The following is a 55515-nucleotide window of genomic DNA, read 5'->3' as shown; positions in this document are numbered from 1 at the left end:
TCGAAGATGTCGGCGGCGATCACGGGCGGCAGGCCGGGGCCGTCGTCGACGATCTCGATCTGCAGGGGCAGGCGCGCGGGTGTGCCGTCGCGCCCACGCACCCGAAGGCTCGAATCGTAGAAGGTGCGCAGGCGGATCTCGCCCGACTGGCCGCTGACGGTGCGCCCCGCCCCGGCCCGGGGGCTACGCTGGGCCGCCTCGGCCGCGTTCTTCATCAGGTTCTGGAAGACCTGCAGCAGCTGATCGGGATCGGCCAGCGCCGGCGGCAGCGACGGGTCGTAATCCTCGCGGATCGTCATGTGCGCGGCGAAACCGACGAGCGCCGACTTGCGCGCCCGCTCGAGCACGTCGTGCAGGTTGACGGGGCGCAGCTCGGGCGGCCGCATGTTGCCGAACTGCTCGACCTGTTCGAGCAGGCCCGAGACGCGGCGCGTCTCTTCGACGATCAGGTCGCAGAGCTCCCGGTCGCCGTTCTCCAGGTTCATCGAGAGAAGCTGCGCGGCACCGGCAATGCCGGCGAGCGGGTTCTTGATCTCGTGGGCCAGCATCTCCGCCATGCCCACGGCCGACTTGGCGGCCGCGTCGGATTGGGCCGAACGGCCGAGCCGACCGGCGATCTCGCGCGGAGTGAAGACGAACAGCAAACGCCCCGTCTCGGGCTTGTCCGCCATCGGCGCGATCTGGATCGTGGCGGTGACCGGCGCGCGCTCGCCCGTGCCCACCGCCACATCGTTGATGAACAGGGGCGCACGGTTGCGGCGGACGCGGGAGAGCGCCTCCTCGATGGCGGCGTCGATGGCGAGACGGTCGTAGACGAGCTCTCCCGCGACACCGCGGATGGTGGTGTTGAGGAACTCCTCGGCCGCGGGATTGATGGCGACGATGCGGTCGGCCTCGTCGAGGACGAGGGCGGGCATGGGCAGCGAGGCCCAGATGCGACCCGATCCGGGCATCAGGCGGCCTGCCTCAGGGGCGCGACGAAGGCGCGGCCGACAAGCCGCCGCACCTCGGCGGGGTCGTCTTCGGTCAGGAGCGGGCGGCGGAGCGCGCGGGCGGTGTCGGCGTCGGTCGCTCCGTCGGCAACGGCGGCGTCGAGATACCAGCCGAGATGCTTGCGGGCGATCCGCACGCCGAGCGCGGCGCCGTAAAAGGACAGGATCGCCTCGTAATGCTCTGCCACCAGGTCGGCGAGCGCGGGGCCGGCGGGCACGTCCGGGCAGGGCGTGCCGTAGAGGGCGTGGGCCACCCGCGCGAGCAGCCAGGGCCGCCCCTGAACGCCGCGCCCGATCATCACGCCGTCGGCGCCCGACGCGGCGAGCGCCGCGCGGGCGGTGCCGGCGTCGACGATGTCTCCGTTGGCGATGACGGGAATGCCCACCGCCTCCTTCACGTCGCGGATGGCGCCCCAGTCGGCGGCGCCCTTGTAGAACTGGCAGCGCGTGCGGCCGTGGATCGTGACCATCCGCACGCCCGCCCCTTCCGCGGCGCGGGCGATCGCGGGCGCGTTCATCAGCGTCTCGTCCCAGCCGAGGCGGGTCTTGAGCGTCACCGGCACGTCGACCGCCCCCACCACCGCCTCGATCAGCCGCAGGGCGAGGTCGGGCTCGCGCATCAGGCCCGAGCCGCAGGCGCCGTCGCCGCTCGCGCTCGTCACCTTCTTGGCCGGACAGCCCATGTTGATGTCGATCACTTGCGCCCCCTGCCCCGCGACGAGCCGCGCCGCCTCGGCCATCCAGCGGGGGTCGCGGCCCGCGAGCTGGACGGAACTCGCCTGCTCGCCGAGGCCGAGCTCGGCCCTGTCGCGGGCCGAGGGCCGGCCCTGCACGATCTCCTGGCTCGCCACCATTTCGGACACGACGAGCCCCGCGCCGAAGCGGGCCACGACCCTTCGGAACGGCAGGTCGGTGATCCCCGCGAGCGGGGCGAGCAGAACCGGCGGTGTCAGTTGCATCCCTGCAAGACAAACGGACAAGTGCTTAATCCTTGTGCATGCGGCTCCCGATATTGCGGTCGTCGCGCGGGTTGGAAAGCGTGGATGGCGCAAGAATGGCCACGAGACCCGATGTGCCCATTTTTTGGGCGCCTGCAAGGGGGAGGGCAGCCCCGTTGCCCTGCCCTGCGGCACCGCCTAGACATTGGCGCGCGCCCGGCACGGGTGCCCGCCCCGGAGAGCCCGAGCATGCCGACCACCCGTTCCGCGCCGGACACATCCACGCCGGAGACATCGGCGACAGAGACATCGGCGCCAGAGCCGGCCGCACCGCGCCGTGTCGGCGTCGTGGTCGTCGCTGCCGGGCGCGGAACGCGGATGGGCGGCGAGGTGCCCAAGCAATATCAGGATCTTGGCGGCCTGCCGGTGCTCGCGCGCACGGTCGCGGCGCTGGCCGACCACCCGGCCGTCGCCGAGATCGTGGTGGTCATCCACCCCGACGACGCGGCACGCGCCCGCGCCGCCCTCCCCCCTGGCGTGCCGAGTGTTGCGGGCGGGGCGACGCGGGCGGCCTCGGTCGCCGCGGGGCTGGCCGCCCTGCCCGCCCCCGTGACGCATGTGCTGATCCACGACGCGGCGCGCCCCTTCGTCACGCGCGCGCTGATCGGCCGTGTGCTGGCCGCGCTGGAGCGTGCCCCCGGCGCCGCGCCCGCCCTGCCGGTGACGGATGCGCTATGGCGCGAAGGCGACGGCGGCACGGTGGCGGGGACCGCCCCGCGCGACGGGCTGTGGCGGGCGCAGACGCCGCAGGGCTTTCGCCTCGACGCGATCCGCACCGCCCATGCAAGCGCACCGCCCGGCGCCGCCGACGACGTCGAGGTGGCACACGCGGCGGGGCTGGACGTTGCGATCGTTCCGGGCGAGGAGGACAACATCAAGCTCACCCGTCCCGAGGACTGGACGCGCGCCGCCCGCATCCTCGCCGACCAGGAGGGAGACGCCGGCCACATGGAAATCCGTCTCGGCAACGGCTACGACGTCCACCGCTTCGGTGCGGGAACGGCGGTGATTCTCTGCGGCGTGGAAGTGCCCCACGACCGCGGCCTCCAAGGCCATTCCGACGCCGATGTGGGCATGCACGCGATCACGGACGCGATCTACGGCGCGCTCGCCCAGGGCGACATCGGCCGGCACTTCCCCCCGTCGGACCCGCAATGGAAGGGCGCGGCCTCGGACATCTTCCTGCGCCACGCGGTCGGGCTCGCGGTGCAGAGCGGCTTCCGCATCGGCAACGTCGACTGCACGCTCGTCTGCGAACGACCGAAGATCGGGCCGCACGCGAACGCCATGCAGACACGACTGGCCGAGATCATGGGGCTGGAGCCGGGACGGGTGAGCGTCAAGGCGACCACCTCGGAGCGGCTGGGTTTCACCGGCCGCGAGGAGGGGATCGCCGCGCTCGCGACCGTCGCGCTGGTCGGGCGGGCGGCATGCGCCTGACGCGCCTCTTCGTCACCGTCCTGCTCGTGGGCTGCCTGCGGCCCGCCTCTGGCACCTGGGGCTCGCTCGCGGCCCTGCCGATGGCCTGGGGGCTGCACGCGGCCGGCGGGCCGGCGCTGCTCGCGCTCGCTGCCGCGCTCGTCTACGTGGCGGGCCTGCGGGCGGTGGCGCTGGAGACGGCGGGAGACCCGGACCCGGACCGCTCGGAGATCGTGATCGACGAGGTGGTGGGCCAGTGGATCGCCCTCATGCCCGTCTCGATCGGGGCGGCGGTGACCGGGGCGCCCGTTCTGGCGCTGTGGCCGGGGATCGTCGTGGCCTTCTTCGGATTCCGCTTCTTCGACATCTACAAGTGGTGGCCGGCCAACCTCTTCGACCGGCGCAAGGACGCGACGGGCGTGATGGCCGACGACGTCTTCGCGGGTCTGTGGGCGGCGGCCGCGGTGGCCGCGCTCGCGGCGCTGGCGCATCTGGTCCTGCTGCCGGGATGACGGCGCTGGCGTATCAGGCCGTGGCCCGGGCGAAAGCGGCGGGCGTGCGACTGGCCACCGCCGAGAGCTGCACCGCCGGGCTGATCGCGGGCGCGCTGACCGACGTGCCCGGCTCGTCGTCCGTGCTCGACCGGGGCTGGGTGAGCTACTCCAACGCCGCGAAGGAGGAGATGCTGGGCGTCGACCCCGCCCTGATCGCCGCCAACGGCGCGGTGTCGGAGGAGGTGGCTCGCGCCATGGCCGAGGGCGCGCTGGCGCGCGCGCGCGCGGGCCTCGCCATCGCGGTTACCGGCGTCGCCGGCCCCGGAGGATCGGAGCACAAGCCCGAGGGGCGGGTGTGCTTCGCCCTGGCGGACGCGACGGGCGTGCGCGCAGAGACCGTGGACTTCGGCCCGCTCGGCCGGGCACCCGTGAGGGCGGCCTCCGTCGAGCATGCCCTGCGGATGGTGCTGGCAGCGCTGCCGAGCTGACGACGGCGCAGGCCGAGAGGGCCAGAAGCGGGGGCCAGCCCCCGCACCCCCGGGATATTTCGAGCAAGAAGAAGGGGCGGGCGCGGGCCGGGGTGCGCTCGGGCCGGGGTGGGCTCGGGCCGGGTGAGGCCGGGGCCGAGTGGGTCTCGTCAGGCCGCTGCCTCGCGCAGGAGGCCCCCGACCTGGGCGATGTCGGGGACATCCGCCAGCGTGGCCGCGGCGAGGATGGCGGCTCGCTCGGCGCCGGCCAGGGCGCTCGCCTTGGCCTCGAGGCGGCGGCGCAGGCGCTCGGGCGGGAGCGGCGTGTCGATGTCGTGGACAAGCCGGGTCGTCGCGCCGCCGCGGGCGGTGACATCGACCTGCGTCGCCGTCTCGGGCAGTGCGCGGTCGCCCACCACGTCGATCCGGTCCCGCAGCCGCACCAGCGCAGGCTCGGCGCAGGCGGCGGCGGAGAACGTCGCCGGGTCGCCGGTGTCGCGCCCCGCCAGCGCCATTGCTCCGGTCAGCCGGTAGGAGAACTTGGCCTCGAGACCTGTGGTGGGGGCGGGATCGTCGCAGACGGCGAGCCAGCGCGGATGGGTGCGCACCGTGACGCGATCTATCTCGGAGGCGGGCAGATCGAGCCCGGCGAGCGCCTCGAGCATGGCGTGCAGGCCATGACAGCAGGCGTGCAGCTTGTGGCTGACGCGCGCCATCTCCCAGCGGGCATCGAGCGAGAGCAGCGCCTCCGGACGGGCCGCGCCGCCATGCGCGGGACCGAAGCCCTGCGGCCCGTCGAGCGCCGCGGGCGGGCAGGTGAAGCCCGCGGCGGCGAGGTCGGCCGCCTCGAGGCCAGCGGCGGCGGCGGTGCCGGCGTTGAGCGGCTTGCCCATCGAGCCGAACACCGCCTGCAGCCCCGCCGCCCGCGTCGCCGCAATGGCGAGCGCCTGCTCCATCCGGCCCGCGTCGAGCCCGCCGAGCAGGCCGGCCGCGACGGCCGCCCCGAAGGCGCCGCAGGTCGCTGTCGGGTGGAAGCCGCGCCCCGGGTGGTCGGGGCCGAGCCACAGGCCGAGCCGGACCATGACCTCGGCCCCGACGAGGGCGGCGTGGAGCATCTCCGCCCCGCCTGCGCCCTGCCGTTCGGCCACGGCGAGCGCGGCGGGCAGCACGGCGACCGAGGGGTGCACGACCGGGCCCATTTGAGTGTCATCGTAGTCGAGCGCGTGCGAGGCTGCGCCGTTCACCAGCGCCGCGGCGCGGGCGGGCACGCGCATGGCCGGGCTGCCGGCGAGGCTCGCCTGTCCTGCGCCGCCCTCGGCCTCGGCCTGTGCACGAAGGATCGCGGCGGCGGGTTCGGCCGCGCCGGCGATGGCACAGGCCGCCCAGTCGAAGAGGCTGAGGCGCATGGTTGCGAGGGCGGCCTCGGTGGGTACGGCGCGGCAGGCGAAGCCCGCCAGCCGCGCGGCGAGGCCTGGCTGCGCGCCCCGCTCGTCCGCGGCATGCGCCGGCCCTCTCATCCGCCGCGGCCGGACGCGGCCGGCGCGCCGCCGGCGCGGGGAGCGGCGGCATGCGCTTCGGCGGGCTGACCGTAGAGGTCGCGGGCCCGCGCCTCGAAGGCGCGCACGATCCGCTGCATCGCCTCGTTGAAGAACATCCCCGCTGCGCCCTGCAGCAGACGGTTCTTGAATTCGAAATCGACGTAGAAATGCACCTCGCACCCGCCCTGGGGCAGATCCTCGAAGTGCCACTTGGAGATCATGTGCCGAAACGGGCCGTCGAGATACTCGGTGTCGATCCGCCGCTCAGCCGGCCACAGCGTCACCCGGCTGCCGAAACGCTCGCGGAACACCTTGAACGAGATGACGAGGTCGGCGTCCATGATGACGGCCTCGCCCGAAGACCGCTGCGAGCGCACGCGCGAGGCCGCCGTCCACGGGATGAACTCGGGGTAGCGGTCGACATCGGCCACCAGCGCGTACATCTGGTCGGCCGTATAGGGCAGCGTGCGGGTCTCGGAATGCGTGGGCATCTGGGGCGGGCGGCGCCTTTCGGGACGTGGACAACGGGGCGACAGATCGTATGCTCCCGCCCCGAGTTCAAGGGGAAAGCCCGCCGCACCGCCAGCGCGACGGGACGCAGCAGGGAGGCGCGGCCATGCCGGTATCGCACGAGGGGCGCGCGTATGTCGTCGACCGGATGATCTCGGCCAAGACGATCGCGGCCCGCATCGAGGACCTCGCCCGCGAGATCGAGCGCGCCTACGCGGGCACCGACAAGCTGGTCGTGGTGGGCCTGCTGCGCGGTTCGTTCATCTTCATCGCCGATCTCGTGCGCGAGCTCGATCTGCCCGTCGAGGTCGATTTCCTCGAGGCGTCATCCTACGGCAGCGGCATGGAAAGTTCGCGCGAGGTGCGCATCCTCAAGGACCTGCGCGGCGAGATCGCGGGGCGCGACGTGCTGGTGGTCGAGGACATCGTCGATACCGGGCACACGCTGGCCCATGTCATCCACCTGCTGCGCGCGCGCCAGCCGCGGCGGCTCGAGACGATCGCGTTGCTCGACAAGCCCTCCCGGCGCGAGGTGGAGATCCGCGCAAGCTGGACCGGCTTCGAGATCCCGGACGAGTTCGTGGTGGGCTACGGCATCGACTACGCCCAGTCCAATCGCAATCTGCCGCATATCGGGGCCGTGCGCTTCGTGGACGACACGCGGGAGGCCACGACCGACGAGGCGCGCGCGGCGTCCCGGGCGCGCGCCTGAGCGGGAAGGGCGCGCCTCAGGGGCCTGCGGAGGGTGCGATGATCCCCGGTCTGCACTGGCTTTTCCGGATGAAACGCTGGGCCGACCGGCCGCCGCCGCCCGCGCGCGTGCTGCTCGTCGTCGGCGTGATCGTGGCCTGCCTCGGGCTCGTCGCCGTGGAGCGGTGGGTGGGCTGGCCGGACTGGATGGGCGTCACACCCCTCCCCGCGCCGAGGAGCTTCTGACCCCCTCCGCCGCTTCGGCCGGCGGCGCCCCGCCGCGGATCACGAAACCGTGACCCGGCCGGCGCGCGCCGTGTCGTGCGTCTGCGACATTCCGCCCTACACTGGGGCCGGGCGTCAGGAGACGCCCGGACCACGACCACCAGGAGTAGCACATGATCAGCCACGCCAACGGCCTCGGCCTCCACGCCGCCGCCGCCAGCCTCGCCGCCGCCCTTGCCCTCGCGCCCGCCGCGACGCTCGCGCAGGACTTCGAGAATCAGGTCGCCGCGCGTCAGGGCCAGTTCAAGATCATGGCGCTGAACCTCGGCATGCTCGGCGGCATGGCCCGTGGCAATATCGAGTACGACGCCGACACTGCGGCGCTCGCCGCCGCCAACCTCGTCGCGGTCTCGCAACTCGGCCAGGAGTTCCACTGGCCGGAGGGCTCCGACAACATCATGCTCGACACGACCCGCGCGCAGCCCTCGATCTGGGAGGATTTCGACGACTTCGCCTCGAAGTGGCAGGATTACGGGACGCAGGCCGCCGCCCTGGCCGAGGTGGCCGCGACGGGCCAGGAAGCGCTCGGGCCCGCGGTCGGCGCGTTGGGGGGCACCTGCCAGGCCTGCCACGAGGCGCATCGCGGCCCCGAACTGAACTGATCCGCAGAGCGGGGCGGACGCGCCGGGGGCCGCCGCCGACGCCTCGACCGCGGACCCGCGCGGCGGCATCGCCCCGATTGGTGCGTTGCGCCGCAGGTCGGCCCGTCGCGGGCCATGGGCCCGTCGACGCGAGCGGGTTCTGGCCTGTCCCAACAAATTGGGGGGCGCCGCGCGTCGGCTCCCCCTGCTCCCGTTCCGGCGACGGCACGCTGGAAACCCCGTGCGCGCTCGGCTACTCCGCCCGGGCGCGAGGCGAACAGCCGGAGGCACGATGCGCCGCTTCTTCCTCTTTCTCGTCCTGATCGCCGCCCTCGCCGCCGGGGGCGCGTGGTGGATCTCGCGGCCGCAGGTGCTGCCCGAGGCGCGACTGGCCGCGATCGCCGCGGTCGAGGCCGACGCCGAACGCGGGCGGCTCGTCTTCCACGCGGGCGGATGCGCCTCCTGCCACGCCGAAGACGGGGCCGAGGGCGAGGCACGGCTGGTGCTGGCCGGCGGCCACCGGCTGGAAAGCGAGTTCGGCGCCTTCGTGGCGCCCAACATCTCGCCCCACCCCGAGGCCGGCATCGGCGCCTGGTCGGTGGGCGACTTCGCCAACGCCATGCTGCGCGGCGTCTCGCCCGAGGGGGCACACTATTACCCGGCCTTCCCCTACACCGCCTACATTCACATGACAGACCGCGATCTCGCCGATCTCTGGGCCTTCCTGCAGACACTCCCCGAGGCGGACCGCGAGAACGATCCCAACGCGCTCGCCTTCCCCTACACGCTGCGCCGCGGGATCGGCCTGTGGAAGTGGCGCCACCTCTCCGACGACTGGGTCGCGGCCGCCCCGTCCGAGACGCTGGAGCGCGGCCGCTACCTGGTCGAGGCGCTGGGCCATTGCGCCGAGTGCCATACCCCGCGCGACCGCTGGGGCGGGCTCGACCTGGCACGCTGGATGGGCGGGGCGGAAAACCCCTCGGGGCGCGGCCGCATCCCCAACATCACGCCGGCCGCGCTCGACTGGTCGGCAGCCGACATCGCCTACTACCTGGAGACCGGGTTCACGCCCGACTACGACAGCGCCGGCGGCACGATGGCGAGCGTCGTCAAGAACACCGCCGAACTGCCCGCGTCGGACCGCGAGGCGATCGCCGCCTACGTCAAGGGGCTGGCGCCGGTCGCAGCGCCCGACGCCGAGTGAAGCGCGGCAGGGCCGGGCGCAAATTCCTTGTCAGAAGGAATTTGCAAGAGTCTTCGTGAAGACTCTTGCCCTGCGGCCCCGTCACGCTTCCATCGCCGCCAGCCGCTTCTCTCGCTCCGCGCGCAGGCGGGCGAAATCGTCGCCCGCGTGATAGGACGAGCGGGTGAGCGGCGTCGCCGACACCATCAGGAAGCCCTTGCCCCAGGCCGCCTTCTCGTAGGCGGCGAACTCCTCGGGCGTGACGAACTTCGCCACCGCGTGGTGCTTGGGCGTGGGCTGCAGGTACTGGCCGATGGTGATGAAATCGACGTCCGCCGAGCGCATGTCGTCCATCACCTGCAGCACCTGCGGGCGCTCCTCGCCGAGACCGACCATGATGCCCGACTTGGTGAACATCGACGGGTCGAGCTCCTTCACGCGCTGCAGCAGGCGCAGCGAGTGGAAGTAGCGCGCACCGGGGCGCACCTCCTGGTAGAGGCCCGGCACCGTCTCGAGGTTGTGGTTGAAGACGTCGGGCTTCGCCGCGACCACCGTCTCGAGGGCCTCCGGCCTGCAGCGCAGGAAGTCGGGCGTCAGGATCTCGATCGTCGTGCCCGGCGCGCGGTGGCGCACGGCGCGGATCGTCTGGGCGAAGTGCTCGGCGCCGCCATCGTCGAGGTCGTCGCGATCGACGGACGTGATGACCACGTGGTTCAGGCCGAGCTTCTGCACCGCGTCGGCCACGCGGCCCGGCTCGAACACGTCGAGCGCGTCGGGCCGTCCGGTAGCGACGTTGCAGAAGGTGCAGCCGCGGGTGCAAATCTCGCCCATGATCATCATCGTGGCATGGCCGGCCGACCAGCATTCGCCCACGTTGGGGCACCCCGCCTCCTCGCAGACGGTGGTCAGGCGGTTGTCGCGCATGATCTTCGCCGTCTCGGCATAGCCCTTGCCCGAGGGCGCCTTCACCCGGATCCACTTGGGCTTCTTCGGCTGGGCGTTGTCCTGGCGGTGCGCCTTTTCGGGGTGGCGCTGGTCGGGGATCTTCAGATCACGCATCTCGCTTCGCTCCCTCCTGCTCGGGGGCGATATAGCCCGCGCGGCCGGGAAAGTAACGCCCCGCGCGCCGCGACCGATGCGCCGGCATGGCCCCGCCGGCCCGCGATGCCGGGCCCCTTCGGCCGCGGCTTGTCCGAGCGAAACGCTCGGGCGCGAAAGGCCACTTCCGGCCGGCCCCACGCCGCGCGAGGTTGCGCGCGGGAGAGCACGATGACCAATGATCCGATCGACTGGCAGGCGCACCGCGCCGAGACGCACCACCTCGGGCGGCTTCAGGAGTTCCTCAAGCAGATCGTCTATGGCGGCAACGACGGGATCGTGACGACCTTCGCCATCGTCGCGGGCTTTGCCGGCGCGTCGGCCGAGGGCGCCGAGCAGGTGGGGGCGCTCGCCGTTCTGGTCTTCGGGCTGGCCAACCTGTTCGCCGACGCCACGTCGATGGGGCTGGGCGAGTTTCTGTCCACCCGCTCGCAGCGCGACCTCTATCTGTCGCAGCGCGCGACCGAGCTGCGAGAGCTGCGCGAGAGCCCTGCGCAGGAACGCGCCGAGGTCGTCCAGATGCTCACGGAGCGAGGCCTGAGCGGGACCGATGCCGCGGTCGCGGCCGACCACCTGATGAAGAGCCCCGAACTCGTGGTGGACATGATGATGTCCTACGAGTTGCAGATGCCCGACATGCGCACGGCGACGCCGGTGGCCGACGGGCTGTTCACCTTCGGCGCCTTCATCGTGTTCGGTGGCATCCCGCTGGTGCCCTTCTTCCTGCGCCCCGCGGCAGACCCCGCGGCGATCTGGCTGTCGGTCGCCGCCACCTTTACCGCGCTGATCGCGCTCGGCCTGCTGCGCTGGCGCGCGACCGAGGAACGACTGGCGCGCTGCGTGGCCGAGACGGTGGCGGTGGGCGGCACCTGCGCCGCGGTCGCCTTCGCGGTCGGGGCGCTGGTGGGCGGGCTCGGCGGCTGAGCCGGGCCGGCGGCGACGCAACCTGCCCTTGCAGGACCCCGGCGGGGGACCTACCCTCATGGGATGGCAGGCGACGCAGGAGGAGATGCATGATCACGGCGCGCGAGATCGAGGATCTTCTGAGGGAGAGCTTCCCCCACGCGCAGATCACCGTCGAGGGCGACGACGGCGCGCATTTTGCCGCGCAGGTCGTCGACGAGAGCTTTCGCGGCATGAACCGCGTGCAGCAGCAGCGCGCCGTCTACGCCGCGCTCAAGGGCAAGATGGACGGGTCCGCAGGCGAGCTCCACGCGCTGGCGCTCACCACGCGGGCGCCGGAGTGAGGGCGGCTTGAGGACATTCCTCGTCCTTCTTCTTCTGCTGCCGCACCTCGCGGTCTTCGTTTACGCGGGCATCCGCGAATGGCGCGCCTGGCGCGATATCGAGCCCGCGGCACGCCCCACCTTCCTCGCCTATCTCGGCCGCGAGCAGGGGCCGACGGAACAGCTCGCGCCCCAGCGCAGCGCCGACTGGCTGCTGCGCGAGGCCGAGAAGCACGGCAAGGGATGAGCGGCGCTCTCGGCGAGGCGGCCGTGATCGCTGGCCTCGTCCTGGCCATAGCCCTCGCCGTCTGGGCCAAGGCGCGTCAGACGATACGTCGCGAGGCGGGGCGGCCGCGGGGGATTGCGCCCGGCGAAGGCGACCATATCATCGACGTGGAATATAGCTCTGGCCTGGGCGGCGGGCACGCGACCCAGATCCGCGTCCCGCGCGATCCGCAGGCCTATGCGAGACGCTTCGTGCCGCGCGGGGCGCGGGGCGAGGACGACGGGTAGCGGACCCGCGAACAGGGGAAGGACGAGAGATGACGGCGACGGTCGAGGACCAGATCAGGGAAACGGTGACGGGCAACGACGTGGTGCTCTTCATGAAGGGCACCAAGTCGATGCCGCAGTGCGGCTTCTCGAGCCGCGTGGCGGGAGTGCTCTCCTACATGGGCGTCGACTTCGCCGACGTGAACGTGCTGGCCGACGAGAACATCCGCCAGGGAATCAAGGAGTATTCCGACTGGCCGACGATTCCCCAACTCTACGTCAAGGGCGAGTTCGTGGGCGGGTGCGACATCATCACCGAGATGACGCTCTCGGGCGAGCTCGACCAGCTCTTCGACCAGAAGGGCGTCGGCTACGACAAGGACGCCGCCGAGAAGATCCGCGAAGCCAACGCCTGAGCGGCGTCGCGGCCGGCAGGCCGGGGGGCGCTCAGCCCGCCCGGCTCTCGGCCTCCTCGGCCATCGCCTCGGCCCGCGCGGCGAGATCGGCCAGCCGCTGCAGGGTGTCGGGATCGACACTGGCTTCGGCAGCTTTCCCCTCCTGCTCGGCCAGCCGCGCCTCGGCGGCGCGGGCGCGCTCCTCCCACGAGGCGGTGCGATCGGCCAGCATCAGTCCTGCCATCAGCAGCATCCGGCTCTCCGGCAGGCGCCCGATCTGCTCGACCAGCGCGCTCGCTTCCTGGTCCAGCATGGTCGCGGCCGTCCTCAGGAACGGCTCCTCCCCATCCTGGCAGGCGACGGTGAAGTCACGGCCGCCGATGGTCACGGTCACGTCAGGCATGGCTCTGCTCCCTCACGAGCGGTTCGAGCGCGGCGATGATCTCGTCGAGCTCGGCGCGGTCTGCGTCGCGGGCGGATTGCAGGCGCTCGGCCTCGGCCTCGAGCTCGGCCACGCGGGTGGCGAGCGCGTCCTTCTTGTCCTTCAGCGCAGCGACACGCTCGCGCAGCTGCGCGTTGGCGGTCGTCTCGGTCTCGAGCGCCTCGCGCAGGCCGTCGAGCTCTGCCCGCAACGCGGCCTCCCCTGCCTCGCCCGATCCCTTCGCCTCGGCGAGTTCGCTCTCGGCCTCCTCGGCCCGCGCGAGAGCCCGGTCGCGCTCGGCCTCGGCCGCCGAGAGAGCCTCGGCCAGCGCGGGGTCGGGGCCGGGCCGTGCGGGCGTCTGCGCCAGCGCGGCGCCCAGCCGGTCCATCGCCGCGGCGAGGCGCCGCTCGATCTCTGCCGTGTCACTCGTGCTGGCCATGCTCGCCCTCCTCGCCCGTTCGCCCCGCCCGTCTGCGCCGCCCGTCTGCGCCGCCCGTCTGCACCTCCCGCCCCGAAGCCCGTGCGTCCACGCCCGCTCGACGACAGGGGGCGGCCCCGGGGCGGCTCGGGAGCGATGCGCCGCGAATCGCCCGCCCCTCTCGCTCGCATGCATCCTAGCGCCTCTCGCGGGTGAATGCGCCCCCTGCCCCGTCAGCCGCTTACCCCGGCTTCTTCATGCGCTGTGCGAAGCGGCCCATGTCTCTCGGTTCCGCCGTCCCGCCCCTTGGCTTGACGGGACCCGCCCCGCTGCTACACCGCGCCCGGACAGCCAAGCGGCCGCGTGCAGGGGCCGGAGCACGAGAGGACCGTCAACGTGGACATCGCGACCCTCCAGGAGACCCACCCCGACCACTGGCAGAAGGCCGCCGCCCTGCGCGTGCTGGCGCTCGACGCGGTGGCGCACGCAAGGTCGGGCCATTCGGGCATGCCGATGGGGATGGCCGACCTCGCGACGGTGCTTTTCGAGAAGCACCTGAAATTCGACGCCGCCGCGCCCCACTGGCCCGACCGCGACCGCTTCGTGCTGTCGAACGGGCACGGCTCGATGCTGCTCTACGGGCTTTTGCACCTCACCGGCTATCCCGAGATGGATATCGAGCAGATCCGTGCCTTCCGCCAGCTGCACTCGAAGACGGCGGGCCACCCCGAATACGGCGACGCCCCCGGCATCGAGACGACGACCGGCCCGCTGGGCCAGGGCGTGGCCAACGCCGTCGGCATGGCGATGGCCGAGGCGCATCTGCGCGCCGTCTGGGGCGAGGAAATCGTCAGCCACCGCACCTGGGTCTTCGCCGGCGACGGCTGCCTGATGGAAGGGATCAGCCAGGAGGCGATCGCGCTTGCCGGCCGGCAGAAGCTCGACCGGCTGACCGTGATCTTCGACGACAACGGAATCACCATCGACGGCAAGGTCGGCCTGGCCGACGCGACCGACCAGATGGCCCGCTTCGCCGCGAGCGGGTGGGAGGTGATGGCCGTCGACGGGCACGACCCGGTGGCGATCGACAACGCCCTGTCCGCCGCGCGGCAGGCCGACCGCCCGGTGCTCATCGCTGCGCGCACCCGTATCGGTCTCGGCTCGTCGGCGCAGGACACCGCCAAGGCCCACGGCGCGCTGACCGACGCCGAGCTGGTCGCCGAGACGCGCAAGGCCTACGGCTGGGCGCACGCGCCCTTCGAGATCCCTGCCGAGATCAAGGGCGCGTGGGAGGCGATCGGCGCCCGCGGCCGGGCCGAGCGCGAGGCCTGGCAGGCGCGCCTCGACAGGCTCAGCCCCCGCAAGCGCACCGAATGGGATCGCATCGAGGCCCGCGAACTGCCGAAGAAGGTCACGACCGCCCTGCGCGCGGTCAAGAAGACCGCCGCCGAAGAGCGGCCCAAGGCGGCCACGCGGGCCGCGAGCCAGACCGCGCTCGAAGCGATCAACCCGGTCATGCCCGAGACCTTCGGCGGCTCGGCCGACCTGACCGGCTCGAACAACACGCTGACGCAGGGCCTCGGCACCTTCGACGAGACCGACCGCAAGGGCCGCTACGTCTACTACGGCATCCGCGAGCACGGGATGGCGGGGGTGATGAACGGACTCGCGCTGCACGGCGGCCTGCGCCCCTATGGCGGCACGTTCCTGTGCTTTTCGGATTACGCGCGCCCCTCGATGCGGCTCGCCGCCCTGATGAGCCAGCCGGTCGTCTACGTGATGACGCACGATTCCATCGGGCTGGGCGAGGACGGGCCGACGCACCAGCCGGTCGAGCACCTCGCCGCGTTGCGGGCGATCCCCAACATGCTGACGATCCGTCCCGCCGACACGGTCGAGGCGGCCGAAGCCTGGGAAGTGGCGCTAGAGCGCACCGACGGGCCGACGGTGCTGGCGCTGTCGCGGCAGGGCGTGCCCACCGTGCGCACCGAGCACAAGACCAAGAACCTGACGTCGCAGGGGGCCTATGTGTTGGCCGACGCCGACGGCAAGCGGCAGGCGATCCTGATGGCCACGGGCACCGAGGTCTCCGTGGCGATGGCCGCGCGCGAGATCCTGCAGGCCGAGGGGATCGGCACCCGCGTCGTCTCGATGCCCTGCTGGGAGCTCTTCGAGGCGCAGGATGACGCCTATCGCAGGCGCGTCCTGCCCGGCGGCCCGGTGCGCGTGGCGGTCGAGGCGGCCGTGCGCTTCGGCTGGGACAGGTGGCTCTACGGCGAGCGGGGTAAGCGCGAGAAGTCGGGATTCATCGGGATGCACGGCTTCGGCGAGTCGGCGCCGGCGGGCGATCTCTACACCCACTTCGGCATCACGGCGGAGGCCGCGGCCGAGAAGGTGCGCAAGCTGCTCGCGGGCGACTGGACCGAGACACGCCAGCCCTGACCCGCCCCTCCAATTCCTCGTGCGAAGAATGGCCCGTTATTTCTGACGATATTCGGGCCCGCGCGCCGCGCCTTCCCCGAGCGGCGGCGATGGGCTATCGGATAGGGCGAGACGAGAGACGAGGCCCCGATGTCCGACACGCTCCTCGACCGCCTCGAAGAGAAGGGGCTGCGCCTGACCGAGCAGCGCCGCGTGATCGCCGAGGTCTTGGCGGAGAGCCGTGACCACCCCGACGTCGAAGAGCTGCACGCCCGCGCCCAGGCGCGCGACGAACGCATCTCGCTCGCCACCGTCTACCGCACCGTCAAGCTGTTCGAGGAGGCCGGCCTGCTCGACAAGCTCGAATTCGGCGACGGGCGTGCGCGCTACGAGGATGCCGATCGTGCCCACCACGACCACCTGATCGACATGAACTCGGGCGAGGTGATCGAGTTCGTCGATCCAGAGATCGAGGCGCTGCAGGAGAGGATCGCCGAGCGCCTCGGCTACCGTCTGATGGGCCACAAGCTCGAGCTCTACGGCGTCAAGCTCGACCGCCCGCGCCGCGGCGAGAACGGCGCCTGAATGGCTGCGCCCCCCACCACGACATCCCTCGCGAAACCCCGCATCGAGCACGCCGCCGGCATCTTGCTGATGGTCGCGGCCATGGCGCTGTTCGCCCTGATGGATCTCGCCATCAAGCTGGCCGCGGGCCGCATGGCGCAGCCGCAGGTCGTGTTCCTGCTGGGGCTCTCGGGCTTTTTCACATTCGCCGCCCTCGCCGTGATCCGCGGCGAGCGTCTGCTGGTGCGCGAGGCCGCCCACCCGGCCGTGCTGGGGCGCAACGCGGTCGAGATCGTCGGCACAAGTTCGATGATCCTCGCCCTCGGCACGACGCCGCTGACGGTCGTGGGCGCGATCCTGCAGGCCACGCCGCTGGCCGTCATGGCCGGCGCCGCGGTGTTTCTCGGCGAGCGGGTCGGCTGGCGGCGGTGGACCGCGGCGACCGTGGGCTTCGCGGGCGTCCTCGTCGTGCTCCAGCCTTGGCGGGCGGGGATCGCGCCGGGCGCGGCCATCGCCGTGCTCGCCATGCTGTGCCTGTCGGGCCGCGACCTGCTCAACCGGCAGGCACCGCGCGCGCTGCCGACGCTGGTGCTGGCCGCCCACGCGATGTTCGCCATCCTCGCGGTCGGCCTCGTCTGGTCGCTCGCCGGCCCCGGGCGCCTTCTGCCCGCCGATCCGCCCTGGGGGCCGATCGCCATGATGGTGCTCGTGGCGCCCGGCGCCTACTTCACCATCACCGCCTCGGTGCGGGCCGCGCCCGTCTCGGTCGTCGCGCCCTTCCGCTACACGCGCCTGCTGTTCCTCGCCGCGCTCGGCATCGTCGTGCTGGGCGAGCAGGTGAACGCGGCCCTCATCCTCGGTTCGGCCCTCATCATCGGCTCGGGCCTCTACGCCCTTGCGCGGGAACGCCGCGCCGCGCCCGCCCTTCACAGCCCGGGCGACGCGCCCTAGACAGGCGCCAAACAGCGAGGGACGCCCATGAGCACCATCATCGACATCCATGCCCGCGAGATCCTCGACAGCCGCGGCAATCCCACCGTCGAGGTCGACGTCACGCTCGAGGACGGCACGATGGGCCGCGCCGCCGTTCCCTCGGGCGCCTCCACCGGCGCGCACGAGGCGGTCGAGCGGCGCGACGGCGACAAGGACCGCTACAAGGGCAAGGGCGTGCGGCAGGCCGTGGCCTCGGTCAACGGCGAGATTGCCGAGGCGCTGGTGGGCTTCGACGCGACCGAGCAGGTCGCCATCGACCAGATGATGTGCGAGCTCGACGGGACGGAGAACAAGGGCCGCCTCGGGGCCAACGCGATCCTCGGCGTCTCGCTCGCGACCGCCAAGGCTGCGGCGCAGTTCAGCGCGCAGCCGCTGTTCCGCTATGTCGGCGGCACCTCGGCCCGTGTCCTGCCCCTGCCGATGATGAACATCCTCAACGGCGGCCAGCACGCCGACAACCCCATCGACATCCAGGAATTCATGATCATGCCGGTCTCGGCCCCCTCGATCGCCGAGGCGGTGCGGATGGGTGCCGAGATCTTCCACACGCTCAAGGGCCTGCTCAAGGAGGCGGGCCTGTCGACCGGCATCGGCGACGAGGGCGGCTTCGCCCCCGATCTCAGCTCGACGCGCGAGGCGCTGGACATGATCCTCAAGGCGACCGAGGCAGCCGGCTACGCCCCCGGCGACGATATCGGCCTCGCGCTCGACTGCGCGGCGACGGAATACTACTCCGAAGGGCGCTACGAGATGACCGGCGAGGGCAAGTCTCTCTCGAGCGCCGAGAACGTCGATTACCTCGCCGCACTCGTGGCCGATTACCCGATCCTGTCGATCGAGGACGGCTGTTCGGAGGACGACTGGGAGGGCTGGCGTCTGCTGACCGAGCGGCTGGGCGCCGACGTGCAGCTCGTGGGCGACGACCTGTTCGTGACCAACCCCGAGCGGCTGGCCCGCGGCATCGACGAGGCGGCGGGCAACGCGCTGCTCGTCAAGGTGAACCAGATCGGCACGCTGACCGAGACGCTCGAAGCGGTCGACATGGCGCACCGCGCCGCGATGTCCTGCGTGATGTCGCACCGCTCGGGCGAGACCGAGGATGCGACCATCGCCGACCTCGCGGTGGCCACGAATTGCGGGCAGATCAAGACCGGCTCGCTCGCCCGCTCCGACCGGCTGGCCAAGTACAACCAGCTCATCCGCATCGAGGAGATGTTGGGCGAGACGGCCACCTATGCCGGCAGCGCGGTGAGCGCGCAGCGCCGCTGAGGCCGCCACGCCGCACGCGGCGCAGAACGCCTCAGAGCACGGTGCGGAACACCGAGCGCGTCTCTCCCTGTTCGTCGAGCGCGCGCACCAGGTCGTGCCCCGCCTCGGCGGGGTGGCCCTCGGCGTCGAGCCAGCCGCGATTGCGCGCGGTGGCCTCGGGCGGGGTGTCGGCCCGGCCGCAATGCGTGGCGAAGGCGCGGATGCGGTCGGCGGTCTCCTGCTCGTCCATGCTGCAACTCCCTTTGCTGCAAGGGAAACGAGCGCGCGGAGACAGCGGTTCAACCGCTGACGTCACGGCCCCGCGAGGGGGCCTCACGGGTCGAGGCGATAGACCGCGTCCTGCGCCTTCTGCTCCTCGATCGACCGCAGAAGCTCGTGGCCCTCGTCGGTGGGGCGGCCCGCCGCGTCGATCCAGCCGCGCTTGCGGGCGATGGTTTCGGGCGCGTCGCCTTCCCTGCCCACGTGCCGGGCGAACGCGAGAATCTTGTCGGTCGGGTCTTCCTCTTGCATGGCGCGTCCTTTCGGGGTTTTCGAGGCAACGCGGGGGCGCGCGTTCGGGTCCGAGAGAGCGGGAGACGGCATGGCACTGACGGCAGACGACATCGTGAGGCGCCTCGCGCTCGCCCCGCACCCCGAGGGCGGCTGGTATCGCCAGACATGGGTGGAGCAGCCGGCCGAGGGGCGCCCCGCCGGCACCGCCATCTACTACCTTCTTGCCGAGGGGCAGCGCAGCCACTGGCACCGGGTCGACGCCGCGGAGATCTGGCATTTCTATGCGGGGGCGCCGCTCATCCTGTCGCTGGCCGAGACAGCGGCGGGGCCGGCACGCGACGTGACCCTGGGGGCCGACCTTGCGGCCGGAGAGCTGCCGCAGGCCATCGTGCCTCTCGGCTGGTGGCAGGCGGCGCGCTCGACGGGGGCGTGGACGCTGGCGGGCTGCACCGTGTCGCCCGGCTTCCGCTTCGAGGGGTTCGAGCTGGCGCCCGAGGGCTTCGACATCCCGCGCTAGGCGGGGATCGGGCGCGAGACCTCGCCGCCGCCCACGGCCGCGGCAACGCCGGTCGTGCCCGGAAACGAGGTCGGCATTCCGCGCACCACCCGCACCGCGAGATGGGCGAAGGCCTGCGCCTCGAGCATGTCGCCGTCGAGGCCGGCAACCTCGACCGGCTCGACCGGCAGGCCCAGGCCCTCGGCGATCATCCGCATCATCACGGGGTTCTTCCGCCCGCCCCCGGTGACCAGAATCCGCGCGACCGGCGCCGGGAAATGCTGCGCGCCGAGCGTGACGGCGGCGGCGGCGGCGGCCGTGAGCGTGGCCGCGGCATCGGCATCGGAGAGCCCCGCCACCGCCTCGACCAGTCGGGGAAAGTCGTTCCTGTCGAGCGACTTGGGGGGCACCCTCAGGAAAAACCCCTCGGCGCAGAACGCCTCGAGCACGGCTCCGTCGACCTCGCCCCGCGCGGCCAGCGCCCCGTCGCGGTCGCAGTCGAGACCGAGGCGGGCGGCCACCATGTCGTCGATGGGCGCGTTGGCCGGGCCGGTATCGAAGGCCAGCAGCGCGCCCGGCGCCTCGGGCCCCGGCGCGGCGGGGTCGATCCAGGTGAGGTTGCCCACGCCGCCCAGGTTGAGGAACGCGAGCGGCGCGTCGGCGCCGATGAAGCGCGCCAAGGCAAAGTGCCAGGCCGGCGCGAGCGGCGCCCCCTGCCCGCCCATCTGCATGTCGGCGGTGCGGAAATCCCAGACCACGGTGCGGCCCAGCCGTTCGGCCAGCCGCGCGCCGTCGCCCGCCTGGTGGGTGCCGCGCCCGCCCGGCTCGTGCGCCAGCGTCTGACCGTGAACGCCGATCAGCGCGATCTCGCCCGCGTCGTCATGGGCGAGCAGATCGGCCAGAACTTCGGCGTGGGCGTCTTCCACCACCCGCGCCGCCGCCTCGGCCTCAAGGCTGCCGGGCCAGTGGCCGAGGGCGGCGCGCAGCGTCTCGCGCTCGGTGGCCGAGTAGGGGCGGTAAGCCGAGGGGCCGAAGGCAGTGACGGCGCGGCCGTCGGTCTCGATCACGGCCGCGTCGACCCCGTCGAGCGAGGTGCCCGACATCGCCCCCATCGCCCGCACGGGCCCGGACCTCTCGCGCATCGCCCCTCCCTCGCGGCCCTTTTCCTCTCCGCAGGCCCTCGCTATAGCGGGGCCTCCGGGCAGGGGCCAGCGCAGGGGGGGCGTGCGCGATGACATACCATCCGAAATCCGACTTTCTCGCCACGCTTGTCGAGCGCGGCTACCTCGCCGACTGCACCGACCTGCAGGCGCTCGACGAGGCGGCGCTCGCCGGGCCAATCGTGGCCTATATCGGCTACGACGCGACCGCGCCCTCGCTGCATGTGGGGCACCTGCTCAACGTCATGCTCCTGCGCCTGTTGCAGAAGACCGGGCACCAGCCGATCACGCTGATGGGGGGTGGCACGACCAAGGTGGGCGACCCCTCGTTCCGCTCCGACGAACGGCCGCTGCTCAGCCCCGAGCAGATCGGGCAGAACATCGCCTCGATGCAGCGGGTCTTCGCGCGCTATCTCGACTACGACGCGGCCGAGCGGCCCGCGCTGATGCTCGACAATGCCGAATGGCTCGACGGGCTGAACTACCTCGAGTTCCTGCGCGACATCGGACGGCACTTCTCGGTCAACCGGATGCTGTCGTTCGAGAGCGTCAAGTCGCGGCTCGACCGCGAGCAGTCGCTGTCGTTCCTCGAGTTCAACTACATGATCCTGCAGGCCTACGATTTCCTCGAGCTCTACCGGCGCTACGGCTGCCGGCTGCAGATGGGCGGGTCGGACCAGTGGGGCAACATCGTCAACGGGGTCGACCTGACGCGGAGGGTGCTCGACGCCGAGATCTTCGGCCTGACCACGCCGCTGATGGTCACCGCCGACGGGCGCAAGATGGGCAAGACGGCCGGGGGCGCGGTCTGGCTCGATCCGGAGCTGCTGTCGCCGTACGAGTTCTGGCAGTTCTGGCGGAACGTCGCGGATGCCGATGTGGGGCGCTTCCTGCGGCTCTACACCGAACTGCCGCTCGACGAGTGCGCGCGGCTCGGCGCGCTCGGCGGGGCCGAGATCAACGAGGCCAAGATCCGGCTGGCGGGCGAGGTGACGACGCTCTTGCACGGGGCCGAGGCGGCGGCGGCGGCCGAAGCGACGGCGCGCGAGGTGTTCGAGCGGGGCGGCGCCGGGCAGGAGTTGCCGCGGCTCGAGCTCGGCGCGGGCGACGTGGCAGACGGCATCTCTGTGGCGCAGCTGTTCGTGCGGTCGGGGCTGGCGAAGTCGGGCAAGGACGCCAAGCGGCTCATCGCCGAGGGCGGCGCGCGGATCGAGGACGAGGCGGTGACCGATCCGGGCCGCATCCTCGACGCCGAGGCCCTGGCGGCGCCGCTGAAGCTGTCGGCCGGCAAGAAACGCCACGCCCTCGTCGTGCTGAAGGCCGGCGCGACCTCCTGAGGCCGCGGTCCTTCGGCGGCAACGGGGGCTCCCGCCTCCGTTCGCCGCCATGCGGCGGCTCGCTCCGTTGGGCCCGGCGCGCCCTCCGGGCGCGCGACAGCGCCGGCGATCTGCGCGCCGCGCACGGCGGATCGCCCGGAAAGGCGCCTCAGGTCCGCGGCCGCGACACGCAGAGCCGGGGGCGCTGCTGCGACGGCCGCCGCGACGTTCCCGAACGGTGACGATCAGTGAATCTGATCGTGCACGGTCGCAGCGAGGTCGTCGAGCGAGAACGGCTTTGGCAGGAACACCGAGTTCGGGATCTCGGCCTGTGCCTCGGCGAAGCTCTCCTCGGCGTAGCCGGAGACGAAGACCACCTTGGCCTGGGGCCGGTCGCGCAGGGCGAGGCGCACCCACGAGGGCCCGTCCATCCCCGGCATGCTCACGTCGGTCACGAAGACGTCGACCCTGAGCGCGCCGTCTTCGAGCGCCTTCAGTGCCTCCTCCGCGTTCTGCGCCTCGATCACCGTGTAGCCGCGCAGCTGCAGCGCGCGCGAGGCGAAGGCGCGCACGGGCGCCTCGTCTTCGACCAGCAGGACCACGCCGCCCGCCGCGCTCTCGGGCGTCGCGCGGGTCTCGGCCGTGACCGAGGGTTCCTCCGCCTCCCGCTCATGGGCGGGGAAGTAAAGCGTGAAGGTCGTCCCCCGCCCCGGCTCCGAATCGGCAAAGATGTAGCCGCCCGACTGCTTGACGATGCCGTAGGCCGTCGACAGACCCAGCCCCGTCCCCTCGCCGGAGCGCTTGGTCGAGAAGAACGGCTCGAAGATCTTGGGCAGGTTGTCAGGCGCGATGCCGATGCCGTCGTCGGCGACGCGGACCAGCACGTAATCGCCGGCGGGCAGGAGAACGCGATCGCGACGGATTTCCTCGGCAATGTGGCGCACCTCGGTCTCGATGCGGATCTCGCCGCCATCGGGCATCGCGTCGCGCGCGTTGACGACGAGGTTCATGATCACCTGCTCGAGCTGGCGCTTGTCGGCGCGGATCGGGCGCAGCTCGGGGTCGTGCTGGAGCCTCAACGTCACCCGCTCGCCGACGAGACGGTTGAGCAGATGGGTCAACTCGCCGAGAGCGTCGCGCAGGTCGATCTGCTCGAGACGCAGCGTCTGCTTGCGCGAGAAGGCCAGCAGCTGGCCCACGAGCGAGGCGGCGCGGTTGGCGTTCTGGTTGATCTGGACGAGATCGGCGTAATCCGGGTCTTCCGGGGCGTGACGCAGCAGCAGCAGGTCGCAATGGCCGGAGATCGCGGTGAGCAGGTTGTTGAAGTCGTGCGCGACGCCACCGGCGAGCTGGCCGATGGCCTGCATCTTCTGGCTCTGGACAAACTGCGCCTCGAGCGTCTTGAGCTCGGTGGCGTCGTTGAGCACGGCGACGAGCGCGGTCGCGCCGTTCGCCGGCATGCGCTCCAGCGTGACCTGCACGTAGGTCTCGGCCCGGGCGCGGGTGGCCTTGAGCGTCTCGGGGCGGCTCCGGCCGCGGCCATGAACGGCGTCGGCGAGCCAGTCGGAGACCGGGCGGCCCAGCCCCTCGAGCAGCGACGACAGGCGTGCGCCGGGTTTCGTCCCGGGGCCGAGCAGATCGCGCGCGAGGCGGTTGGCGGCGAGCACCGCGCCCCCGGCATCGAGCCGCAGCAGCGCCACCGGCAGGCTCTCGAACAGGCCGTCGGAGACGGCGTCGCCGGCCTGCGGCGAAGGTTCGGCCATCTGTGGCGCGAAGGCGGCATGGGCCGCCGCCGCCGCCATGTGCGGAGAGGCCTCCGCGTTGTCGTGGGCCTCGTCGTCCGGGATCAGGAAGATCTCGCGCCGCCCCGCCGCGCCCTCGACCTGGACGACGCGGCTGCGCACCGGCCCCGCCGCGCCGTGCACCACGTGCACCGCGTTGGGGCGCAGGGGCAGGTCGACGAAGACGCGATCGAGCGAGCGCACTCGCCCGCCGACGAGCCGCCGAAGCGCGTCGTTCATGAAAAGGATGGCGCCCGAGCGGCTGACGGTCATCATCGGCAGGCTCAGCGTGTCGGCGCCATGCCGGGCCACGCCGCGCTCGCCGATATCCTCGATGCGCCAGAGCATCGACTCGGCATCGATCGTCTGCACAGAGAGGCGCACGTGGCCCAGGCGCATCACCACGTCTTCGCGGGCCGCGCCGGTCGCCTCGGCCCGTGCCTGCATCCGGGCGACCAGCGCGGCGGGATTGGCGAAATGGTCGCGCAGGGTGCGCACGAGCGTCGGCTCCGGCGGCTCGCCCGTCGCCGCGCGGCCGAACCGCTCGCGCGCGGCAAGGTTGCGGGTGCGGATCGTGCCCTCGGCATCGGTGACGAAGCCAGGCGCGGCGTCGTGCTCGATCAGGGCGGCCACGGCCCGCCGCAGGCTGCGCCGCGCAGCCCAGGCGCGCAGGGCGAGAGCTGCGAGCACAAGGCCCAGCACGGCGAGGGCGGCCGAGGCGGCGAGCGGAACGATCGAGGGAAACGGGCCGGGCAGCAGTGCCGCGATCCCGGCGAGGACGGCGGCGAGGGCCACCACGATCCACGCCCGCCGCCCGTAGGTGGCTGCGAAGCGGCTGGTTCTGCCGGGGCCGGCCACGTCCTGCACCGCGCGCGCCCTCCATTCCGATTCTTCGGCGCCACTCTTCGGGCCGAGCCGTTAAGGCGCGATTAACGACGCCGCTCGACCTTGACGTGTGCAAGGGTCACCCGGATCGCCGCATGAGGGCAAGGAACAATCCGTCGCCATCGGCCTGTTCCGCCCCATCGCGCGCCCCGCCGGCAGCGAGGCCGAAGCGGTGGCTGGCCTCGAGCGTCCATCCCCCCCCAGCCCTGGCGAGAAAGCGTGCGACCTGCGTCTCGTTCTCTTCCCTCAGCAGCGAGCAGGTAGCATAGGCGAGCTGCCCGCCGGGGCGGATACGGGCGGCCGCCTCGTCCAGTATGCGCGCCTGCAGAGCAACCAGCCGGTCGAGTCCCTCGCGCGTCAGCCGCCACTTCGCCTCGGCCTGCCGGCGCCACGCGCCGCTGCCCGAGCACGGCACGTCGGCGAGAACGAGGGCGTAGGGGCCGAGCGCGGCGACCTCGCCCGACGTGGCGATGCGGACGGCGTCGCCGGCACGGCCGGCGCGTTCGGGCAGATCGGCCATGCGGGCGGGGTCGGCGTCGTGCGCGACGACCTCGGCCCCGCGCGCGGCGAGCGCAAGCGCCTTGCCGCCGCCACCGGCGCAGTAATCGAGCACGCGCAGACCCGGGCCGGCGGGCAGGGCGGCGCAGACGGCCTGGCTCGCGGCGTCCTGCAGCTCGACAAGGCCCTCGCGGTAGGCGCGCGACTGCCTGAGCCGCCGCGCACCTTCCCGTACGACCAGAGCGGTGGGAGCGAGGGGGTGCGGCGCGGCGACGATCCCGTCCCCGGACAGCGCGGCCACGGCAGTGCCCGCGTCGGCGCGGCGCTCATGCCAGCGCAGAAAGAGGGGGGCGCGTTCGCGCAGCGCCCGGCAGACGGCGCCGGTCGCCTCGCCGAGGCTTTCGCGCAGGGCGGGGCCGAGCCAGTCGGGCATGTCGAGCGCCTCCCACCCCTCGGGGGCGCGGCCGCCTGCCGCCTCGGCCGCGGCGAGCGCCGGCAGGGCGTGGCGGGTGCCGGTGAACCAGGCCGCCGGATCGTCGCCGCGCTCGCGAAGGAGGCCGAGCACGAGCGCCCGGCCTGTGGAGCCGCCGCCGCGCGCGGCACAGCTCCGCCGGGTGCGCAGGACATCGAAGACGATGTCGCGAACCGCGGCCCGATCGCCCGAGCCGGCGTAACGCGCGCCGCGGCCCCAGCGCGTCAGCACCTTCTCGGTGGGCATGCCGGCGCCAATCTCGTCGAGCAGGGCGGCGGCGGCGGCGAGGCGGGCGGCGGGGGTCATCCGAGGCTGCACGGGGCGTGGGGCATGGTGCGCTCCCTAGACCGCGTCGCCGCCCCGCGAAAGGGCGCCGCTGAACGCGTCGGGCTCTCGGAGCGCTCGGGCGTCGCGCCGATGCCGGAGCAGGGAACGGCATCGAGCACGTCCTGGCCGGTGGCGCCGATCAGCAGGGCCGGGGTGCCCGAGCGCGAGAGGGTGCCGGGCCCCGGCGACTCGGCCTCGTGCCCGGCCGCATGGGGGGGTGGCGTGGCGGCTTGCGCTGCCGGCGGGCGATGGCGCGGTTGACGGGGCTCGAACCCGCGACCCCCGGCGTGACAGGCCGGTACTCTAACCAACTGAGCTACAACCGCGCGCTCGCCCGGAGCCGACCGAAGGCGGACCCGGAAGTGCATCGGGCCGCCCACAGGCGGAACGGCTCCGCCCGTCGGCCCGGCGCTTAAGGACAGAGGTGGCGCGGTTGACGGGGCTCGAACCCGCGACCCCCGGCGTGACAGGCCGGTACTCTAACCAACTGAGCTACAACCGCCCTCTGTGCGCCGACAGAACATCCTCCGCACGGCGTGAGCGGCGTTCTAGGGCCCGCGCCAGGGGGCGTCAAGAAGAAGGTCGCACGGGCGAGAGACTTTTGCAGATGCCACCGGGGCGAACGGTCTGCGGTCACGCGCCCGTCGTCCGGGCGCTGCGGCACGGCCCCATCGAGACGGCCGGGCCGGCGGCATCGGTGTCTGCCGGCCGTCACCAGTCGGTCGGCTTGCCCGACGGGCCGGTCGGCAGGGCCGTGCCGAGGTCGAAGCGCTGCGGTCGCGCCGGGGCGGGCAGGTCAGCACAGGCGGCACGCAGTTGCGGCTCGATCGCGCCCGGCGTGGCGCACAATGCGGGATCGGTCGGCACGATGAACGCCTTGAGGCGGCCCGACACAGGGTCGAGGCGCACCGCGGCCTCGCAGACCTCCTCCCGTGCGGCGAGGTGGCGGGCGACCGCGTCCGGCGAGACATTGACACCGGCTACCTGCACGACACGATCGACCCGGCCGAGCAAGTCAAAGCTGCGGGGGCCGCGCCATGCCAGACTGTCCTGCAGCGACAGCGGCGTGCCGCAAGGGCCGGCGACGCCGTTCCCGGCGCGTGACAGATGCGGCAGCAGGTCGAACGGATGATCCGGCGCCCTGCGCCAGCCGATGCCGCCTGTCTCGGTCGCGCCGTAAATCTCGGTCAGGCCGAGCCCCGCGCGGGCGCTATCGGCCCAGACATCGGCCGCCGCCGCCGCGCCCGAGACCACGGCAGAGCACCCGGCCGGAATGGGCGCCCCCGCGCGGAGAGCGAGGGAGAGCAGGTAGGGGGTCGCCACGATCAGGTCGCCCGGCCGGACGGTGCGGGCGAGCGTCCCCGGGGCGCGGCCGGCAAGGTCGATCACGGGCCAGCCCGCACGGGCCGGAACCAGCGCGCCGAAGAGAAAGCCGAAGATGTGGTGACAGGGGACAAGCACGAGGACGCGGCCGGGCGCCTCCGACGCGGCGGCCCCTTCCGACGAGCGACCGGGCGTGGATGGCCCGATGCTGGCCGCGGGCGCGTCTGGAACGCGCCCGCCCGTCCCGCCGGGGGCGAGCACCTCGATAAGAGCGTCGGCCTCGGCGAGCAGTGTCGAGGCGGGATGGGCGACCGCCCGGGGGGCGCCCTGCGAGCCGGACGTCATGAAGGTGACCGGCAGATCCGGGCCGCAGCGCCGCAGGTGCTCGGCGATGAGCGCCCCCCACTCGGCAAGGGTCGGGCAGAGCAGCAGGTGATCCTCGATCCCCGTGCGCGACAGGGCGAAGCGCCGGTCAAGATCGGCGACCGCCTCCAAGAGCTCGAGACTGTCCAGGCCGAGGCAGGCTTGCCCGGGCGGGGCGCCAGATGCCGACCCGCCGTCGCGCGCGGCATCGTCGTGTCCGGCGGCACCGGGCCGGTCGACGAGCGGCAGGTCGTCGGGAACCGGCGGCGCCGGCACTCCGCGGCCTCGCGACAGACGCTCGCGGAGGGCGCCGCGACAGATCCGGGCAAGCGACACGCCATCGAGCGGGAGCGCCGGCGGGGCGTCGCCGCCGGTCGCCCCCCGATGCCCGGACATGTCCGGCTCGAGAGAGGCCTGCCGGGGCGCCTCCACCCCGCCGAGGGCCGTAGGGGCGGAGGGCGACTCCGCAGCCGAAGCGCGTGCCGGGCCGGTCACGGAAGCAGCCCGCATCAGGCGGCGTCGAGCTGGTGCAGGAACTCGCCGACGAGGCTGGCGTAATGGGTCCGGACGTTGGTCACCTGCGCCTGCAGGTCCATCGCGGCGGCCTCCATCTCGGCTGGCGTCATCGAGCCGGCCGAAAGGCTCACGCGCACGGGCACGTCCTCGGCGGGATCGAAGGTCTCGATCGAATCGAGCGCGGCTTCGATCGAGGGCGCGACCCAGGCGCGGGCGAAGTCCTTTTCCTCGCTGGACGAGAAGAACTTCTTGACGCAGACCGGGCAAGAGCCGTCGTTGGCGCGAAACAGGTTGATCTCGAACCAGTAGGGCAGCCCCGGCGTGAAACTCATCGCCATGGCGAGCTCGGTGCCCTGGAACACGATCGGCCGGCCGCCGAAGCGGCGCAGGCGGTACTGGCCCGACGAGAGTCCGGCGGGCGCGTCGTAGCCGTGGCCCTGGCCCGACATCGGCACGGGGTGCTCGGCCGTGGGGGCGTCGGTCATGTAGGTCATGGGAATGCTCCGGATCGGGGGGCGCCGCGCCGCGGGGCAACCCCCTCGGCCAGGCGCCCGACAAGGGGTCAGGCGCGCTTGACGAACATCCAGCAATGCTGGCCGTCGGGCTGCGACTTGAGGTGGATCTTCACGCCCACGTTGGCGCCCTTGTAGTCGAACTTGTAGTCGAACATGACGTTGACCTGCCCGGTCTGGTGGAACTTGAGGAACTCGCCGTGAAAGCGCTTGCCCTTGGCGCAGGGCGCGATCTCGTTGAAGAAGTCCTTGCCCACGACCTCGGAGGGGTCGCGCCCGGCGATCAGGCCCTCGGCCTGGTTGTACTTGACGACCTTGCCGTTGCGGTCGAGCAGGACGGCGCCGAAGGCGAGCTTTTCCACGCGCTGGGGCTCGCGCGCGAGGATGTTGTCGACATCCTGGCTGCCGAAGGGGATGATTTCCATGGGTCGTGATCCTTTGCTGATCGGGTCTGTGGCGAGAGGGGCGCCTGTCAGGACGGCTTGCCCGAGCCCGGGCCGACTCCCGGCTCGTTGGCGAGGAAGCTGTCGTTGCGGGTCAGCGCCATGTTGTGGACCCGCTTCACGGGGTGGCCGTCGAACTCGCCGATGCGGACGGCCTCGGCATCGGGGGCGACCCAGCGATACTCGGTCGAGCCCATTGTGACGGTGCATTGCGGCACGATCTCGAAGCGGCTCTTGTGCTCCCACTTGGCGCCGTCGACGGCAGTCTCGGTGGCCTCGCCGAACTCGACGAGGGCCGACAGCTCCTCGATCCTGCCCTCGATTTCCTTCTCGGCGACCGCGGCCAGCATCTCGGCCGCGGCGGCGAGCACCCATTCGGGGTAGTCGCCCCGGACCACGAGGCCCGACCGCTCGCACCGGAACTCGATGCGACCGTTGTCCTCGGTCAGTTTTCCGATGATCTCCATTGCCCGCTTCACTCCTTTCGGCCTGTCGGGGGCGCCAGAGGCGCGCCCGGATCGGTGAGGGCATAGGGCCGCAGCCTTGAACGGGCGGTAAACGGGCGCCGGCGGATCACCGGCGAACCGGGCGAACGCAGGCCGATGCGCCGCGTACAGCCCCATGCCCCGGCGATCACGGCAGCGTCGGCGCCGCGCCAAGGGGTTGACCTGAAAGGCATTCGCATGCGCACCGCCGGCGCTTGACGCTTCGCTAACCGACCCGGCAGTTTTCCGTTCTCGCGGCCCTCGCTCCCCGGGTATCGCCGGGATGCGCCGGCACAAGCCAGGGCACCCGCCCGGGCACCCGCCCGAACGTACGGCCCGATAGGCCCGACGCGGGCACCGCGAGACACGGGAGTGGGCGGCCGACCGGGGGTCGATCCCCCGGGAGGGCGCTCCCCCGGACATGGCGCGCCTCGGTGCGACCGCAAAAGGCGCACGGCCCGGGCCGTGCGGTCAACGCGACCGATCCCGGGCAGGCCGAGCCGCCGCCCCGCCCCGGTGGTCGAGAGCGCCGCGCCGCCGCGAGAGCGTCCGGGGCAGGCATCTCGCGGCGGAGCGCCGTGCAGCGCCTCATCCGGCCCGACACGGCGCGGCAGCTCTTCCCCGTGCCGGTCCTTGGCGCTCCCCGGCTCCGACGGTCACGGGCGTGACCGGGCCCCACGCGCGACGCGGCCGGAACGGGAAAGGGCGCCGCCCGGCCGGACGGCGCCCTCTTGTCAGGATCGCAGCGCTCAGGAGACGCGCGTGAGCAGATCGTCGAGGCTCTTCTTCGCGTCGCCGTAGAACATCCGCGTGTTATCCTTGAAGAACAGCGGGTTCTCGATACCCGAATAGCCCGTCCCCTGCCCGCGTTTCGAGACGAACACGGTCTTGGCCTTCCAGACCTCCAGCACCGGCATGCCGGCGATGGGCGAGTTGGGGTCGTCCTGCGCGGCGGGGTTCACGATGTCGTTCGAGCCGATGACGATCACCACGTCCGTCTCGGGGAAGTCGTCGTTGATCTCGTCCATCTCGAGCACGATGTCGTAGGGCACCTTCGCCTCGGCCAGCAGCACGTTCATGTGCCCCGGAAGCCGGCCCGCAACGGGGTGGATGGCGAACCGCACCTCCTTGCCCTTGTCGCGCAGGCGGCGGGTGAGCTCGGCCACGTTGTTCTGAGCCTGCGCCACCGCCATGCCGTAGCCCGGCACGATGATGACCGAGTCGGCTTCTTCGAGCGACTGGGCGACCTCGTCGGCGCTGGTCGCCACCATCTCGCCCTCGACCGCCGCCTGCGCGCCCTGCGGGCCGCCGAAGCCGCCGAGGATGACGCTGATGAACGAGCGGTTCATCGCCTTGCACATGATGTAGGACAGGATGGCACCCGAGGAGCCGACGAGCGCGCCCACCACGATCAGCAGGTCGTTCGACAGCGAGAAGCCGATCGCCGCCGCCGCCCAGCCCGAATAGCTGTTGAGCATCGACACCACCACGGGCATGTCGGCGCCGCCGATCCCCATGATAAGGTGGTAGCCGATGAAGAACGCCAGCAGCGCCATCAGGAACAGGGTCCACGAGCCGGCGCCGCCCAGGTAGAGCGCGAGCATGGCGATCGAGCCGAGCGCCGCTGCCGCGTTCAGAAGGTGCCCGCCCGGCAGCTTGGCGGCCGCGGTGTTCACCCGCCCCGCGAGCTTGCCGTAGGCGATGACCGAGCCGGTGAAGGTGACCGCGCCGATCCAGATGCCGAGGCTCAGCTCGACCTGAAGGATGGTGATCTCGACCGGCGTCTTCTTGGCCACGAGCTCGGCGAAGCCCGAGAGCGCGGCGATCGCCGCCTCGTCCATCCCCGCCACGCGGTTGATCTCGAAATCGGCGTTGAAGCCCACGAAGACCGCGGCGAGGCCGACCAGCGAGTGCATCGCCGCGACGAGTTCGGGCATCTGCGTCATCTGCACCCGCTGCGCGAGCTGCACGCCGATGGCCGCTCCGGCCACGATCAGCACGAGCGAAAGCCACCACAGGCCGGCGCCGGGGCCGATGAGCGTGGCCACCACGGCCAGCGCCATGCCGACGATGCCGTACCAGACCGCGCGCTTGGCGCTTTCCTGCCCCGAAAGACCGCCCAGCGAGAGGATGAAGAGGACGGCGGCGACCACGTAGGCCGCGATGGTGAATGCGTTTTCCATGTGTCCCTACTCCCGCCTCACGACTTCTGGAACATGGCGAGCATGCGCCGCGTCACGAGGAAGCCGCCGAAGATGTTGATGCCGGCCATGAACACCGCGGCCGCGGCGAGGATCGTCACGATGATCGAACTCGAGCCGATCTGCATCAGCGCGCCCAGGATGATGATCGACGAGATCGCGTTGGTGACGGCCATCAGGGGCGTGTGCAGCGAGTGCGCCACGTTCCAGATCACCTGGAAGCCCACGAAGACGGACAGCACGAAGACGATGAAGTGCTGCATGAAGCTCGCCGGCATCCCCGGCACCGCGCCGACGGCCAGCACCGCGGCCGCACCCACCCCGAGCAGCGCGACCTGGTTGATCGTCTGCTTGCGGAAGGCCGCGACCTCCTGCGCGCGCTTTTCCTCCGGGGTCAGCTCCTTCGGCTTGTCCTTCTTCGGCTGGGCCGCGATGGCCTGCACCTTGGGCGGCGGCGGCGGGAACGTCACCTCGTTCTCGTGCGCGATGGTCGCGCCGCGGATGACGTCGTCCTCCATGTCGTGGACGATCACACCGTCCTTTTCCGGCGTCAGGTCCGTCATCAGGTGGCGGACGTTCGTCGCGTAGAGGGTGGAGGATTGCGTGGCCATCCGGCTGTTGAGGTCGGTGTAGCCCAGGATCGTCACGTCGTTGTCGGTGACGACGCGGTCGTCCTTCACCGTCAGTTCGCAGTTGCCGCCCCGCTCGGCGGCGAGATCGACGATGACCGAGCCGGGTTTCATCGCCTCGACCATGTCCTTCGTCCACAGCACCGGCGCCGGCCGGTTGGGGATCAGCGCGGTCGTGATGACGATGTCGACATCCGGCGCCAGCTCGCGGAACTTCTCGAGCTGCTTCTCGCGGAACTCGGGGCTCGAGGGCGCGGCGTAGCCGCCCGTGGCGGCGCCGTCCTGCGTCTCCTCCTCGAAGTCGAGATAGACGAATTCCGCGCCCATCGACTCGATCTGCTCGGCCACCTCGGGGCGCACGTCGAAGGCGTAGGTGATCGCGCCGAGCGACGTCGCCGCCCCGATCGCGGCGAGGCCCGCCACGCCCGCGCCCACGACCAGCACCTTGGCGGGCGGCACCTTGCCTGCCGCCGTGACCTGGCCGGTGAAGAAGCGGCCGAACTCGTTGCCCGCCTCCAGCACGGCGCGATAGCCCGCGATGTTGGCCATCGAGCTCAGCGCGTCCATCTTCTGCGCGCGGCTGATGCGGGGCACCATGTCCATCGCCAGCACGGTCGCGCCACGGTCGGCCGCGCGCTTCATCAGGTCCTCGTTCGAGGCCGGGTAGAAGAAGCTGATCAGCGTCTGCCCCTCGCGGAGCATGTCGACCTCGGCCTCGGTCGGCGGGCGCACCTTGGCGACCACGTCGACGGCGTCGAACAGCGCCTGCTCGCCCGTCACCACCGTCACGCCCGCCTCGGCATAGGCGTCGTCGGTGAAGCCCGCGGGCACACCCGCGCCCGCCTCGACGTAGCACTCATGGCCCAGCTTCTGGAGCTGCTTTGCGCTGTCGGGCGTCATCGCGACGCGCCGCTCGCCCTCCATCACCTCTTTCGGAGACCCGATCTTCACGTGGCAATCCCCCCTGTCCAAGGAAAGGGCCGCGCCAAGGCGGCCCTGTGCGGTCGGTTCATCGTCTGTCGGTCCATCGCGGGGCCTGTAGCACCTTGCCGCAGGAGGCAACAGCCCCCGTTACCGCTAACAAGGCCCGCCGTTGCAGGGCGTTTCGGTATACTTCCGCACACCCGGCCGGAGCGGCCCGGTCAGAGCCAGCGCCGCGTCCGCTGCGCCCAGTGCTCGAAGCGCGCGCCGAAGCGCGCGTGCAGCCGCGCCTCCTCGGGGCGGATGAAGCGGTCGGTCACGAGCCACGCGAAGAGCGGAACGAGCACGAGGCTCGGCCACGCCTTCCAGAACAGGATCAGCCCGGCCAGGATGCACAGGTCGCCGAGATAGATCGGGTTGCGCGTGCGCGCGAAGACGCCGCTCGTGACCAGAGCCTCGGGCTGCAGGTGCGGCACGATCGTTGTGCGCGCGCGGCGCATCTCGATCAGAGCGAGCCCCATCAGCAGCACGCCGCCCCCCACGAGCACGCCCGCGGCGAGGTCGACCAGCGGCAGCTCGACCGGCCAGACCGGCCACCGTACCGCCTGCACCCGTGCCAGCCCCACGAACAGCAGGAGCCACAGGGGGGGCATGTCGAGCAGCCTGGGCAGGGACAGATCACGCAGGTCGGACATCGCCATCGGAGCATACCCTCTCCGGCAGAGGCTTCGCCCGATTCCGCCCGTCCGCGCCATGCGGCAAAGGGTACGCGCGACCATCCCTCCGACACCCTGCCCCGCAGTGCCGCGCGCCGGGCTACCGCGGGTGCCCGGCGCGCAACGCACGCCCCGCACCGCATGCCCCGCACTACATGGACCGCACTGCATGGTCCCGGTCCCCCCGGGCGCCGATCCATGCCCCTGCGACGCGGGTCACACAGCAAAGGGGCGGAGCCCGGCGCCCCGCCCCATCATCTTGGTCGAAATACTCCGGGGGGCGCGGGGGGCTGGCCCCCCGCTCCCGCGGCCGCCGCGCTCACATGCGGCTGGCCACGTTCTCCCAGTTCACGAGGTTCTCGAGGAAGTTCTGCAGGTAGGCGGGGCGCTTGTTGCGGAAGTCGATGTAGTAGGAATGCTCCCAGACGTCGCAGCCCAGAAGCGCGGTCTGCCCGAAGCAGAGCGGATTCACGCCGTTCTCGGTCTTGGTGACCTTCAGCGAGCCGTCGGTGTCCTTCACCAGCCACGCCCAGCCCGAGCCGAACTGGCCGGCGCCGGCGGCGGCAAACTCTTCCTTGAACTTGTCGACCGAGCCGAAGGCCTCGGTCAGCGCCTTTTCGAGCTCGCCCGGCATGCCCGGCTTGCCCGGCCCCATCATCTCCCAGAACTGGGTGTGGTTCCAGTGCTGCGAGGCGTTGTTGAAGATGCCGTTCTGCGCGACGGCGCCCGCCTGGTAGGTGCCCTTGACGATCTCCTCGACGGGCTTGCCCTCCCATTCGGTGCCGGCGATCAGCTTGTTGCCGTTGTCGACGTAAGCCTTGTGGTGGATGTCGTGGTGGTACTCCATCGTCTCGCGGCTCATGCCGTGCTCGGCGAGCGCGTCGTGGGCATACGGCAGGTCGGGAAGGGTGAAGCTCATGATCGTCCCCCGTTGGTGTGGTGATGGCCCGTCGCGGCGGGCGTCGCTAGACCGTGCGGTATGTGACGCCCACCTCCACGCGCGTCAACCCGCCGCGCCGCGCGCTGTTCCCGCGCCGCGGTCGCAGACGTGCTCCCGCCCGAGCCCCCGCCAATGCGCCCCCCCAATGTGCCCCCCCAATGTGCCCCGCCCGGCGGCTTCGCCCCATTCCCGCCAAATCTTGATGCGATCGTAGGCCGTGCGCGTCAGGATGGCCCCGCGCGCGACGAACGACACGGCCGGCAGACGATCCGGGGGACCCTGACAGACATGTCCGAGCGGGCTGGCATCACCATCCTGTCGATGATGAAGGACGAGGGTCATTCGCTCGTCGAATGGCTGGCCTACCACCATGCCGCCGGCGCGGACCGGATCGTCGTCTACACCAACGACTGCACCGACGGCACCGACCGGATGCTCGACCGGCTGCAGGCGATGGGCCTCGTTCACCACTTCCGCAACGAGGTGCCGGCAGGCAGGAAGCCACAGCCCCACGCCCTGTCGCTCGCCGAGGCCAACCCCGCCGTGACCGGAAGCGACTGGCTGCTCGTGATGGACGCGGACGAGTTCGTCACCGTCAGGACCGGCGGGGGCCGCCTGCCCGACCTCGTCGCGGCACTGCCGGAAGGCACCGACGCCTGCGCGATCACCTGGCGCTTCTTCGGCTCGTCCGGCCTGAGCGACTGGAATCCCGGCCTCGTCACCGAGAGCTACACGCGCGCCGCGCCCGACGCCTTCCGCAAGGGCTGGGGGGTCAAGACGCTCTTTCGCCCCTTCCCCCACTTGAAGCTCGGCATCCACCGCCCCACCGTCCACGGCGCCCGAACCGACGCTGCGCGCGCACGCGCCCTGGCCGCGCAGAGATGGGTCAACGGCTCGGGCCGCCCGATGCCCGCCGATTTCGTGCGCGCAGGCTGGCGCTCGACGAAGCCGACGCTCGGCTACGGCCTCGCCGAGATGAACCACTATGCCGTCAAGAGCCGCGAGGCCTACCTGCTGCGGCGGCTGCGCGGCAACGTGAACCTCAAGCAGGACAAGTACGACGCCGCCTACTTCGCGCTGTTCGACCGCAACGAGGAACGCCACGAGGGTGCGCTTCGACTCGTGCCGGAGACGCGCCGGCTGATGGCAGACTGGCTCGCCGACCCCCAGCTCGCCCGCCTGCAGGACGAGGCGCTCGCCCACCACGCCGCCCGTGTCGCGCACCTGCGCGCCACCGCCGATTACGCACGCTGGATGGAAGAGCTCGAGCACGCGGCGTCGGTGCCATTCGACCGCCTCGACAGGATCCTCTTCACCCAGCACCTGCCCAGGCCCGTGCAGGAGAAGGTCGCCGAGTACCGCGCCGCCGGCGTGCCGGACAAGGTGCTCGCCCTTCTGGTCGCGCGCTCGCGCACCGGGCGAAAGCGCGCCGCCCGCGCCGCCCTGCGCGACGCCGCAGGCGAGACGCCCACGGACACCGGACAAGACGGCGCCCCCCTGCCCGCCCCCGCCCGCCTGGGGCGCGAGGCGCGCCTCCATCTCGTCGCCACGATGCGCAACGAGGCGCCCTACCTCGTCGAATGGCTGGCGCACCACCGCGCGCTCGGCGTGACCGACATCACCGTCTTTTCCAACGACTGCACCGATGGCACCAACCTGATGCTCGACCGGCTGCAGGCGATGGGCGTCCTGCGCCACCACGACAACCCCGTGGGCAAGGGGATGGACCCGCAGCGCCGCGCCTACTGGCGCGCCAACCGGATGGACGCGGTGCGCGGCGCCGACTGGCTGCTCGTCATCGATGCCGACGAGTTTCTGAACCTTCACGCGGGCGACCGCACCCTGCCCGCCCTGCTCGAGGAGACCGGTCACCCCGACGCGATCTCGCTCGGCTGGCGGCTGATGGGCTCGGGCGGCGCCGCGCGCTGGGTCGACGCGCCGGTGACGGGCCGCTTCACCCGCGGCTGCTCGCTCGAGGCGCCCGAGAACGGGCTGGTGCGGGGGGTCAAGTCGCTCTTTCGCCCCGCGGCCTTCGACTATTTCGGCGTCCATCGCCCCCGCTTCGAGAAGACCCGCAAGACCCTGCCGCCCGTGCGCTGGCTCAACGGCTCGGGGCAGGAGATGAGCGAGGCCATCCTGCGCAAGGGCTGGCGCTTTCCCGGCGGGGAAGAGGGCTATGCGCTGGGACAGGTCAACCACTACGCTGTCAAGAGCCGCGAGGAGTTCCTGCTCAAGCGGCTGCGCGGCACCGCCAATTCGAAGGACAGGGACCGGATCGACATGGGCTACTGGGAGCGCTTCGACCTCAACGGCGAGACCGACACCACGATCGAGACAGAGCGGGCGGCCGAGGAGGCCGAGCGCCTGCTGGCCGACGCCGACCTCGCCGCCCTGCGCCGCGCCGCTGTGGCGACGGCGCGGCGCGTGCTCGCGGCACAGCTCGAGGACGCGCGGCTGCGCGCCTTCGTCGAACAGGGCGAGAGCGCGCCACGCGCCGCCGAATAGGGCGTGTGCAGGGGGCGCCGTGGCAGGGGGCGCTGCCCCCGTCGCCCGTTCCGGGCGACTCCCCCGGGATATTTGAAGCAAGAAGAAGCCGGAGGCGCGGCGCGCGCAGGCGAGGGATGCGACGGGCTGGCGGGCCGTCGTGCCCGGCGGGCACGCGGTCCGCGCCGCCCGGAGCGAGACGCCGCGCGCCCGTCAGGCGAAGTGGCCGACCGCGCCGCCAGGGGCCGCGGCGCCGGCGAGCAGGTCGAACGCGTAGCGCGCGACCGAGCGGAAGCAGACGAGGGTGATGCCCCCCTCCTCCATCCAGAACGCCGCCGGCACCTGCGCCAGGCGGGTGCGGCGCAGCTCGCCCGGCTCGAAGGCCCCGGGGGCGAGATCGACCGGCGCGAGCTTGGCCAGCGCCTCGCGCGCGCCCGCCCCCTCGAGGCGGAAGACCGCCCGCATGTCGGAGACGTCGGCGGCGAGGTGGTGCGCGCCGGACAGGCGCTCGGCGATGGTCGCCAGCGCGGCGGGCACGTCGCCGCGCTGCACGATCAGCAGCACCTCGTCGGGCGCCATCCAGCCGGCGCAGGCCGGGCCGGCCGCCTCGATCCGACGCAGGCCCGGCACGGCGCAGCCGGTAACGGCGCGCACCGCCTCGGCGAGCGCAGGCGAGGAGAGGTCGCCCTTGAGAGCGATCATGCCGGGGGCCGGCACCTCGCGCACTGTGGCAAAGCCTTCGGCCTGCGCCGCGCCCAGAACCGTCGCGTCAGACATCCTGTTTCTCCCCTTCGGCGTCGTAGAACACCGGCTCGACGATGCGCGCCCTGTAGGTTTTCCCGTCGGTACCGGGGAAGGTGAGCACCTCGCCCATCCGCTCGGGACCCCGCTCCACGAGCCCCATGGCGATGCCGCGGCCGAGCGTGGGCGAGTGGTAGGTCGAGGTCACCCGCCCGATCATCCGCCGCTGGCCGAGTTCGGTCCTGCCCGGCGCGACCGCATAGGCGCCATCCGGCAGGACCGCGCCGTCGAGCGTCTCGAGCCCCACGAGCTTCCAGCGCGCGGGGTCGGTCATGTGGGGCCGTTCCTGCGCGCGCTTGCCCAGGTAATCGTCCTTCTTCTTCGAGATCGCCCAGTCGAGGCCGAGGTCCTGCGGGATCACCGTGCCGTCGGTCTCGTCGCCGATCATGATGAAGCCCTTCTCGGCTCGCATCACGTGCAGCGCCTCGGTTCCGTAGGGCTGCGCGCCCAGGTCGGCGCCCACATCGAACAGCCGCTCCCAGAGTTCCAGCGCGCGGTGAGCAGGCACGGCCACCTCGTAGGACAGCTCGCCCGAGAACGAGATGCGGAAGACGCGGGCGGGGATGCCGGCCAGTTCCCCCTCGGACCAGGCCATGAAGGGCAGCGCCTCGCGGCTCACGTCCATGCCGCCCAGCCGCTCGAGCGCGGTGCGCGCGTTGGGGCCGACCACGGCGATCTGGCCCCATTGCTCGGTGACGTTGAGGGTGTGAACCTGCCAGTCCCACCACTCGCATTGCAGCCAGTCCTCCATCCAGGCGTGGATGCGGTCGGCCCCGCCGGTGGTGGTGTGGCAGAGCCAGGTGTCGTCGGACAGCCGCGCCACCACGCCATCGTCGGTGAGAAAGCCGTTCTCGGTGCACATCAGCCCGTAGCGACAGCGGCCCGCCTTCAGCTTGCTCATGTTGTTGGTGTAGAGCATGTCGAGGAAACGCCCCGCGTCGGGCCCCTTCACGAGGATCTTGCCCAGGGTCGATGCGTCAAGCAGGCCGAGGGATTGCCGCGCGTTCTTCACCTCGCGCGCAACCGCGTCCTCCACGCTCTCGCCCCTGGCCGGATAGGCGTAGGGGCGGCGCCAGTGACCCACCGGCTCCCACCGCGCGCCGCGGGCCTCGTGCCAGTCGTGCATCGGCGTGCGGCGGATCGGCTGGAACGTCTCGCCCCGCGCCTCGCCCGCGATCGAGGCGAGCGAGATCGGCGTGTAGGGCGGGCGGAAGGTGGTGGTGCCGACGCGCGGGATCTCCTCGTTCAGCGCCTGGGACAGGATCGCCAGCCCGTTGATGTTGCTCAGCTTGCCCTGATCTGTCGCCATGCCGAGCGTGGTGTAGCGCTTGGTGTGCTCGACCGACTCGAAGCCCTCGCGCGCGGCGAGCTGCACGTCGGAGACCTTCACGTCGTTCTGGAAGTCGAGCCACATCTTCTCGCGCTGGCTGACCCCGGCCTCCTCCGGCATGACCCAGACGGGGGTCAACGGCGCCTCGACGGGCGCGTCGAGCGTCACCGGCTCGGCGGTTTCCGCGGTGAACCCGGCGGCCTGCACGGCGCTCCTGCCCTGCGCCGCGCCGCTCTCGGCAGCCTCGCCGGCGCGCAGCGCCCCGTTCGCCGCGCCCGCGCAGAGCACGAAGCCCTCGCCGTCGCGGCCCTTCGGCGGCAGGCCGGGATCGGGGTAGAAGAAGGCGCCCTCGTCGGCCCACAACAGCTTGCCCCCGCAATGCGACCAGAGGTGGACGACCGGCGACCAGCCGCCCGACATCGCCACCGCGTCGCAGGGCACGTGCCGCCGCACGGCGCCCTCGGCCAGCGGGCCGACATCGACGCCTGTCACGCCCGCCCGTCCGCGCACCTTGTGCACCGCGCCGCCGGTCATCACCTCGATGCCCTGCGCGCGCGCCATCTCGGCCAGCGCGCCGCCACCGCCCGTGCGGGCGTCGACGATCAGCGGCACCTCCAGCCCGTGCGCCACCAGCGTCAGAGCCGTGCGGTAGGCGTCGTCGTTGTTCGTCACCACCACCGTCCGGCGGCCCGGCGCGGTGGCCCAGTTCACCACGTAGTCTCGCACCGCCGAGGCGAGCATCACGCCGGGCACGTCGTTGCCGGGGAAGGACAGCGGCCGCTCGATGGCGCCGGTGGCCGCGATCACCTGGCGGGCGCGGATCTTCCACAGCCGGTGGCGGGGCGCGTCGCCCCCCGGCGCATGGTCCGACACCCGCTCGTAGGCCAGCACGAAGCCGTGGTCGTACACGCCCGCACCCATGCAGCGGGTGCGCATCTTCACGTTGGGCATCTCGCGCAGCCGGGCGAGCGCCTGCGCCACCCGCGCCTCCCCGCCCTCGACGTCGACCGGCGTGCGGCCGCCCCAATGGGGCGTCTGCTCGATCAGCAGCACCCGAGCGCCCGACGCGCCCGCCTCGATCGCCGCGTTCAGCCCGGCGATGCCGCCGCCCACCACCAGAACGTCGACGAAGGCGTGGAAATGCTCGTAGCGGTCGGCGTCGGGCTTCTTCGGAGCGCGCCCGAGTCCGGCCGAGGCGCGGATCACCGGCTCGAACAGGTGCTTCCACGCCGGCCGCGGATGGATGAACGTCTTATAGTAGAAGCCCGCCGGCAGAAAGCGGGCAAGCAGGCCGTTGACCGCGCCCACGTCGCGCTCGAGCGAGGGCCAGTGGTTCTGGCTCTCGGCCCACAGGCCGTCGAAAAGCTCGGTCGTCGTCGCGCGCTGATTGGGCTCGGCCCGGGCACCGCGCCCCAGACCCACCAGCGCATTCGGCTCTTCCGCTCCCGACGCCACCAGCCCTCGCGGCCGGTGATACTTGAACGAACGCCCCAGCACGCCCTGCCCGTTCGCCATCAGCGCCGAGGCGAGCGTGTCGCCGGCATAGCCCTTCAGCCCCTTGCCGTTGAACTTGAATTTCAACCGGGTCGCGCGGTCGATCAGCCGCCCGCCCGTCTGCAGACGCAGGCTCATCGCGCGCCCTCCATGACGGGAAGTTTCCGGGTCGCGCCCGGCCGCTTGGCCTCGATCGCGTCGAGCACGTGCTGCGGGGGCCGCGCGGTCTGCGCCGGATAGGTGCCGAACACTTCCAGGCTCACCGTGCAGCGCGCGGCGATGAACCACTTGCCGCAGCCATTGGCATGGCGCCACCGCTCGAGATGCACGCCGCGGGGATTGTCGCGCAGGAAGAGATATGACTCGAAATCGTCGTCGGTCGCGCCGGGGCCGTGGCGCGTCAGATGCGCCTCGCCGCCGGGCGCAAGCTCGGTCTCGTCGGCGTCGATCCCGCAATGGGGGCAGGTCAGCAGGAGCATGGGTCAGGTGCCTCCCTCTCGGTCGGGGCGGAAAGCAGAAGGTCTCCACCCCGCTCGTGCAGGGTGGAGACGGTGAGCAGGCCGATATTGGCAGCCTGGAAACGGGCGGCCGTCTGGCCGGGGGCACCGAAGCGCCGGACCTCCACGAGCTCGTCGCCGAGGTTGCCGCGGCGGGGGTGTCTGTCCGTGGCGTGCCTGCGCGCAGCGCCCCGCGTCCCGGCCGCCGGGTTCCGGCCCGTCGTCGCGCAGCCGGTTTCCGGCCCCACTGGCGGGCGAGGTCGACTGGCAGCAGGCGGTCGGTGACGACGGGGAGCGGCGTGGCGCCCCCCGGCATGCCGAAACGGTAAAACGAGGCCGGCCGCGCGGAGGATCTTGGATCCGGTCGACCCGATCCCCCCGGCAGCGCGCCCCAAACCCGCGACGGCGCCAGACGGGCGCCGCAACAGTCGTGCGGCGCCGGCCCGGCGCCCCGGAAACGCGGCCGTCATGAGGCCGCCCCTTGCGCGGCGCCCGCGGGCGACCCGGCGTGCGGGCACCCGGGCGAAGGCGCCGGGCCTACTGCTCGGCGGCGGGGACGCCCTCCACGTCGGCCGGCTCACCCTCGCCGTAGGTCGGGGCGGTCGCGGCGGCTTCGCCGTCTGCCGTGCCGCCGGCGCTCTCGGTCCGGCCGATGTCCGCCCCCTCCCAGTTGCCGAAGAAGACGAAGGAAAACACGATCGCGCCGATGACGATGACGGTTCCGATGATGACGTTGTTCGACCCGCCCCGCCTCGACTTGCCGCCGAGGGTGCGGTGTTGCTCGCTGTCGGGGGTGTTCCGCTGCTGCTGAGCCATGACGATGCTCCTGTCGTTGCTGACAGGGGCGCAACGAGAGGAAAGGGGGCGACGTTCCGCCGGCGCCCCGGTACCGTGATCGTCCTGCCCGTGCGGAGGGCCGCAGGAGCGGACGCGGAGGCGCGATGCGACCGGGGCGCCCCATGCGACACGGCGGCGCCATGGCGCCGCCGCGCGCGCGCCGCATTCCGCTGAGACAGAGGCGGCCGGGACAGGCCCCCGCAACGGACAGGAGACGCGCCATGGACATGACGACCCTCGGAGTCGCGCTCGTGGTGATCGCCACGGCAGGGCTGCTCTACACCCGGATGAGAGCCGCCCGGACCGACGACGACGACAGCTGAGGCGCCGGCGGGCCGGCCAGCGCCGGCTCGCCCGCGCGCCCTGTGACGACCGATTTCCTCGGTGCCACGCGGCCCCTGGCGCGCGCCATGCTGGTGACTCTTGCGGCGATGCGCCCCTGCGCGGCGCGCAACCGGCGCGGCACGGCGGGCTGCGCCTATACCGGCGCCCATACCGGCGACGTTACCGTTTGTGGCGGGGGCGGCGACTGACCGCCTCGACCGGAAGAGCGGATGGGTTGCGCCCGCGATCTGCCCTTCGCCGGCCGGCTGCTGCCGATCGTCACCGCGCTCTCCGGCGCGCTCATCCGCGGCGCACATCGCCCACGCCGGCCTCCCTTCCGCGCCAGAACGGAACCCGAGAACGGCGTCTGGGCCCTCTCCCGATGGCGTGCCGGGCGCCGCGCCGCCGAGGATGGCGGCGGGGCGCAGAGCTTCGGTCGGAGCGCCGATGGCGGCGGAGGCGATTGACCGCACCATCCTCAGTGCGCCACCCCCGCGGCGACGCTCTCGTCGATGAACCGGCCCTCGCGGAAGCGCTCGAGCGTGAAGGCCGAAGCGAGCGGCGAGCCGCCCCTGGCCATCAGTTCGGCCATCGCCCAGCCCGAGCCGGGAATCGCCTTGAAGCCCCCCGTGCCCCAGCCGCAATTGATGAAGCAGTTGCCGAGCGGCGTCTTCGAGATGATCGGCGAGCGGTCGCCGGTCATGTCGACGATGCCGCCCCAGTGGCGCAGCATCTTGAGCCGCGAGATGATCGGGAAGGTCTCGATCAGCGCGCGCACCGTCTCCTCGATGTGGTGGAAGCTGCCGCGCTGGGTGTAGTTGTTGTAGCCGTCGGCGCCGCCACCGATCACCATTTCGCCCTTGTCGGACTGGCTCATGTAGCCGTGCACGGTGTTGGCCATCACCACCACGTCCATCACCGGCTTGATCGGCTCGCTCACCAGCGCCTGCAGCGCCACCGACTCGATCGGCAGGCGGAAGCCCGCCATCTCGGCCAGCGCGCCGGAATGGCCCGCCACCACGATGCCGAGCTTGTCGCAGTCGATCGGCCCGCGCGTCGTGTCCACCCCCATCACCTGCCCGTTCGACGAGCGCACGCCGGTCACCTCGCATTTCTGGATGATGTCCATGCCCATCGCCGAGCACGCCCGCGCATAGCCCCAGGCCACCGCATCGTGCCGGGCGGTGCCGGCCCGCGCCTGCCACAGGGCGCCGAGCACCGGGTAGCGGGGGCCCTCGATGTTGATGATCGGGCACAGTTCCTTCACCCGCTCGGGGCCGACGAACTCCGTGTCGACGCCCTGCAGGGCGTTGGCGTGGGCGGTGCGCCTGTAGCCGCGCACCTCGTGCTCGGTCTGGGCCAGCATCATCACGCCGCGCGGGCTGAACATGACGTTGTAGTTGAGATCCTGGCTCATCGTCTCGTAGAGCGCGCGCGCCTTTTCGTAGATCGCGGCCGACGGATCCTGCAGGTAGTTGGAGCGGATGATCGTGGTGTTGCGGCCGGTGTTGCCGCCCCCCAGCCAGCCCTTCTCGAGCACCGCGACGTTCGTGAGGCCGAAGTTCCTGCCGAGGTAGTAGGCCGTGGCGAGGCCGTGGCCGCCTCCGCCGACGATGATCGCGTCGTATTTCCGCTTGGGCTCGGGCGAGGCCCAGGCGCGCTCCCACCCCTCGTGGTGGCGGGCGGCCTCGCGGACGATGGCGGCGGCGGAATAGCGGCGCATGATCTCACGCTCCCTGCGGATTCTGCTGCGGGCTGGCCTTTCCGGTTTGGCAGGCGGGGGGATGTGCGCCACGCCTGCAAGCGGCAGGATGGTGACGGATTGCGACAGCGGGAAGGGCGCGGCGTGGCCGGGGGGCGGCCCAGGTCGCCGCGGCCGGGACGGGCGCGGGGCGGGCGCGGGGCGGGCGCGGGGCGGGCGCGGCGCAGACCGCACGACACCCGGCCGGACGCCGCGCCGGCAGGCCCGTTGGAAGCGTTGTCGCGGGGGGTTCCGGGCGGGGCGGGCCTCGACTATTTCGGAGCGCAGGCAGGACGAGGAGACGCCATGCTGTTCTGGATCGTGGCCGCGGGGCTGGCGCTCGCCGTGACGGGGCTGATCGCGCTCGCCCTGCTCCGCGCGCAGGATGCCGAGGCCGAGATGGAGCGCTTCGACATCCGGATCTACCGCGACCAGCTTGCCGCGGTGGACAAGGATCTCGCGCGCGGGCTTGTCGGCGAGGAGGAGGCCGAGCGCCTGCGCACCGAGATCAAGCGGCGCATCCTCGAGGCCGACCGTGCCTCTGCCGAGACCGGGCCGACGGGCCGCGCACCGAAGGCCGCGACCCTCGTCACCGCCGCCCTGTCGGGCGTGGCGGTGCTCGGCGGCAGCCTCTGGCTCTACACCGTAATCGGCGCGCCCGCCTACCCCGACATGCCGCTGGTGGCCCGTCTCGACGACGCCGCCGAGCGCCGCGCGACCCGCCCGACGCAGGCGCAGGCCGAGGCAAGCCTGCCTTCCGCGCCCGATCCCTCCGCTTCGGCCGATTTTCTCGAGCTGATGGACCGGCTGCGCGCGACGGTGGCCGAGCGCCCCTCGGACCTCGACGGCCATCGCCTGCTTGCGCGCAACGAGGCGGGCCTCGGCAATTTCGCCGCCGCCCATGCCGCGCAGAAGCGGGTGATCGAGATCCTCGGGCCGGCCGCCACCGCCCGGGACTGGGCCGATTACGGCGATCTCATGGTGCTGGCGGCGGGCGGCTACGTCTCGCCCGAGGCCGAACGCGCCTTCGAGGAGGCGCTCGCCCGCGACCCCGGCAACGGCACGGCGCGCTACTACATGGGCGCCATGCAGCTGCAGACCGGCCGGCCCGACCTCGCCTTCCGCATCTGGCAGGCACAGCTGCGCGAGGGGCCGGCCGACGCCCCGTGGATCGGCCCGATCCGCGCGCAGATCGAGCAGGCCGCCGCGCGGGCCGGCATCGACTATCGGCTGCCGCCCGCCCCCGAAGGCACCGCGCCCCGAGGCCCCGCCCCCTCCGACGTGGAAGCGGCCGAGGGCATGAGCCCGGCCGAGCGGATGCAGATGATCGAGGGCATGGTCTCGGGCCTGTCGGAGCGGCTGGCCACCACCGGCGGCCCCCCCGAGGACTGGGCGCGCCTGATCCGCGCCTATGGCGTGCTCGGCCGGCGCGAGCAGGCGGCCGCGATCTGGGCAGAGGCGCAGCAGGTCTTCGAAGACGAGGTCGCGCGCCTGCCCATTCTGCGCGCTGCCCGCGACGCAGGCGTGGCGCAATGAGGCGCGCGGTGCCCGGCATGGCTGAGGGCGGCATGGTCGTGCCGGCATATCCCGACCGGACGGAGGCGGGCGACGGCGCGGCACGGGGCGGCGCCCTTCGGCGCGCAGCGGTGCCGTGCCCGAACGGAAGGCCGCGGGCGCCGTGATCTGCGAGACGATCGAGGACTTCGCCGGCGCGGTGCCGCCGGGCCGGCCGATCGCCGGGCTCGATCTCGGCACGAAGACGATCGGCGTGGCGCTCTCCGACCGGCTGCTCGGCTCGGCGACGCCGGTCGAGACGCTGAAGCGGACGAAGTTCGGCGCCGACGCCGCGCGGCTTCTGGAGCTGCTCGGCGGGCGCGAGGTGGGCGGCGTGGTGCTCGGCCTGCCCCGCAACATGGACGGAACGGAAGGGCCGCGCGCCCAGTCCGCGCGCGCCTTCGCCCGCAACCTCGAGCGGCTGACCGATCTGCCGATGGCGTTCTGGGACGAGCGGCTGTCGACCGTGGCCGCCGAGCGGGCGCTGATCGAGGCCGATGCCAGCCGCGCCCGCCGGGCCGAGGTCATCGACAAGGTCGCGGCCGCCTACATCCTGCAGGGTGCGCTCGACCGCATGGCGCATCTGCGCGTCGAAGAGAGGGAGTGACATGGGCCGAGACGACGTGTGGCGCCGCGACGAGCCGGAGAGCCCCTGCATCAAGGTCTGCCAGATCCATCCGACCGAGCGGATCTGTGTCGGCTGCTTCCGCACGATCCAGGAGATCGGCATGTGGTCGGTCATGAGCGCCGACGAGCGGCGCGATGTGCTGGCCGACCTGCCCGACCGCGCAGGCCGCGTGAAGCGGCGCCGCGGCGGCCGCCGCGCCCGCGCCGGGAGCGCGCCCGGCCCGGCGGATCGGGGCGAGCCGCCCAAGCTCTGAGCGGCCCCGCCGGCAGCGCCCGGGCAGCGTCGCCCGTGCCGCGTGCGGGAGAGCTGCGGGTTTCGGCCCCCGACGCGCGCGGGGGCCGTGCAATCGACCCGGCTGCCTGCTTCCGGTGGCGGCCGGCCCTGCCGGTTTCGCTCCGGCCCTGCCCGTCCCGGTCCACCCCGGCCCTGCCCGGCGCGGCGCGGCCGCGCCGTTACCGGCATGGGCGCACCGCCGCTTGCCCCGCGCGACCGCGCCGGCGCCAGCCGGCGCCGGGCCCAACGGAGCGAGCCGCCGCAAGGCGGCGAACGGAGGCGGGAGGGCCCCGTTTTTCGCCCTGCCCGCCCGGTGGCCGGCGGCTGCCCGCCCCGTCCCTCCGCCGGCCCCGTCCCTCCGCCGGCCCCGTCCCTCCGCCGGCCCCGTCCCGCCGCCGGCCCCGTTCCGCCGCCGGCACCGTCCCTTCACCCGCCCCGTCCCTTCACCCGCCCCGTCCCTCGCCCGCCGGCTGGACACGGGGGCGCGTGCTGGTAGGGTCGCGCTCCCGACCGCAGGAGGCCCGCCATGAAGGACGCAGACCCCATCCTCGACCCCGTGCTCGCCCGGATCGACGCCGATCTCGACGCCGCGACGGCCCGGCTGATGGAGCTGCTGCGCATCCCCTCCATCTCGACCGACCCCGCCTATGCGGCCGAGTGCAGGCGCGCCGCCGACTGGCTCGTCGCCGACCTCGACAGCCTCGGCTTCGACGCCGCCCGCCGCGACACGCCGGGCCACCCGATGGTCGTGGCCCATGCCGCGCCCGAGGGCGCGCCGGCCGGGCGCTATCTCTTCTACGGCCATTACGACGTGCAGCCGGTCGACCCCCTGCACCTGTGGCACCGCGACCCCTTCGACCCCGCCATCGAGCAGACGCCGAACGGCCCCGTGATCCGCGCCCGCGGCGCGGCCGACGACAAGGGCCAGCTGATGACCTTCGTCGAGGCGTGCCGGGCGTGGCGGGCGGTCCACGGCACCCTGCCTGCCAACCTCACGATCTTCTTCGAGGGCGAGGAGGAATCGGGCTCGCCCTCGCTCGTCCCGTTCCTCGAGGCGCACGCCGACGAACTGCGCGCCGATCTCGCGCTGATCTGCGACACCGGCCTCTTCGCCGACCGCGTGCCCGCCATCGTCACCCAGCTTCGCGGCATGCTGCAGGAGGAGATCACCATCACCTGCCCCGACCGCGACCTGCATTCCGGCATGTATGGCGGCGCGGCGATGAACCCGATCCGCGTGCTGGCCCGCGTGCTCGCCGCGCTCCACGACGAGACGGGCCGGGTGACGATTCCCGGCTTCTACGACGGTGTGCCCGAGCTTGCGGACGAGATGCGCGCGGCGTGGCAGGCGCTCGGCTTCGACCACGAGGCGTTTCTCGGCGCCGTGGGGCTGCGCGACCTCGCGGGCGAGCAGGGGCGCATGGCGCTCGAGATGCTCTGGTCGCGCCCCACGGCCGAGCCGAACGGAATCGTCGGCGGCTATACCGGCGACGGCTTCAAGACGGTGCTGCCGAGCCAGGCCTCGGCCAAGGTCTCGTTCCGCCTCGTGGGGGCCCAGGACCCGCTTGCCATCCGCGCCTCGTTCCGCGCGATGGTGCGTTCCATGGTGCCCGACGACTGCACGGTCGAGTTCCAGGGCCACGGCGCCTCGCCCGCGAGCCGGATGGACACCTCCAGCCCCGCCTTCGAGATCGCGCGCCGCGCGCTGACCGACGAATGGGGGGAAGCGGCGGCCTTCGTCGGCTCGGGCGGCTCGATCCCCGTGGCGGGCTACTTCAAGTCGGTTCTGGGGATGGATTCGTTGCTGGCAGGGTGGGGCAAGGACGACGACGGCCTGCACTCGCCCAACGAGAAATACGACGTCGAGAGCTTTCACAAGGGCATCCGCAGCTGGGCGCGGGTGCTGGCGGCGCTGCGCTAGGGCCGCGCCCCTCGCCCGACCCACGAGGCGAAAGGCACGCGCATGGGCGAACCCGACCTGCACGCGAAGGCCGACGTGACGCTCGGCTTCCTGATGCGCGCCTTCGCCGAGGTGCTCGACACGCTCGGCGAGGGCGCGGTGGCCGACGCCCTGCCCTGGCCCGACCTGCACGGCCGCGGCCGCGGCCCCGCCGGCGGCGACGGGCGCGCGCTCGGCCATGCCGACCTGCAGGCATATTCCGTCGCGCTCCAGCTCATCGGAGCGGCCGAGGAGAACGCCATCGCGCAAGACCGCCGCGCCGTCGAGACGGCCGGGCGGCTCGCTGCCGATTCCGGCTCGTGGGACCAGCACTTCGCCCGGCTGCAGGCGGCGGGGCAGGACGGCGCGGCCATCGCCGCCGCCCTGCCCCTTCTGCGCGTCGAGCCGGTGCTGACGGCGCACCCGACCGAGGCCAAGCGGCGCACCGTGCTCGACCATCACCGCGCGCTCTACCGCCTGCTGGTGGAGATGGAGAACACGATGTGGACGGGCGCCGAGCGCGCCGCGCTCGAGGACGAGGCGCGCGCGGTGCTCGAGCGGCTGTGGCGCACCGGCGAGATCTATCTCGAGAAGCCCACGATCGCCGACGAGCGGGCCAACGTGGTGCACTACCTCACCACCGTCTTTCCGCATGTCCTGCCCTGGGTCGAGCGGCGGCTCGCGGCGGCCTGGTCGCGGGCGGGCTTCGACCCCGCGCTCCGGGCCGGGCGGGCCGCGCGGCCCCGCCTCACCTTCGGCGACTGGGTGGGGGGCGACCGCGACGGTCACCCGCTGGTCGACGCCGAGACGACGCGCGAGACGCTCGCGCTCTTCCGCGCCGAGGCGCTGCGGCTCCAGCGCGCGGCGCTCGATACGCTCGGCGCGCGGCTGAGCCTGTCCGCACGGCGGCAGGCGCCGCCCGCGGGGCTGGTCGAGTGGATCGCCGCGCGGGCCGAGGCGCTGGGCGATGCCGGCGCGGCCGCCCTCGCGCGCAACCCCGACGAGCCGTTCCGGCAGGCGGTGGGCCTGATCGCCGCCGCCCTTCCGCCCGAGGCGGGCCCCTGCCCCGCTGCCTGCCACGCGACCGGCGCCGCCTACGCGGCCGATCTGCGCCGCCTGCGGGGCTGGCTCGTCGAGGCTGGCGCGGAACGGCTCGCCGAGGCCGATCTCGACCCGGTGCTCGACCGGGCGGAGTGCTTCGGCCTGCATCTGGCCACGCTCGACATCCGCCAGAACAGCGCCTTCCACGACCGCGCGCTCGGACAGCTCCTCGCCGCCGCCGGCGAGCCCGAGGGGGCACGCTTTGCCGACTGGCCCGAGAAGCGGCGCGCGGCGCTGGTCGCCCGCGAGTTGCACCGCGCCCGCCCCTTCGCGCCGCCGGGCGCCCCTGTGGGGCCAGAGGCCGACGCGATGCGCGAACTCTACCAAACGCTGGCCGACCACGTCGCCCATCACGGCACGGAAGGACTGGGCGCGCTGATCGTCAGCATGACCCGCAGCGCGGCCGACCTCTTCGCCTGCCATCTCTTCGCCCGCGAGACGGGCCTGATGCGCCGCGACGCGGAGGGGCCGTGGCTGCCCCTGCCCGTCGTGCCGCTGCTCGAGACGATCGACGATCTCGAGCGCTGCGAGGAGGTGATCGACGCCTACCTCGCCGAGCCGGTCGCGCGCCGCTCGCTCGACCGGCAGGCCGAGGCGGCGGGCGAGCCCGAGCCGGTGCTGCAGGTGATGATCGGTTACAGCGACAGCGGCAAGGACGGCGGCTTCGCCGCGTCGTTCTGGGCGCTCTACCGCGCGCAGTCGCGCCTCGTGGCGCTGGGGCGGCGGCACGGCGTGCGCATCCGCTTCTTCCACGGCCGCGGCGGCGCCATCGGGCGGGGGGCGGGGCCGACCCACCGCTTTCTCGCCGCGCTGCCGCCCGGAGCGCTCGGCGGCGATCTGCGAATGACCGAGCAGGGCGAGACGGTGGCGCAGAAATACGCGAACCGGGTGACGGCGGCGCATCACCTCGAGCTGCTGCTCGCGGGCGCGCTCGGCGCCACCCTCGACCGGCGCGACGACCCGCCCGAGCTGCTCGCCGCGATGGACAATCTCGCCGACGAGAGCTTTGCCGCGTGGCGCGGGCTGGTCGAAGCCGAGGGCTTTCTCGACTTCTTTGCCGCCGCCACCCCGATCGACCTGATCGAGCAGAGCCGCCACGGCTCGCGCCCTGCCCGCCGCACGGGCCGGCGCACGCTGGGCGACCTGCGTGCGATCCCCTGGGTTTTCGCGTGGAACCAGGCGCGCTTCCTCCTGCCCGGCTGGTACGGCCTCGGCACCGCGCTCGAGCGGCTGCAGGCGCGCGCGCCCGACCTGTTCGCCGCGCTTGTCGCCGCCAAGGCCGAAGAAAGCCGCTGGCCGCCGGTGCACTTCCTGGTGTCCAACGCCGCGACCGCATGGGCGCGCGCCTCGACCGACCGGATGGCCGACTACGCTGTGCTCGTGCCCGACCGTGAGGTGGCCGAGCGCTTTCTGGGAACCGTGCAGGCGGAACACGCCCGCACCGGTGCCGCGCTGGCCGAGATCTACGGCGCGCCGGTGGCCGAAGCCCGCCCCGCCGTCCAGCGCCGGCTTGACCGCCGCGACGCCGCGCTTGCCCCTCTGCACGCCCGCCAGATCGCGCTACTCACCGATTGGCGCGCCCGCCGCGAGGGCGGCGACGCGGCGGCCGCCGACGCGCTGCTGCCGGAGTTGCTGCTCTCGGTCAACGCCATCGCCTCGGGCCTCGGCGCGACGGGCTGAGCCCGACCCTCGCTGCCCTTCCCACCGGTCTTTCCCCGCCCTTCGATCCGTGCCAGAAGCCGCCGCACCGCAGCCACATGGGGAGATGACGACGATGGAGATTCGGGAAGCGCTCACCTTCGACGACGTCCTCCTCGTGCCGGGCGCGAGCCAGGTGCTGCCGAGCCAGGCCGACCTGCGCACCCGGCTCACCCGCGCGATCACGCTCAACATCCCGCTCATCAGCTCGGCCATGGACACGGTGACCGAGTCCGACATGGCCATCGCCATGGCGCAGGCGGGCGGCATGGGCGTGATCCACCGCAACCTCGACATCGACGCGCAGCAGAAGGAGGTGCGCCGCGTCAAGCGCTTCGAGAGCGGCACGGTGTACAACCCCGTCACGCTGCGCCCCGACCAGACGCTGGCCGACGCCAAGGCGCTGCAGGAGCGCTACCGCATCACCGGCTTCCCAGTGGTCGACGAGGCACGGCGCGTGGTCGGCATCGTCACCAATCGCGACATGCGCTTCGCCACCGACGACGCGACGCCCGTGCACGCGATGATGACGGCCGACAACCTCGCCCTGCTGCGCGAGCCGGTCGACCCGGCCGAGGCGCGTTCGCTGATGCAGGCCCGGCGGATCGAGAAGCTGCTGGTGGTCGACGCCGAGGGGCGTCTCACGGGCCTCCTGACGTTGAAGGACATCGAGAAGGCGGTGCTCAACCCCGGTGCCTGCAAGGACGCGCTCGGCCGCCTGCGCGTGGCCGCCGCGACCACGGTGGGCGACGCCGGTTTCGAGCGCTCCGAGGCGCTGATCGACGCCGGGTGCGACGTGATCGTCGTCGACACCGCGCATGGCCACTCCGCTGGCGTGTCGCGGGCCGTCGAGCGGATCAAGCGCGCCTCGAACGAGGTGCAGGTGATCGCCGGCAACGTGGCGACGGCCGAGGCCACGCGCGCCCTGATCGGCGCCGGCGCCGACGGGATCAAGGTGGGCATCGGACCCGGCTCGATCTGCACGACGCGGATGGTGGCCGGCGTGGGCGTGCCCCAGCTGACGGCGATCCTCGATTGCGCGGCCGCCGCGCGCGAGGCCGGCGGCGACGTGCCGGTGATCGCCGACGGCGGCATCAAGTTTTCCGGCGATTTCGCCAAGGCCATCGCCGCAGGCGCCGATTGCGCCATGGTGGGCTCGATGCTCGCCGGCACCGACGAGAGCCCGGGCGAGGTGATCCTCTACCAGGGGCGGTCGTTCAAGAGCTACCGGGGCATGGGCAGCATGGCCGCGATGGCCCGCGGCTCGGCCGACCGCTACTTCCAGGCCGATGCCGCGACCGACAAGCTGGTGCCCGAGGGCATCGAGGGTCAGGTGCCCTACAAGGGGCCGGCAGGCACCGTGATTCACCAGCTGATCGGTGGCCTGAGGGCGGCGATGGGCTATACCGGCTGCGCCACCGTCGAGGCGATGCGCGGCGGCGCGCGCTTCGTGCGCATCACTGGCGCCGGGCTGAAGGAAAGCCACGTCCACGACGTGCAGATCACCCGCGAGTCGCCCAACTATAGGCTTGGGTAATCAAAGGCTTGGGGGCTGAAGAACGGTGAGATCCGCCTTGGAAGGGAGCCAGAACATAACCGGACATTACCAGGAACATCGCATCCGTGACTGATGCAGACTGATGCAAAAAAGGATAAGAATTCGGGTGAACTGATGCAGGCTGCCGGTGTGGAACGGCCCCGCAGAGGCGTGGCAACAGATGGCGGCTCTCGGCCGCGAGCTGCCATTCGGGCCAACCGCCGGCGCTGCAGCGCGACAATCTGGGTGAGATCAGCGCGACAATCAGGATGGCGGACTGCTGCGCTCCATGATGGCTCCGCAGCCGTCCATGGCCGCGTCAACCGCTCGCTTCAAGATGTGCTACGGCAAGGAGTTCACCGACCGGCTGTTCGGCCTGCGCAAGCGTGCTGCAACGGGCAACCACGAGTTCGACCGTCTCTGCGCCGACCTCGGGATCGAGCATCGCCTCGCGCCGCCGATGCGGCCGCAAACGAACGGCATGGTCGAGCGGTGCAACGGCCGGATCGAGGACGTCCTGCAGAGCCACCGTTTCCGCTCCGGCGAGGACCTCGAACAGACGATCCTGCGCTACGTCCGCCTCTACAACGGCCAGCTCCCGCAATCCGTCCTGAAGGGCAGAACGCCCAACGACGTGCTCAAGGATTGGCACCACCAAAGGCCGGAGCTCTTCAAGAAACGGCCGCACACTCACAGGGGATCTGACACTCAAGGCTTGAATGCCGAAGCCGCCGGAACGGTCGATCGTTGCGGGCCGGATGCGGTGTCCGGGCGGCGCGGCGGTGCAGCCGGCTCGGCTCAGATCGGGGATAGCGAAACGGAAAGGGCGATCCAGCCGGCCGCTTCGGATGCAAGCTGGACGGCGCCCAGCACGTCACCGGTCTGGCCGCCGAGGCGGCGACGGGCGGTCATGGCAAGCGCCGCCGCCGCGGCGCTCATCGCGGCGGCGACGGGCACGGCCGTCGCGCCGAGAGGGATCAGGCAGACAAGGGCGATAACGCCGCCCGTCGCGACTGCCCGCCCCCCTGGCGCATGGGCCGCAGCGCCGAGGCCGTCGGCCCGCGCTGGCGGCAGAAAAACGAGGGCGGCGAGCATCGCGCAGCGGCTCGCCACGGCGATGGCGACGAAAGCGACGGGCGCGACCCCTGCCCCGAGATCGGCGATCGCGGCCCCCATGGCAGCCACGACCAGGCCGAGCGCCAGCACGCCGTAGCTGCCGATCCGGCTGTCACGCATGATCTCGAGCCGCTGCGCCCGGTCAGACCCGCCCAGGCCGTCGGCGAAGTCGGCCAGGCCGTCGTGGTGCAGCCCGCCGGTGACGGCGGCGAGCGCGGCGAGGGCCGCGACCGCGGCGACCGCGGCGGACGCCCCGAGGCCGAGCGCGCCCCAATGCAGGAGGCCCGCGATCAGCCCCACCGGCACGCCCACGAGCGGATAGGCCCAGCGGGACCGGGCAAGCGGGATGTCATGCGCGATCCGTCCCGCGGGTAGGCGCGTGAGCAGCATCAGCGCAAGGCGCGCCTCGTCCCACCGGCGCCGGAGGGCGCTCATCCGCCCGCGATCCCCGCCTCCGCGAAGGTCGCCATGCCGTCGTGGCAGGCGAGCGCCCCGCGCAGCAGGCCGAGGGCGAGTGCGGCCCCGGTGCCCTCGCCCAGTCGCAGGCCCAGATCGAGCAGCGGCGCGAGGTCCATCGCCGCGAGCAGGCGGGCGTGGCCGGGCTCGGCGCTGCGATGCCCGGCGAGGCAATGGGCGATCAGGGCGGGGTCGGCGGCGTACAGCGGGGCCACCGCCGCGGTACAGATGAACCCGTCGAGGATCACCGGAATCCGCGCCGCACGCGCGGCGAGCACCGCGCCGCAGAGCGCGGCCTGTTCGCGCCCGCCGAGCGCCGCGAGGGTGCCCATGGGCGAGAGGCCCGCATGGCGCGCCACCCCGCGCGCCACGACCTCGGCCTTGCGCGCCACTCCGGCGGGATCGGCGCCGGTGCCCGGCCCGGACCAATCGGCCGCCGTGCCGCCGAAGAGCGCGTGGGCCAGCGCGGCGGCGACCGTGGTGTTGCCGATACCCATCTCGCCGAGGATCAGCACGTCCGACGAGGCATCGACCGCATCGGCCCCGGCGCGCAGCGCGGCGAGGGCGTCGGGCTCGGTCATCGCCGGCGCCTGGGTGAAATCCGCCGTGGGCCGGTCGAGATCGAGGGCCACCACCGACAGCTCGGCACCGGCCACCCCGCAAAGCTGGTTGATCGCCGCCCCGCCGGCGCGGAAGTTGGCCACCATCTGCGCCGTCACCGCCTGCGGGAAGGGGTTGACCCCCTGCGCGCAGACCCCGTGGTTTCCGGCAAAGA

Annotated in this window: 53 protein-coding genes, 2 tRNA genes and 1 pseudogene (1 of these 56 only partly in view); 27 read left to right on the top strand and 29 right to left on the bottom strand. The window is 72.4% G+C overall.

Annotated elements, in window-relative coordinates; translation table 11 throughout:
• Both DLJ49_RS08205 and dusB read right to left on the bottom strand, forming a co-directional pair.
• Positions 1-917, bottom strand: the 5' portion of a protein-coding gene (locus DLJ49_RS08205; RefSeq protein WP_233488860.1) for a two-component system sensor histidine kinase NtrB. It extends 187 nt beyond the left edge of the window; only the first 917 of its 1104 coding nucleotides appear in the window; its start codon is at positions 915-917; its stop codon lies off the left edge, out of view.
• Between the two features lie 35 nt (positions 918-952).
• Positions 953-1951: a tRNA dihydrouridine synthase DusB gene (gene dusB, locus DLJ49_RS08200; RefSeq protein ID WP_115393052.1), complete on the bottom strand. Its 999-nt coding sequence runs from the start codon at positions 1949-1951 to the stop codon at positions 953-955.
• Positions 1952-2179: 228 nt separating this feature from the next.
• On the opposite strand from dusB, the gene DLJ49_RS08195 reads away from it, so the two are divergent.
• From DLJ49_RS08195 to DLJ49_RS08185, 3 genes are read left to right on the top strand one after another with little or no spacing between them, the layout of a single operon-like run.
• Positions 2180-3430: a bifunctional 2-C-methyl-D-erythritol 4-phosphate cytidylyltransferase/2-C-methyl-D-erythritol 2,4-cyclodiphosphate synthase gene (locus DLJ49_RS08195; protein ID WP_115393051.1), complete on the top strand. Its 1251-nt coding sequence runs from the start codon at positions 2180-2182 to the stop codon at positions 3428-3430.
• The gene (locus tag DLJ49_RS08190; protein WP_115393050.1) at positions 3421-3921 is read left to right on the top strand and encodes a phosphatidylglycerophosphatase A family protein; all 501 of its coding nucleotides are present in this window, start codon (positions 3421-3423) and stop codon (positions 3919-3921) included. The genes DLJ49_RS08195 and DLJ49_RS08190 overlap by 10 nt, the downstream gene beginning before the upstream one ends.
• Positions 3918-4391 carry a CinA family protein gene (locus DLJ49_RS08185; RefSeq protein WP_115393049.1) on the top strand — a complete coding sequence of 158 codons (474 nt, stop codon included), beginning with the start codon at positions 3918-3920 and terminating at the stop codon, positions 4389-4391. The genes DLJ49_RS08190 and DLJ49_RS08185 overlap by 4 nt, the downstream gene beginning before the upstream one ends.
• A 149-nt stretch (positions 4392-4540) precedes the next feature.
• Here DLJ49_RS08185 and DLJ49_RS08180 read toward each other — a convergent pair whose 3' ends face one another.
• Together DLJ49_RS08180 and DLJ49_RS08175 are read right to left on the bottom strand one after the other, a co-directional pair.
• Entirely contained in the window at positions 4541-5887 is a 1347-nt protein-coding gene (locus tag DLJ49_RS08180) for an MmgE/PrpD family protein (protein ID WP_115393048.1), read from the bottom strand.
• The gene (locus tag DLJ49_RS08175; RefSeq protein ID WP_115393047.1) at positions 5884-6399 is read right to left on the bottom strand and encodes a type II toxin-antitoxin system RatA family toxin; all 516 of its coding nucleotides are present in this window, start codon (positions 6397-6399) and stop codon (positions 5884-5886) included. The genes DLJ49_RS08180 and DLJ49_RS08175 overlap by 4 nt, the downstream gene beginning before the upstream one ends.
• Before the next feature lie 125 nt (positions 6400-6524).
• On the opposite strand from DLJ49_RS08175, the gene hpt reads away from it, so the two are divergent.
• The 4 genes from hpt to DLJ49_RS08155 all read left to right on the top strand — a co-directional run bounded on the left by hpt (position 6525) and on the right by DLJ49_RS08155 (position 9178).
• Positions 6525-7130 carry a hypoxanthine phosphoribosyltransferase gene (gene hpt / locus DLJ49_RS08170; RefSeq protein WP_115393046.1) on the top strand — a complete coding sequence of 202 codons (606 nt, stop codon included), beginning with the start codon at positions 6525-6527 and terminating at the stop codon, positions 7128-7130.
• A 38-nt stretch (positions 7131-7168) separates the two neighbouring features.
• Positions 7169-7354: a hypothetical protein gene (locus tag DLJ49_RS08165; RefSeq protein ID WP_115393045.1), complete on the top strand. Its 186-nt coding sequence runs from the start codon at positions 7169-7171 to the stop codon at positions 7352-7354.
• 152 nt (positions 7355-7506) lie between these two features.
• Entirely contained in the window at positions 7507-7995 is a 489-nt protein-coding gene (locus DLJ49_RS08160; protein ID WP_115393044.1) for a c-type cytochrome, read from the top strand.
• A gap of 271 nt (positions 7996-8266) precedes the next feature.
• Positions 8267-9178: a cytochrome c gene (locus tag DLJ49_RS08155; protein WP_115393043.1), complete on the top strand. Its 912-nt coding sequence runs from the start codon at positions 8267-8269 to the stop codon at positions 9176-9178.
• Between the two features lie 81 nt (positions 9179-9259).
• Here the strand turns inward: DLJ49_RS08155 and lipA are convergent, their stop codons facing one another.
• A complete protein-coding gene (lipA, locus tag DLJ49_RS08150) occupies positions 9260-10216 on the bottom strand; it encodes a lipoyl synthase (RefSeq protein ID WP_115393042.1) in 957 nt (318 codons plus the stop codon).
• A gap of 210 nt (positions 10217-10426) precedes the next feature.
• Here lipA and DLJ49_RS08145 point away from each other — a divergent pair, with 210 nt between their 5' ends.
• The 5 genes from DLJ49_RS08145 to grxD all read left to right on the top strand — a co-directional run bounded on the left by DLJ49_RS08145 (position 10427) and on the right by grxD (position 12389).
• Positions 10427-11179, top strand: a complete 753-nt coding sequence (locus DLJ49_RS08145) for a VIT1/CCC1 transporter family protein (RefSeq protein ID WP_115393041.1) — start codon at positions 10427-10429, stop codon at positions 11177-11179.
• An 89-nt stretch (positions 11180-11268) separates the two neighbouring features.
• Positions 11269-11502, top strand: coding sequence for a BolA/IbaG family iron-sulfur metabolism protein (locus DLJ49_RS08140; RefSeq protein ID WP_115393040.1), 234 nt, complete (start codon positions 11269-11271; stop codon positions 11500-11502).
• Positions 11503-11509: 7 nt separating this feature from the next.
• Positions 11510-11728 carry a hypothetical protein gene (locus DLJ49_RS08135; RefSeq protein WP_115393039.1) on the top strand — a complete coding sequence of 73 codons (219 nt, stop codon included), beginning with the start codon at positions 11510-11512 and terminating at the stop codon, positions 11726-11728.
• Positions 11725-11994 carry a hypothetical protein gene (locus DLJ49_RS08130; RefSeq protein WP_115393038.1) on the top strand — a complete coding sequence of 90 codons (270 nt, stop codon included), beginning with the start codon at positions 11725-11727 and terminating at the stop codon, positions 11992-11994. Before DLJ49_RS08135 ends, DLJ49_RS08130 begins: the two co-directional genes overlap by 4 nt.
• 29 nt (positions 11995-12023) lie before the next feature.
• On the top strand, positions 12024-12389 hold the full coding sequence (grxD, locus tag DLJ49_RS08125) for a Grx4 family monothiol glutaredoxin (RefSeq protein WP_115393037.1): 366 nt from the start codon (positions 12024-12026) through the stop codon (positions 12387-12389).
• Positions 12390-12420: 31 nt separating this feature from the next.
• On the opposite strand, the gene DLJ49_RS08120 is transcribed toward grxD, so the two are convergent.
• The gene (locus DLJ49_RS08120) at positions 12421-12771 is read right to left on the bottom strand and encodes a cell division protein ZapA (RefSeq protein ID WP_115393036.1); all 351 of its coding nucleotides are present in this window, start codon (positions 12769-12771) and stop codon (positions 12421-12423) included.
• Positions 12764-13228 (bottom strand): hypothetical protein, encoded by a 465-nt coding sequence (locus DLJ49_RS08115; RefSeq protein WP_115393035.1) that lies wholly within the window; start codon positions 13226-13228, stop codon positions 12764-12766. Before DLJ49_RS08115 ends, DLJ49_RS08120 begins: the two co-directional genes overlap by 8 nt.
• A 375-nt stretch (positions 13229-13603) precedes the next feature.
• On the opposite strand from DLJ49_RS08115, the gene tkt reads away from it, so the two are divergent.
• The 4 genes from tkt (at position 13604) to eno (ending at position 18454) form a co-directional block, all read left to right on the top strand.
• The gene (gene tkt, locus DLJ49_RS08110; protein WP_115393034.1) at positions 13604-15649 is read left to right on the top strand and encodes a transketolase; all 2046 of its coding nucleotides are present in this window, start codon (positions 13604-13606) and stop codon (positions 15647-15649) included.
• A 129-nt stretch (positions 15650-15778) separates the two neighbouring features.
• Complete coding sequence (locus tag DLJ49_RS08105) at positions 15779-16213, top strand: Fur family transcriptional regulator (protein WP_115393033.1); 435 nt, start codon at positions 15779-15781, stop codon at positions 16211-16213.
• Complete coding sequence (locus DLJ49_RS08100; RefSeq protein ID WP_115393032.1) at positions 16214-17143, top strand: DMT family transporter; 930 nt, start codon at positions 16214-16216, stop codon at positions 17141-17143.
• Between the two features lie 27 nt (positions 17144-17170).
• Complete coding sequence (gene eno / locus DLJ49_RS08095; RefSeq protein WP_115393031.1) at positions 17171-18454, top strand: phosphopyruvate hydratase; 1284 nt, start codon at positions 17171-17173, stop codon at positions 18452-18454.
• Positions 18455-18485: 31 nt separating this feature from the next.
• Here the strand turns inward: eno and DLJ49_RS08090 are convergent, their stop codons facing one another.
• The gene (locus DLJ49_RS08090; RefSeq protein ID WP_115393030.1) at positions 18486-18683 is read right to left on the bottom strand and encodes a hypothetical protein; all 198 of its coding nucleotides are present in this window, start codon (positions 18681-18683) and stop codon (positions 18486-18488) included.
• Between the two features lie 83 nt (positions 18684-18766).
• A complete protein-coding gene (locus DLJ49_RS08085; RefSeq protein ID WP_115393029.1) occupies positions 18767-18964 on the bottom strand; it encodes a hypothetical protein in 198 nt (65 codons plus the stop codon).
• Positions 18965-19040: 76 nt separating this feature from the next.
• Between DLJ49_RS08085 and DLJ49_RS08080 the strand changes: the two genes are divergently transcribed.
• Positions 19041-19463, top strand: a complete 423-nt coding sequence (locus tag DLJ49_RS08080) for a cupin domain-containing protein (protein WP_115393179.1) — start codon at positions 19041-19043, stop codon at positions 19461-19463.
• Here DLJ49_RS08080 and DLJ49_RS08075 read toward each other — a convergent pair.
• Complete coding sequence (locus DLJ49_RS08075) at positions 19460-20584, bottom strand: anhydro-N-acetylmuramic acid kinase (RefSeq protein ID WP_115393028.1); 1125 nt, start codon at positions 20582-20584, stop codon at positions 19460-19462. The two genes, DLJ49_RS08080 and DLJ49_RS08075, sit on opposite strands and share 4 nt — an antisense overlap.
• Before the next feature lie 89 nt (positions 20585-20673).
• Between DLJ49_RS08075 and tyrS the strand changes: the two genes are divergently transcribed.
• Positions 20674-21939: a tyrosine--tRNA ligase gene (gene tyrS / locus DLJ49_RS08070; protein WP_115393027.1), complete on the top strand. Its 1266-nt coding sequence runs from the start codon at positions 20674-20676 to the stop codon at positions 21937-21939.
• Between the two features lie 224 nt (positions 21940-22163).
• Here the strand turns inward: tyrS and DLJ49_RS08065 are convergent, their stop codons facing one another.
• The 12 genes from DLJ49_RS08065 to DLJ49_RS08010 all read right to left on the bottom strand — a co-directional run bounded on the left by DLJ49_RS08065 (position 22164) and on the right by DLJ49_RS08010 (position 34909).
• The gene (locus DLJ49_RS08065) at positions 22164-24566 is read right to left on the bottom strand and encodes a hybrid sensor histidine kinase/response regulator (protein ID WP_233488858.1); all 2403 of its coding nucleotides are present in this window, start codon (positions 24564-24566) and stop codon (positions 22164-22166) included.
• A 97-nt stretch (positions 24567-24663) separates the two neighbouring features.
• Entirely contained in the window at positions 24664-25860 is a 1197-nt protein-coding gene (locus DLJ49_RS08060; RefSeq protein ID WP_115393026.1) for an RsmB/NOP family class I SAM-dependent RNA methyltransferase, read from the bottom strand.
• Positions 25861-26130: 270 nt separating this feature from the next.
• Positions 26131-26207 (bottom strand) — tRNA-Asp (locus DLJ49_RS08055).
• Positions 26208-26306: 99 nt separating this feature from the next.
• Positions 26307-26383, bottom strand: a tRNA-Asp gene (locus tag DLJ49_RS08050).
• A gap of 209 nt (positions 26384-26592) precedes the next feature.
• Positions 26593-27843: an AMP-binding protein gene (locus DLJ49_RS08045; RefSeq protein WP_158547423.1), complete on the bottom strand. Its 1251-nt coding sequence runs from the start codon at positions 27841-27843 to the stop codon at positions 26593-26595.
• 233 nt (positions 27844-28076) lie between these two features.
• Positions 28077-28577, bottom strand: coding sequence for a hypothetical protein (locus tag DLJ49_RS08040; protein ID WP_115393024.1), 501 nt, complete (start codon positions 28575-28577; stop codon positions 28077-28079).
• A 68-nt stretch (positions 28578-28645) separates the two neighbouring features.
• Positions 28646-29020 carry a photoactive yellow protein gene (gene pyp / locus DLJ49_RS08035; RefSeq protein ID WP_115393023.1) on the bottom strand — a complete coding sequence of 125 codons (375 nt, stop codon included), beginning with the start codon at positions 29018-29020 and terminating at the stop codon, positions 28646-28648.
• Between the two features lie 47 nt (positions 29021-29067).
• Positions 29068-29505: a hypothetical protein gene (locus DLJ49_RS08030; RefSeq protein WP_115393022.1), complete on the bottom strand. Its 438-nt coding sequence runs from the start codon at positions 29503-29505 to the stop codon at positions 29068-29070.
• Between the two features lie 767 nt (positions 29506-30272).
• A complete protein-coding gene (locus DLJ49_RS08025) occupies positions 30273-31706 on the bottom strand; it encodes an NAD(P)(+) transhydrogenase (Re/Si-specific) subunit beta (protein WP_115393021.1) in 1434 nt (477 codons plus the stop codon).
• A 17-nt stretch (positions 31707-31723) separates the two neighbouring features.
• A complete protein-coding gene (locus tag DLJ49_RS08020) occupies positions 31724-33304 on the bottom strand; it encodes a Re/Si-specific NAD(P)(+) transhydrogenase subunit alpha (RefSeq protein WP_115393020.1) in 1581 nt (526 codons plus the stop codon).
• Between the two features lie 191 nt (positions 33305-33495).
• Entirely contained in the window at positions 33496-33975 is a 480-nt protein-coding gene (locus DLJ49_RS08015; protein WP_369932506.1) for a methyltransferase family protein, read from the bottom strand.
• 334 nt (positions 33976-34309) lie between these two features.
• Positions 34310-34909 (bottom strand): superoxide dismutase, encoded by a 600-nt coding sequence (locus tag DLJ49_RS08010; RefSeq protein ID WP_115393019.1) that lies wholly within the window; start codon positions 34907-34909, stop codon positions 34310-34312.
• A gap of 309 nt (positions 34910-35218) precedes the next feature.
• On the opposite strand from DLJ49_RS08010, the gene DLJ49_RS22385 reads away from it, so the two are divergent.
• Positions 35219-37435 (top strand): glycosyltransferase family 2 protein, encoded by a 2217-nt coding sequence (locus DLJ49_RS22385; RefSeq protein WP_233488856.1) that lies wholly within the window; start codon positions 35219-35221, stop codon positions 37433-37435.
• A 192-nt stretch (positions 37436-37627) separates the two neighbouring features.
• Here the strand turns inward: DLJ49_RS22385 and DLJ49_RS07995 are convergent, their stop codons facing one another.
• The 4 genes from DLJ49_RS07995 to DLJ49_RS07980 form a co-directional block, all read right to left on the bottom strand.
• Positions 37628-38191, bottom strand: coding sequence for a sarcosine oxidase subunit gamma (locus DLJ49_RS07995; RefSeq protein WP_115393018.1), 564 nt, complete (start codon positions 38189-38191; stop codon positions 37628-37630).
• The gene (locus DLJ49_RS07990) at positions 38184-41177 is read right to left on the bottom strand and encodes a sarcosine oxidase subunit alpha family protein (protein WP_115393017.1); all 2994 of its coding nucleotides are present in this window, start codon (positions 41175-41177) and stop codon (positions 38184-38186) included. Before DLJ49_RS07990 ends, DLJ49_RS07995 begins: the two co-directional genes overlap by 8 nt.
• Positions 41174-41518 (bottom strand): sarcosine oxidase subunit delta, encoded by a 345-nt coding sequence (locus DLJ49_RS07985; protein ID WP_115393016.1) that lies wholly within the window; start codon positions 41516-41518, stop codon positions 41174-41176. Before DLJ49_RS07985 ends, DLJ49_RS07990 begins: the two co-directional genes overlap by 4 nt.
• A 555-nt stretch (positions 41519-42073) precedes the next feature.
• A complete protein-coding gene (locus tag DLJ49_RS07980) occupies positions 42074-42352 on the bottom strand; it encodes a hypothetical protein (protein ID WP_115393015.1) in 279 nt (92 codons plus the stop codon).
• 386 nt (positions 42353-42738) lie between these two features.
• Between DLJ49_RS07980 and DLJ49_RS21720 the strand changes: the two genes are divergently transcribed.
• Entirely contained in the window at positions 42739-42906 is a 168-nt protein-coding gene (locus tag DLJ49_RS21720) for a hypothetical protein (RefSeq protein ID WP_158547422.1), read from the top strand.
• 269 nt (positions 42907-43175) lie between these two features.
• Here the strand turns inward: DLJ49_RS21720 and DLJ49_RS07970 are convergent, their stop codons facing one another.
• Positions 43176-44420 (bottom strand): sarcosine oxidase subunit beta family protein, encoded by a 1245-nt coding sequence (locus DLJ49_RS07970; protein WP_115393013.1) that lies wholly within the window; start codon positions 44418-44420, stop codon positions 43176-43178.
• A 324-nt stretch (positions 44421-44744) separates the two neighbouring features.
• On the opposite strand from DLJ49_RS07970, the gene ccmI reads away from it, so the two are divergent.
• From ccmI to DLJ49_RS07935, 7 genes and pseudogenes are all read left to right on the top strand, one after another.
• The gene (gene ccmI, locus DLJ49_RS07965) at positions 44745-45974 is read left to right on the top strand and encodes a c-type cytochrome biogenesis protein CcmI (protein ID WP_115393012.1); all 1230 of its coding nucleotides are present in this window, start codon (positions 44745-44747) and stop codon (positions 45972-45974) included.
• Positions 45975-46116: 142 nt separating this feature from the next.
• Complete coding sequence (gene ruvX, locus DLJ49_RS07960) at positions 46117-46599, top strand: Holliday junction resolvase RuvX (RefSeq protein WP_115393175.1); 483 nt, start codon at positions 46117-46119, stop codon at positions 46597-46599.
• Between the two features lies 1 nt (position 46600).
• Complete coding sequence (locus tag DLJ49_RS07955; RefSeq protein WP_115393011.1) at positions 46601-46873, top strand: DUF1289 domain-containing protein; 273 nt, start codon at positions 46601-46603, stop codon at positions 46871-46873.
• 546 nt (positions 46874-47419) lie between these two features.
• Positions 47420-48814: a M20/M25/M40 family metallo-hydrolase gene (locus tag DLJ49_RS07950; RefSeq protein ID WP_115393010.1), complete on the top strand. Its 1395-nt coding sequence runs from the start codon at positions 47420-47422 to the stop codon at positions 48812-48814.
• 42 nt (positions 48815-48856) lie between these two features.
• Positions 48857-51613: a phosphoenolpyruvate carboxylase gene (locus DLJ49_RS07945; RefSeq protein ID WP_115393009.1), complete on the top strand. Its 2757-nt coding sequence runs from the start codon at positions 48857-48859 to the stop codon at positions 51611-51613.
• A gap of 94 nt (positions 51614-51707) precedes the next feature.
• Positions 51708-53168, top strand: coding sequence for an IMP dehydrogenase (guaB, locus tag DLJ49_RS07940; protein WP_115393008.1), 1461 nt, complete (start codon positions 51708-51710; stop codon positions 53166-53168).
• Between the two features lie 346 nt (positions 53169-53514).
• Positions 53515-53877, top strand: a pseudogene (locus DLJ49_RS07935) (integrase core domain-containing protein); the annotation flags it as partial.
• 89 nt (positions 53878-53966) lie between these two features.
• On the opposite strand, the gene cobS reads toward DLJ49_RS07935, so the two are convergent.
• Together cobS and DLJ49_RS07925 are read right to left on the bottom strand one after the other, a co-directional pair.
• Complete coding sequence (gene cobS / locus DLJ49_RS07930; RefSeq protein ID WP_115393007.1) at positions 53967-54719, bottom strand: adenosylcobinamide-GDP ribazoletransferase; 753 nt, start codon at positions 54717-54719, stop codon at positions 53967-53969.
• Positions 54716-55515, bottom strand: an 800-nt coding sequence (locus DLJ49_RS07925; RefSeq protein WP_147277284.1) for a nicotinate-nucleotide--dimethylbenzimidazole phosphoribosyltransferase, incomplete at its 5' end; no start/stop codon positions are given. The genes DLJ49_RS07925 and cobS, both read right to left, overlap by 4 nt.

It is taken from the genome of Rhodovulum sp. 12E13, assembly GCF_003340565.1.
Taxonomy (GTDB): domain Bacteria; phylum Pseudomonadota; class Alphaproteobacteria; order Rhodobacterales; family Rhodobacteraceae; genus HLUCCA09.
This window is presented reverse-complemented; position numbering and strand designations above follow the sequence as displayed.

Excerpts from the sequence above, each read along its gene's own strand:
- dusB (WP_115393052.1), bottom strand. The coding sequence starts at position 1,951 with ATGCAACTGACACCGCCGGTTCTGCTCGCCCCGCTCGCGGGGATCACC.
- DLJ49_RS08195 (WP_115393051.1), top strand. The coding sequence starts at position 2,180 with ATGCCGACCACCCGTTCCGCGCCGGACACATCCACGCCGGAGACATCG.
- DLJ49_RS08190 (WP_115393050.1), top strand. The coding sequence starts at position 3,421 with ATGCGCCTGACGCGCCTCTTCGTCACCGTCCTGCTCGTGGGCTGCCTG.
- DLJ49_RS08185 (WP_115393049.1), top strand. The coding sequence starts at position 3,918 with ATGACGGCGCTGGCGTATCAGGCCGTGGCCCGGGCGAAAGCGGCGGGC.
- DLJ49_RS08180 (WP_115393048.1), bottom strand. The coding sequence starts at position 5,887 with ATGAGAGGGCCGGCGCATGCCGCGGACGAGCGGGGCGCGCAGCCAGGC.
- DLJ49_RS08175 (WP_115393047.1), bottom strand. The coding sequence starts at position 6,399 with ATGCCCACGCATTCCGAGACCCGCACGCTGCCCTATACGGCCGACCAG.
- hpt (WP_115393046.1), top strand. The coding sequence starts at position 6,525 with ATGCCGGTATCGCACGAGGGGCGCGCGTATGTCGTCGACCGGATGATC.
- DLJ49_RS08165 (WP_115393045.1), top strand. The coding sequence starts at position 7,169 with ATGATCCCCGGTCTGCACTGGCTTTTCCGGATGAAACGCTGGGCCGAC.
- DLJ49_RS08160 (WP_115393044.1), top strand. The coding sequence starts at position 7,507 with ATGATCAGCCACGCCAACGGCCTCGGCCTCCACGCCGCCGCCGCCAGC.
- DLJ49_RS08155 (WP_115393043.1), top strand. The coding sequence starts at position 8,267 with ATGCGCCGCTTCTTCCTCTTTCTCGTCCTGATCGCCGCCCTCGCCGCC.
- lipA (WP_115393042.1), bottom strand. The coding sequence starts at position 10,216 with ATGCGTGATCTGAAGATCCCCGACCAGCGCCACCCCGAAAAGGCGCAC.
- DLJ49_RS08145 (WP_115393041.1), top strand. The coding sequence starts at position 10,427 with ATGACCAATGATCCGATCGACTGGCAGGCGCACCGCGCCGAGACGCAC.
- DLJ49_RS08140 (WP_115393040.1), top strand. The coding sequence starts at position 11,269 with ATGATCACGGCGCGCGAGATCGAGGATCTTCTGAGGGAGAGCTTCCCC.
- DLJ49_RS08130 (WP_115393038.1), top strand. The coding sequence starts at position 11,725 with ATGAGCGGCGCTCTCGGCGAGGCGGCCGTGATCGCTGGCCTCGTCCTG.
- grxD (WP_115393037.1), top strand. The coding sequence starts at position 12,024 with ATGACGGCGACGGTCGAGGACCAGATCAGGGAAACGGTGACGGGCAAC.
- DLJ49_RS08120 (WP_115393036.1), bottom strand. The coding sequence starts at position 12,771 with ATGCCTGACGTGACCGTGACCATCGGCGGCCGTGACTTCACCGTCGCC.
- DLJ49_RS08115 (WP_115393035.1), bottom strand. The coding sequence starts at position 13,228 with ATGGCCAGCACGAGTGACACGGCAGAGATCGAGCGGCGCCTCGCCGCG.
- DLJ49_RS08105 (WP_115393033.1), top strand. The coding sequence starts at position 15,779 with ATGTCCGACACGCTCCTCGACCGCCTCGAAGAGAAGGGGCTGCGCCTG.
- DLJ49_RS08100 (WP_115393032.1), top strand. The coding sequence starts at position 16,214 with ATGGCTGCGCCCCCCACCACGACATCCCTCGCGAAACCCCGCATCGAG.
- eno (WP_115393031.1), top strand. The coding sequence starts at position 17,171 with ATGAGCACCATCATCGACATCCATGCCCGCGAGATCCTCGACAGCCGC.
- DLJ49_RS08090 (WP_115393030.1), bottom strand. The coding sequence starts at position 18,683 with ATGGACGAGCAGGAGACCGCCGACCGCATCCGCGCCTTCGCCACGCAT.
- DLJ49_RS08085 (WP_115393029.1), bottom strand. The coding sequence starts at position 18,964 with ATGCAAGAGGAAGACCCGACCGACAAGATTCTCGCGTTCGCCCGGCAC.
- DLJ49_RS08075 (WP_115393028.1), bottom strand. The coding sequence starts at position 20,584 with ATGCGCGAGAGGTCCGGGCCCGTGCGGGCGATGGGGGCGATGTCGGGC.
- tyrS (WP_115393027.1), top strand. The coding sequence starts at position 20,674 with ATGACATACCATCCGAAATCCGACTTTCTCGCCACGCTTGTCGAGCGC.
- DLJ49_RS08060 (WP_115393026.1), bottom strand. The coding sequence starts at position 25,860 with ATGACCCCCGCCGCCCGCCTCGCCGCCGCCGCCGCCCTGCTCGACGAG.
- DLJ49_RS08040 (WP_115393024.1), bottom strand. The coding sequence starts at position 28,577 with ATGACCTACATGACCGACGCCCCCACGGCCGAGCACCCCGTGCCGATG.
- pyp (WP_115393023.1), bottom strand. The coding sequence starts at position 29,020 with ATGGAAATCATCCCCTTCGGCAGCCAGGATGTCGACAACATCCTCGCG.
- DLJ49_RS08030 (WP_115393022.1), bottom strand. The coding sequence starts at position 29,505 with ATGGAGATCATCGGAAAACTGACCGAGGACAACGGTCGCATCGAGTTC.
- DLJ49_RS08025 (WP_115393021.1), bottom strand. The coding sequence starts at position 31,706 with ATGGAAAACGCATTCACCATCGCGGCCTACGTGGTCGCCGCCGTCCTC.
- DLJ49_RS08015 (WP_369932506.1), bottom strand. The coding sequence starts at position 33,975 with ATGGCGATGTCCGACCTGCGTGATCTGTCCCTGCCCAGGCTGCTCGAC.
- DLJ49_RS08010 (WP_115393019.1), bottom strand. The coding sequence starts at position 34,909 with ATGAGCTTCACCCTTCCCGACCTGCCGTATGCCCACGACGCGCTCGCC.
- DLJ49_RS22385 (WP_233488856.1), top strand. The coding sequence starts at position 35,219 with ATGTCCGAGCGGGCTGGCATCACCATCCTGTCGATGATGAAGGACGAG.
- DLJ49_RS07995 (WP_115393018.1), bottom strand. The coding sequence starts at position 38,191 with ATGTCTGACGCGACGGTTCTGGGCGCGGCGCAGGCCGAAGGCTTTGCC.
- DLJ49_RS07990 (WP_115393017.1), bottom strand. The coding sequence starts at position 41,177 with ATGAGCCTGCGTCTGCAGACGGGCGGGCGGCTGATCGACCGCGCGACC.
- DLJ49_RS07985 (WP_115393016.1), bottom strand. The coding sequence starts at position 41,518 with ATGCTCCTGCTGACCTGCCCCCATTGCGGGATCGACGCCGACGAGACC.
- DLJ49_RS07980 (WP_115393015.1), bottom strand. The coding sequence starts at position 42,352 with ATGGCTCAGCAGCAGCGGAACACCCCCGACAGCGAGCAACACCGCACC.
- DLJ49_RS07970 (WP_115393013.1), bottom strand. The coding sequence starts at position 44,420 with ATGCGCCGCTATTCCGCCGCCGCCATCGTCCGCGAGGCCGCCCGCCAC.
- ccmI (WP_115393012.1), top strand. The coding sequence starts at position 44,745 with ATGCTGTTCTGGATCGTGGCCGCGGGGCTGGCGCTCGCCGTGACGGGG.
- DLJ49_RS07955 (WP_115393011.1), top strand. The coding sequence starts at position 46,601 with ATGGGCCGAGACGACGTGTGGCGCCGCGACGAGCCGGAGAGCCCCTGC.
- DLJ49_RS07950 (WP_115393010.1), top strand. The coding sequence starts at position 47,420 with ATGAAGGACGCAGACCCCATCCTCGACCCCGTGCTCGCCCGGATCGAC.
- DLJ49_RS07945 (WP_115393009.1), top strand. The coding sequence starts at position 48,857 with ATGGGCGAACCCGACCTGCACGCGAAGGCCGACGTGACGCTCGGCTTC.
- guaB (WP_115393008.1), top strand. The coding sequence starts at position 51,708 with ATGGAGATTCGGGAAGCGCTCACCTTCGACGACGTCCTCCTCGTGCCG.
- cobS (WP_115393007.1), bottom strand. The coding sequence starts at position 54,719 with ATGAGCGCCCTCCGGCGCCGGTGGGACGAGGCGCGCCTTGCGCTGATG.